Annotated in this window: 49 protein-coding genes (2 of these 49 cut by a window edge); 22 read left to right on the top strand and 27 right to left on the bottom strand. The window is 69.1% G+C overall.

The features are described 5' to 3' along the window. The 3 genes in view from ACN27E_RS25340 to ACN27E_RS25330 are tightly spaced (at most 32 nt apart) and all read right to left on the bottom strand, a layout consistent with a single transcriptional unit that may run on beyond the window. A protein-coding gene (locus ACN27E_RS25340) for an FAD-binding and (Fe-S)-binding domain-containing protein (protein ID WP_422750114.1) crosses the window boundary here: on the bottom strand, positions 1-1,960 show its 5' portion. 941 nt of this gene lie to the left of the window's left edge; the window shows 1,960 of its 2,901 coding nt (coding positions 1-1,960); the start codon lies at positions 1,958-1,960; the stop codon falls past the left edge of the window. An 11-nt stretch (positions 1,961-1,971) separates the two neighbouring features. Further along, positions 1,972-3,291 (bottom strand): aspartate aminotransferase family protein, encoded by a 1,320-nt coding sequence (locus tag ACN27E_RS25335; protein ID WP_422750112.1) that lies wholly within the window; start codon positions 3,289-3,291, stop codon positions 1,972-1,974. A 32-nt stretch (positions 3,292-3,323) separates the two neighbouring features. Further along, positions 3,324-4,418 carry a phosphotransferase gene (locus ACN27E_RS25330; RefSeq protein WP_422745746.1) on the bottom strand — a complete coding sequence of 365 codons (1,095 nt, stop codon included), beginning with the start codon at positions 4,416-4,418 and terminating at the stop codon, positions 3,324-3,326. A gap of 229 nt (positions 4,419-4,647) precedes the next feature. Here ACN27E_RS25330 and ACN27E_RS25325 point away from each other — a divergent pair, with 229 nt between their 5' ends. From ACN27E_RS25325 to ACN27E_RS25305, 5 genes are all read left to right on the top strand, one after another. After that, complete coding sequence (locus tag ACN27E_RS25325; RefSeq protein WP_422745744.1) at positions 4,648-5,325, top strand: GntR family transcriptional regulator; 678 nt, start codon at positions 4,648-4,650, stop codon at positions 5,323-5,325. Between the two features lie 175 nt (positions 5,326-5,500). After that, positions 5,501-6,934 (top strand): gamma-aminobutyraldehyde dehydrogenase, encoded by a 1,434-nt coding sequence (locus tag ACN27E_RS25320; RefSeq protein ID WP_422745742.1) that lies wholly within the window; start codon positions 5,501-5,503, stop codon positions 6,932-6,934. Positions 6,935-6,969: 35 nt separating this feature from the next. Next, on the top strand, positions 6,970-7,314 hold the full coding sequence (locus ACN27E_RS25315; protein WP_422745740.1) for a hypothetical protein: 345 nt from the start codon (positions 6,970-6,972) through the stop codon (positions 7,312-7,314). Next, positions 7,311-9,044: a phytoene desaturase family protein gene (locus ACN27E_RS25310; protein WP_422745739.1), complete on the top strand. Its 1,734-nt coding sequence runs from the start codon at positions 7,311-7,313 to the stop codon at positions 9,042-9,044. Before ACN27E_RS25315 ends, ACN27E_RS25310 begins: the two co-directional genes overlap by 4 nt. Positions 9,045-9,066: 22 nt before the next feature. Further along, the gene (locus ACN27E_RS25305; protein WP_422745737.1) at positions 9,067-10,551 is read left to right on the top strand and encodes an APC family permease; all 1,485 of its coding nucleotides are present in this window, start codon (positions 9,067-9,069) and stop codon (positions 10,549-10,551) included. A 10-nt stretch (positions 10,552-10,561) separates the two neighbouring features. On the opposite strand, the gene ACN27E_RS25300 is transcribed toward ACN27E_RS25305, so the two are convergent. The 9 genes from ACN27E_RS25300 to ACN27E_RS25260 form a co-directional block, all read right to left on the bottom strand. After that, positions 10,562-11,161 (bottom strand): cysteine hydrolase family protein, encoded by a 600-nt coding sequence (locus ACN27E_RS25300; RefSeq protein WP_422745734.1) that lies wholly within the window; start codon positions 11,159-11,161, stop codon positions 10,562-10,564. Positions 11,162-11,171: 10 nt separating this feature from the next. Then, entirely contained in the window at positions 11,172-11,912 is a 741-nt protein-coding gene (locus tag ACN27E_RS25295; protein ID WP_422745732.1) for a 3'(2'),5'-bisphosphate nucleotidase CysQ, read from the bottom strand. Next, complete coding sequence (gene cysN, locus ACN27E_RS25290) at positions 11,909-13,759, bottom strand: sulfate adenylyltransferase subunit CysN (protein ID WP_422745731.1); 1,851 nt, start codon at positions 13,757-13,759, stop codon at positions 11,909-11,911. The genes ACN27E_RS25295 and cysN overlap by 4 nt, the downstream gene beginning before the upstream one ends. Continuing rightward, complete coding sequence (cysD, locus tag ACN27E_RS25285) at positions 13,759-14,688, bottom strand: sulfate adenylyltransferase subunit CysD (protein ID WP_422745730.1); 930 nt, start codon at positions 14,686-14,688, stop codon at positions 13,759-13,761. Before cysD ends, cysN begins: the two co-directional genes overlap by 1 nt. Before the next feature lie 104 nt (positions 14,689-14,792). After that, the gene (locus ACN27E_RS25280; protein ID WP_422745728.1) at positions 14,793-16,661 is read right to left on the bottom strand and encodes an ArnT family glycosyltransferase; all 1,869 of its coding nucleotides are present in this window, start codon (positions 16,659-16,661) and stop codon (positions 14,793-14,795) included. Positions 16,662-16,704: 43 nt separating this feature from the next. Beyond that, entirely contained in the window at positions 16,705-17,946 is a 1,242-nt protein-coding gene (locus ACN27E_RS25275; protein ID WP_422745726.1) for a glycosyltransferase, read from the bottom strand. Positions 17,947-18,002: 56 nt separating this feature from the next. Next, on the bottom strand, positions 18,003-19,820 hold the full coding sequence (locus tag ACN27E_RS25270; RefSeq protein WP_422745725.1) for an ArnT family glycosyltransferase: 1,818 nt from the start codon (positions 19,818-19,820) through the stop codon (positions 18,003-18,005). Further along, a complete protein-coding gene (locus ACN27E_RS25265) occupies positions 19,817-21,379 on the bottom strand; it encodes a sensor histidine kinase (protein ID WP_422745723.1) in 1,563 nt (520 codons plus the stop codon). The genes ACN27E_RS25270 and ACN27E_RS25265 overlap by 4 nt, the downstream gene beginning before the upstream one ends. After that, positions 21,354-22,058: a response regulator transcription factor gene (locus tag ACN27E_RS25260; protein ID WP_422750111.1), complete on the bottom strand. Its 705-nt coding sequence runs from the start codon at positions 22,056-22,058 to the stop codon at positions 21,354-21,356. The genes ACN27E_RS25265 and ACN27E_RS25260 overlap by 26 nt, the downstream gene beginning before the upstream one ends. 166 nt (positions 22,059-22,224) lie before the next feature. Here ACN27E_RS25260 and ACN27E_RS25255 point away from each other — a divergent pair, with 166 nt between their 5' ends. The 5 genes from ACN27E_RS25255 to ACN27E_RS25235 are packed head-to-tail and all read left to right on the top strand — an operon-like array spanning position 22,225 to position 27,873. Next, positions 22,225-22,458 (top strand): hypothetical protein, encoded by a 234-nt coding sequence (locus ACN27E_RS25255; protein WP_422745721.1) that lies wholly within the window; start codon positions 22,225-22,227, stop codon positions 22,456-22,458. Between the two features lie 42 nt (positions 22,459-22,500). Further along, entirely contained in the window at positions 22,501-23,478 is a 978-nt protein-coding gene (locus ACN27E_RS25250) for an ABC transporter permease (RefSeq protein WP_422745719.1), read from the top strand. Further along, entirely contained in the window at positions 23,475-24,362 is an 888-nt protein-coding gene (locus tag ACN27E_RS25245) for an ABC transporter permease (RefSeq protein ID WP_422745717.1), read from the top strand. Before ACN27E_RS25250 ends, ACN27E_RS25245 begins: the two co-directional genes overlap by 4 nt. Beyond that, a complete protein-coding gene (locus ACN27E_RS25240; RefSeq protein WP_422745715.1) occupies positions 24,359-26,194 on the top strand; it encodes a dipeptide ABC transporter ATP-binding protein in 1,836 nt (611 codons plus the stop codon). Before ACN27E_RS25245 ends, ACN27E_RS25240 begins: the two co-directional genes overlap by 4 nt. 11 nt (positions 26,195-26,205) lie before the next feature. Next, complete coding sequence (locus ACN27E_RS25235; protein WP_422745714.1) at positions 26,206-27,873, top strand: ABC transporter family substrate-binding protein; 1,668 nt, start codon at positions 26,206-26,208, stop codon at positions 27,871-27,873. 39 nt (positions 27,874-27,912) lie between these two features. On the opposite strand, the gene ACN27E_RS25230 is transcribed toward ACN27E_RS25235, so the two are convergent. The 3 genes from ACN27E_RS25230 to ACN27E_RS25220 all read right to left on the bottom strand — a co-directional run bounded on the left by ACN27E_RS25230 (position 27,913) and on the right by ACN27E_RS25220 (position 32,518). Further along, on the bottom strand, positions 27,913-28,539 hold the full coding sequence (locus tag ACN27E_RS25230; protein ID WP_422745712.1) for a hypothetical protein: 627 nt from the start codon (positions 28,537-28,539) through the stop codon (positions 27,913-27,915). 182 nt (positions 28,540-28,721) lie between these two features. After that, complete coding sequence (locus ACN27E_RS25225; protein WP_422745710.1) at positions 28,722-31,370, bottom strand: AAA family ATPase; 2,649 nt, start codon at positions 31,368-31,370, stop codon at positions 28,722-28,724. Then, positions 31,367-32,518, bottom strand: coding sequence for a metallophosphoesterase family protein (locus ACN27E_RS25220; RefSeq protein WP_422745708.1), 1,152 nt, complete (start codon positions 32,516-32,518; stop codon positions 31,367-31,369). Before ACN27E_RS25220 ends, ACN27E_RS25225 begins: the two co-directional genes overlap by 4 nt. Before the next feature lie 123 nt (positions 32,519-32,641). On the opposite strand from ACN27E_RS25220, the gene ACN27E_RS25215 reads away from it, so the two are divergent. Further along, the gene (locus ACN27E_RS25215; RefSeq protein WP_422745706.1) at positions 32,642-33,160 is read left to right on the top strand and encodes a SixA phosphatase family protein; all 519 of its coding nucleotides are present in this window, start codon (positions 32,642-32,644) and stop codon (positions 33,158-33,160) included. Between the two features lie 34 nt (positions 33,161-33,194). Next, positions 33,195-34,487: an HNH endonuclease gene (locus ACN27E_RS25210; RefSeq protein WP_422745704.1), complete on the top strand. Its 1,293-nt coding sequence runs from the start codon at positions 33,195-33,197 to the stop codon at positions 34,485-34,487. Between the two features lie 17 nt (positions 34,488-34,504). Here ACN27E_RS25210 and ACN27E_RS25205 read toward each other — a convergent pair whose 3' ends face one another. Both ACN27E_RS25205 and ACN27E_RS25200 read right to left on the bottom strand, forming a co-directional pair. Continuing rightward, positions 34,505-35,056 (bottom strand): DUF3558 domain-containing protein, encoded by a 552-nt coding sequence (locus ACN27E_RS25205; protein ID WP_422745702.1) that lies wholly within the window; start codon positions 35,054-35,056, stop codon positions 34,505-34,507. Further along, positions 35,053-35,637, bottom strand: a complete 585-nt coding sequence (locus ACN27E_RS25200) for a DUF3558 domain-containing protein (RefSeq protein WP_422750110.1) — start codon at positions 35,635-35,637, stop codon at positions 35,053-35,055. The genes ACN27E_RS25205 and ACN27E_RS25200 overlap by 4 nt, the downstream gene beginning before the upstream one ends. Before the next feature lie 117 nt (positions 35,638-35,754). On the opposite strand from ACN27E_RS25200, the gene ACN27E_RS25195 reads away from it, so the two are divergent. The 3 genes from ACN27E_RS25195 to ACN27E_RS25185 are packed head-to-tail and all read left to right on the top strand — an operon-like array spanning position 35,755 to position 41,641. Then, positions 35,755-37,491: an ABC transporter ATP-binding protein gene (locus tag ACN27E_RS25195; protein WP_422745700.1), complete on the top strand. Its 1,737-nt coding sequence runs from the start codon at positions 35,755-35,757 to the stop codon at positions 37,489-37,491. Continuing rightward, the gene (locus tag ACN27E_RS25190; protein ID WP_422745699.1) at positions 37,488-39,383 is read left to right on the top strand and encodes an ABC transporter ATP-binding protein; all 1,896 of its coding nucleotides are present in this window, start codon (positions 37,488-37,490) and stop codon (positions 39,381-39,383) included. The genes ACN27E_RS25195 and ACN27E_RS25190 overlap by 4 nt, the downstream gene beginning before the upstream one ends. Before the next feature lie 59 nt (positions 39,384-39,442). Then, positions 39,443-41,641, top strand: a complete 2,199-nt coding sequence (locus tag ACN27E_RS25185; protein WP_422745698.1) for a molybdopterin-containing oxidoreductase family protein — start codon at positions 39,443-39,445, stop codon at positions 41,639-41,641. Here ACN27E_RS25185 and ACN27E_RS25180 read toward each other — a convergent pair. Then, positions 41,638-42,201, bottom strand: coding sequence for a hypothetical protein (locus ACN27E_RS25180; RefSeq protein WP_422745696.1), 564 nt, complete (start codon positions 42,199-42,201; stop codon positions 41,638-41,640). The two genes, ACN27E_RS25185 and ACN27E_RS25180, sit on opposite strands and share 4 nt — an antisense overlap. Positions 42,202-42,338: 137 nt before the next feature. Here ACN27E_RS25180 and ACN27E_RS25175 point away from each other — a divergent pair, with 137 nt between their 5' ends. The 4 genes from ACN27E_RS25175 to ACN27E_RS25160 are packed head-to-tail and all read left to right on the top strand — an operon-like array spanning position 42,339 to position 47,216. Beyond that, the gene (locus tag ACN27E_RS25175) at positions 42,339-43,208 is read left to right on the top strand and encodes an AIM24 family protein (protein WP_422745695.1); all 870 of its coding nucleotides are present in this window, start codon (positions 42,339-42,341) and stop codon (positions 43,206-43,208) included. Beyond that, positions 43,205-44,806: a class I adenylate-forming enzyme family protein gene (locus ACN27E_RS25170; protein WP_422745693.1), complete on the top strand. Its 1,602-nt coding sequence runs from the start codon at positions 43,205-43,207 to the stop codon at positions 44,804-44,806. Before ACN27E_RS25175 ends, ACN27E_RS25170 begins: the two co-directional genes overlap by 4 nt. A gap of 17 nt (positions 44,807-44,823) precedes the next feature. After that, positions 44,824-45,027 (top strand): heavy-metal-associated domain-containing protein, encoded by a 204-nt coding sequence (locus ACN27E_RS25165; protein ID WP_422745691.1) that lies wholly within the window; start codon positions 44,824-44,826, stop codon positions 45,025-45,027. Further along, positions 45,024-47,216 (top strand): heavy metal translocating P-type ATPase, encoded by a 2,193-nt coding sequence (locus ACN27E_RS25160; protein WP_422745689.1) that lies wholly within the window; start codon positions 45,024-45,026, stop codon positions 47,214-47,216. Before ACN27E_RS25165 ends, ACN27E_RS25160 begins: the two co-directional genes overlap by 4 nt. Here the strand turns inward: ACN27E_RS25160 and ACN27E_RS25155 are convergent. Further along, positions 47,170-48,288: an adenylate/guanylate cyclase domain-containing protein gene (locus ACN27E_RS25155; protein WP_422745688.1), complete on the bottom strand. Its 1,119-nt coding sequence runs from the start codon at positions 48,286-48,288 to the stop codon at positions 47,170-47,172. The two genes, ACN27E_RS25160 and ACN27E_RS25155, sit on opposite strands and share 47 nt — an antisense overlap. 17 nt (positions 48,289-48,305) lie before the next feature. On the opposite strand from ACN27E_RS25155, the gene ACN27E_RS25150 reads away from it, so the two are divergent. Then, positions 48,306-48,827 (top strand): DNA-deoxyinosine glycosylase, encoded by a 522-nt coding sequence (locus tag ACN27E_RS25150; RefSeq protein ID WP_422745687.1) that lies wholly within the window; start codon positions 48,306-48,308, stop codon positions 48,825-48,827. Between the two features lie 4 nt (positions 48,828-48,831). Here the strand turns inward: ACN27E_RS25150 and ACN27E_RS25145 are convergent, their stop codons facing one another. Continuing rightward, positions 48,832-50,223: an amidase gene (locus ACN27E_RS25145; protein WP_422745686.1), complete on the bottom strand. Its 1,392-nt coding sequence runs from the start codon at positions 50,221-50,223 to the stop codon at positions 48,832-48,834. 26 nt (positions 50,224-50,249) lie between these two features. Between ACN27E_RS25145 and ACN27E_RS25140 the strand changes: the two genes are divergently transcribed. Then, a complete protein-coding gene (locus ACN27E_RS25140; RefSeq protein ID WP_422745684.1) occupies positions 50,250-50,681 on the top strand; it encodes an HIT family protein in 432 nt (143 codons plus the stop codon). A 13-nt stretch (positions 50,682-50,694) separates the two neighbouring features. Here ACN27E_RS25140 and ACN27E_RS25135 read toward each other — a convergent pair whose 3' ends face one another. From ACN27E_RS25135 to ACN27E_RS25105, 7 genes are read right to left on the bottom strand one after another with little or no spacing between them, the layout of a single operon-like run. Then, entirely contained in the window at positions 50,695-51,129 is a 435-nt protein-coding gene (locus tag ACN27E_RS25135; protein WP_422745682.1) for a hypothetical protein, read from the bottom strand. 8 nt (positions 51,130-51,137) lie between these two features. After that, a complete protein-coding gene (locus ACN27E_RS25130; RefSeq protein ID WP_422745680.1) occupies positions 51,138-52,349 on the bottom strand; it encodes an FAD-dependent monooxygenase in 1,212 nt (403 codons plus the stop codon). Next, on the bottom strand, positions 52,342-53,328 hold the full coding sequence (locus ACN27E_RS25125; protein WP_422745679.1) for an amidohydrolase family protein: 987 nt from the start codon (positions 53,326-53,328) through the stop codon (positions 52,342-52,344). Before ACN27E_RS25125 ends, ACN27E_RS25130 begins: the two co-directional genes overlap by 8 nt. Continuing rightward, the gene (locus ACN27E_RS25120; RefSeq protein WP_422745677.1) at positions 53,325-54,077 is read right to left on the bottom strand and encodes an ABC transporter ATP-binding protein; all 753 of its coding nucleotides are present in this window, start codon (positions 54,075-54,077) and stop codon (positions 53,325-53,327) included. Before ACN27E_RS25120 ends, ACN27E_RS25125 begins: the two co-directional genes overlap by 4 nt. Positions 54,078-54,121: 44 nt before the next feature. Further along, on the bottom strand, positions 54,122-54,913 hold the full coding sequence (locus ACN27E_RS25115; RefSeq protein WP_422745676.1) for an ABC transporter permease: 792 nt from the start codon (positions 54,911-54,913) through the stop codon (positions 54,122-54,124). After that, the gene (locus ACN27E_RS25110) at positions 54,910-55,749 is read right to left on the bottom strand and encodes an ABC transporter permease (protein ID WP_422745674.1); all 840 of its coding nucleotides are present in this window, start codon (positions 55,747-55,749) and stop codon (positions 54,910-54,912) included. The genes ACN27E_RS25115 and ACN27E_RS25110 overlap by 4 nt, the downstream gene beginning before the upstream one ends. Then, positions 55,746-56,810, bottom strand: a complete 1,065-nt coding sequence (locus tag ACN27E_RS25105) for an ABC transporter substrate-binding protein (RefSeq protein ID WP_422745672.1) — start codon at positions 56,808-56,810, stop codon at positions 55,746-55,748. The genes ACN27E_RS25110 and ACN27E_RS25105 overlap by 4 nt, the downstream gene beginning before the upstream one ends. Positions 56,811-56,924: 114 nt before the next feature. On the opposite strand from ACN27E_RS25105, the gene ACN27E_RS25100 reads away from it, so the two are divergent. Further along, positions 56,925-57,671 carry the beginning of a helix-turn-helix domain-containing protein gene (locus ACN27E_RS25100; RefSeq protein ID WP_422745670.1) on the top strand. Its footprint extends 990 nt past the window's final position, so 747 of the gene's 1,737 nt are visible here — the first part of the coding sequence; its start codon is at positions 56,925-56,927; its stop codon lies off the right edge, out of view.

Below are 57,671 nucleotides of genomic sequence, written 5' to 3'. Positions count from 1 at the left end.
GGTGGTCGAGGAACTCGGACTTGTAGGTGGCCATGTCCACGCCGGTCGGGCAGTCGGTGGAACACGCCTTACAGGACAGGCACAGATCCAGCGCGTCGCGGACGTCGTCGGAAGCCCAGCCCCGTTCGGTCTCACCTGCGCCCCGGATCATGTCCTGCAGCACCCGCGCCCGCCCGCGGGTCGAATCCTTTTCATCGCCGGTGGCCCGGTAGCTCGGGCACATGACCCCGCTTCCGTGCGATCGGCACCGCCCGACGCCGATACAGCGCTGCAGCTCGGCGGGGAACGCCGCGCTCCCGGTCGCGCCGGCGTTGCGCAGAGCGAAGGTGGTGTGCCAGGGCAGCGGCGCGATACCGGCCAGCGCCAGGTCCTCGGTGACGGCGGGCGGGTCGACGATGACGCCCGGATTCAAGATGCCGGACGGGTCGAAGAGCCGTTTGAACTCCGCAAACGAACGCAGGATCGACGGCGAGTACATCTCGGCCAGGAGTCCCGAACGCGCCCTGCCGTCGCCGTGCTCCCCCGACAGCGTTCCGCCGTGTGCGACCACCAGTCGCGCGGCCGCGGTGAGGAAAGCCGACATCGCCGCCCGGCCTTGCGGTGTCCACTGGTCGAAGGTGATCCGGATGTGCATGCAGCCCGCACCGAAATGGCCGTACATCACGCCGATGAGGCCGTACTCCTCGAGCAGGAGCCGGAAGTCGGCCAGATAGTCCGCGAGGCGCTCGGGCGCCACTGCGGAGTCCTCCCAGCCCGGCCAGGAGGTGACGGTGGTTCCGTCGAGCAGCGTCAGCCGGGAGGAGAGTCCGGCGCCGTCTTCACGAACACGCCACAGATTTCTGCGCTGAACCGGATTGCTGACCTCACGACAGTCGAGGGCATATCCGTTGTCCCGCAATTCCGCCATGAGTCTTCGGCCCTGTTCGGCGACGTCGGCTTCGTCCTCGCCGTCGAGATCGACATACAGCCAGGCGCGTCCGGCCGGAAGGTCGGCCACCGCATCCGCTCCGCGGCGAGCCTTCATGGTGGCGACGATCTGTTCGTCGATCCCTTCGACGGCGGCCGGCGCGTACGGCAGGATCGTCGTGACATCGCGTGCGGCATCGACGATGTCGTCGTAGGCGATGATCAGCAGCAGAGCCGAGCGCGGGACGTCGACCAGCCGCATCGTCGCGCGGACCACCACCGCGCAGGCCCCCTCGCTACCCACCAGGGCGCGAGCCACGTCGAACCCGTTCTCCGGCAAGAGTCTGCCGAGGTGGAAGCCCGAGACCTGGCGGGGGATCCGGCCGAGTTCCAGCCGGAATTCCGACATGTGCTCGACCGTGAGCGCCTCGAGGTCCGCGGTCAATCGGGTCGCCCGCGCCACCGCATCCCGATCGGCGGGATCGGTCGCCTCCAGTCCGGTCCGAGTCGCGGTGAGCCGCGTTCCGTCCGCGAGCACCAGATCGAGGGACACCACGTGGTCGCTGGTGCGGCCATGGCGCACCGAGTGATTTCCACAGGCATCGTTGCCGATCGATCCGCCCACCGTGGCGCGGTTGCGGCTCGACGGGTCCGGGGCGAATGTGAGGCGGCCACCGCTGTCGGCCTCGACATGTTCGGCCAGATCGGCGAGCACCACCCCGGGCTCGACGACGGCCGTGCGGTTCTGCGGGTCGACGGCCAGGACGCGGTTCATGTGGCGCGAGAAATCGAGGATCACCCCGCGGCCGATGGCGTTGCCCGCCATGGACGTTCCCCCACCGCGGGCAATGATCGGCACACCCTCGCGCCGGCACAGCGCCAGCAGTCGGCTGACCTCGGCGGGGTCCCGCGGGAAGGCGACGGCCAGCGGCGCCACACGATAGTTCGATGCGTCGTAGCTGTACTCGGCGAGTCGGCGGCTACTGGCATCGATCTCGATACCGCTGCCGGCCAGGAGCCCGACCACGTCGACGTTCTCCGACGATGTCGTCAGAGGTTCACGGATCAATGGAGCTCCTCGGCGAGAGCATTCTGCAGATTCTGCAGCATGCGATCGGCGTCGCCGATGGAGAACGGCAGCGGGGGGCGGATCTTGAGGACACTGCCCCGCGGGCCCGAGGCAGAGATCAGCACCCGGCGCCGGCGCATGTTGTTGACCACCCGAAGCGCCGCCGCACCGTCCGGCGTATTCGACTCACGATCGGTGACGATGTCCACGCCGATGAACAGCCCGGCGCCGCGGACCTCGGCCACCTGGTCGTAGTTCGCCACCATCGTCGAGGTTTCGGCCGCGATGTGGGCGCCGACCGTGTCGGCATTGTCGATCAGACCTTCGTCCTCGATCACGTCCAGGACGGCCTGCGCTGCCGCGATGGACACCGAGTTCCCGCCGAAGGTGTTGAAATAGCGGATGTTACGCCCGAATTCGACGAGCAGTTCCGGACGGAAGACAGCCGCCGCGATGGGTATGCCGTTGCCCATCGGCTTGCCGGTGGTCATGATGTCGGGCACCAGGCCGTGCCGTTGGAATCCCCACCAGTGCCGGCCCGTCCGTCCGAAGCCGGGTTGTACTTCGTCGGCGACGAACAGCCCGCCCGCGGCGTGGACCTCCTCGATCACCGGACGCAGGAAGCCGGGCGGGTCGGCGTAGATGCCGTCGGAGGAGAAGATCATGTCGGCGATGAAGGCAGCCAACCCGAAGCCGTGGCGTTCCAGGTCGGCGATGGCCTCCCTCACCTCCCGCTGCATGGCCGCCGCCACCGCGTCGTCGCCTCCCCGGCGCAGGCGGTCCGGCGCGCTGATCGTGCGGACGTGGGGTGCGAGCGGAACACCGACACCCAGCGAGGGCGAGAACGACGAGACGTCGGCGGTGAGCCCGTGGTAGGCCCCGGAAGTGACGATGACGCCCTGCCGCCCCGTGTGATACCGCGCCACCCGCATGGCCAGGTCGTTGGCTTCCGAACCGGTGCAGGTGAACATGACGTGGCCGAGTTCGGCCGGCATCGTGCTCAGGAGGCGTTCGCTGTAGTCGAGGATCGACTGCTGGAGGTAGCGCGTGTTGGTGTTCAGCGTCGCGAGCTGGCGGTGGACGGCGTCGACGACGTAGGGGTGGCAGTGACCGACACTGGCCACGTTGTTGTAGACATCGAGATAGTCGTTGCCGTCCGCGTCGTAGAGCAGTGTGCCGGCGCCCCGCACGATCTCGACCGGGTCCTGGTAGAAGAGCCGGTAGCCGGGGCCGAGCAGCCGGTCGCGGGCCTCGACCTGGCCGCGGGTGCGAGGTGGCAGCGCTGCGGTGCGCGACCGGTCGAACCCGTTCACCATGGGTTCGGACGCCTTGGGCGAGAAGGATGTGGTCACTGTCGTTCCCCTTCCGTCGGAAACGTCGTCGTTCCGGTTGCCGCCAGCATCGCCTCGACGGTGGGCCTCGCCACCGACAGTGCACTGCGCAGCCTCGACCAGTCCTGCGCCGAATGCGACAGGCCGTAGTCCCGGGAATGCGGGTGCGCGGATCGGCGCCACCCGAAGATCAGTGCGCGCAGCAGGAGTCGCGCCGGACCCGTGATGGCCAGCAACGCCGCGTCGGCGTCGCTCAGTCGTGCCACCGAACGGAATCCGCGCACGATGTCGAGCGCACCGGCCCACGGTCGCCGCGGGTCGCCGCCGATCTGGTTGGCGACGGCAACGCTGAGTTCGAACACCATCGGACTTCTCACGGTATCCCCGAAGTCGATGACACCGGTGACGAATTCGCCCGACGCCGGGTCGACGACCACGTTGTAGGGGCTGAAGTCGCCGTGGATCATCTGGGTGTCCAGATCCCCGATCCGCGGGGCGACCAGGGAATCGAACTGGTCGAAGACCCAGGTGGCCATGGTCACGTCGTCACGATCGTGCACGAATTCCAGCAGCGGACGCATATGGGTGAAGTTCTTCAGATCCCAGATCAGCGAACGGGATTCGTAGGGGTGACGGAAATCGGCCAGCGCGGCGTCCACCCGGGCCAGCATCGCACCGACGCGCTGGAACTGACTCGGCGTCGGGGCGGCGGTGGAGAGGAGATCACCGTCGATGTAGGTCAGGACCCGCAGTATCCGCTCGTGACCGAGCGGATCGATCACGGTGGATTCGACCTGGCCGTGCAGACCGCGGACCAACCGCTGCGCCGGAATCGCCGCGGCCGATCGCTGCAGATGGAGCAGGACCGCCGACTGCAGGTTCACGACATGGGCGCTTTCGGTCGCCGGCGCGATCTTGACCAGGAAGCGGCCGCGGTGGTCGGCCAACCGAAAAGTGTCGTCTTTCTCGGTGGGGATGCGACTCAGCGTGCCCCCCAACCCGTAGAGCCGGCGAAGCTCGTCCTTCACCTGTGGTTCGGGGAACCGCTCGGCACCCGATTCCAGGGCGCTCTCTCGAGCGATCTGCGTGACGACGTCCAATCCGCTCGTCACGTCGTCCACCCTGGCGACGGCTGTCGGCTGTGTGTCATGTGCGGTGAAGAATCCTTTGCGCTCTGGTGACACTCGCCGGACGTGGCTCGCCCGTCCACCGCCATCTCGGCGATCCCGAACCCGCGGTGGTGTCGATCGGCCAACTGTAGAACATTAGGACAGCTGTGTACAGCCGTCGGGTACGCGTGCGTCCCGCCGCACGCGTGTTCAACAGTTGTACCCTGGGGCCATGTCCGTGGCAGACCGCATTCGCATCGTCGGGCGCAGCAGCGCGCAGCAGATCGCCGACGGCCTGATGGACATGATCCTCGAGGGCGAACTCAAGCCCGGTGAGCGCATCAGGGAAAGCGTCGTGGCCGACTCGTTGGGCATCTCCCGCAACACGGTCAGAGAAGCCGTCCGACTCCTACAGGGCACCGGTCTGGTGCGGTACACGTTCAACCGCGGCCTGGTGGTGTGGGACCCCTCCGACGACGAGGTCCTCGACATCTATCGCGCCAGGCTCCACCTGGAGACGGCCGCCGCCACGGCATTGGGACCGGATACCGACCTCCTGCCCCTCGTCAGCGCGATGGAAAAGTTCAAACAGGCTCTCGCGACCGAGGATCCGCGCACCATTGTCGAGTCCGACCTGGCGATTCACCGTGCGATCGTCGGCATGATGAACAGTCCGCGCCTGGACAAGTTCTACGACGAGCTACTGGCCGACCTCCGTTACTTCCTGCTCGTCCTCAACCTCGACCACCACGAATACGAGAGCGGCTCGGGCCTGCTGGCCGAGCATCAGCGGATCGTCGGCGCATTCGCGTCGCGGGACCCCGAACTGGCGCGGGACACCATCGCCGAGATCATCACCGAGAACCGCGACGAGGTGCGCAAGATCCTCGCCGCGCGGTCGGCCGGCTGAGGGACCCCGGGTCGGGCTACGCCCGCACCCGACGCGGCACAAGCGTCGGTCCCGAATTTTCCCGCTCGGTGTGTTGCACACCACCGGACCCTGTGATTAAGTCTCCATGTCAACTGTTCAACAATAGGGCAACCGACGCGTGAAGCGCCGATGCCCGGTTCGGAGACACATCCTCATGGCAGACGGCCGACTGATGTACGTCGCGGGCGAGCACGTGGGTGCCGCCAGCGGCGCAACCGAAGCGGTGATCAACCCCGCCAACGGCGAACAGATCGCCACGGTGCCGCAGGGCGACGCCACCGATGTGGACCGCGCCGTCACCGCCGCCGACGCGGCGTTCGACGACTGGTCGGCCACCACGGCGGGACGACGGGCCGAGCTGCTGCTCAAACTGGCCGATCGGTTGGAGTCGCACGCCGAGGAATTCGCCCAGCTGGAATCGCAGAACGTGGGCAAGCCGATCGCGGTGGCGCGGGAGGAGATCCCGTTCGGAGTCGACAACATGCGGTTCTTCGCCGGCGCGGCACGGGTCCTGGAGGGCCGCGCCGCCGGCGAATACTCCCCGACCCACACCAGCATCATCCGGCGCGATCCGCTGGGCGTCGTCGGCAGCGTCGCCCCCTGGAACTTCCCTCTGGTCATGGCGATCTGGAAGATATGCCCCGCGCTGATGACCGGTAACACGTTGGTGCTCAAGCCGAGTGAGCAGACACCGCTGAGCACCCTGCGGCTCGCCGAGCTGGCTGCCGATCTGTTCCCGCCCGGCGTCTTCAACGTCGTCACCGGACACGGCGACACCGTCGGCGCCGCGCTGACCGCACATCCGCGGGTGCGGATGAGCTCGCTGACCGGGGACACCGCGACGGGCAAGGTGGTGGCCCGCGCCGGCGCCGAGAACCTCAAGCGTCTCCATCTCGAATTGGGCGGCAAAGCACCGGTCCTGGTGTTCGAGGACTGCGACGTCGACCTGGCCGTAGCCAAGATCTGTGAAGGCGGCTACGGGAATTCGGGCCAGGACTGTATGGCCGCCTCTCGGGTGTACATCGCCGACAGCATCTACGACGACTTCGTCACCGAACTGTCCCGCGCGGTGGGCAAGGTGGCCATGGGCCAGCCGGCCGACGAGTCCACCGAGATGGGACCGGTGATCTCGCAGCGCCAGCGCGACCGGATCGCGGGCTTCGTCGACCGGGCGACCGCCGCCGGGCCGGCGGCACTGGCCGTCGGCGGCCCAGGCACCGGCCCGGGGTTCTGGTACCGGCCGACGCTCGTCGTCGATGCGGCACAGGATTCCGAGATCGTCCAGCGGGAGGTCTTCGGCCCGGTCGTCACCACGACCCGCTTCACCGGCGAGGAACAGGCCTTCGCGTGGGCCAACGACGTCGAATACGGTTTGGCCGCATCGGTGTTCACCAAGGATGTCGGCCGCGCGATGCGGGCCGCCCGCAAACTCCAGTTCGGCACCGTGTGGATCAACGATCACCTGCCGATCGTTTCGGAGATGCCGCACGGCGGCTTCAAACAGTCCGGTCACGGCAACGACATGTCGATCTACTCGATCGAGGAGTACACCGAGATCAAACACATCATGATCAGCCTCACCTCCTGATCGCCCCTCCTGCAACCCCTTTGGAGTCTCACCTGATGATCCCTTCCGGCCGCTCGGTGATAGCGGTGAACATGTTCTCGATGTTGCCCGGCGTCGACCCGGCCGACTTCGAACGCTTCTCGACCGATGTCGACCGGCCGACGTGCCTGGCGCACGGCGACATCGTCCGCCGATTCGAGGCCTTTCGCGTCAGCGCGGCCCCCGACGGCGCACCCGCCGACATCCTGGAGGTCATGGAGGTCACCGACTGGGCCGATTGGGAACGGCTCCGGGACAACCATCCGACGATGAAACCGGTGATCGACGGCTTCAACGCGCTCGTCGATCCCGCCTCGGTCCGCACCTACTTCACCCACGCCATCCCGGGAGCCCACGCATGAACACCTCCGCGACCTACGACGCGATCATCATCGGCGCCGGACACAACGGCCTGGTCACCGCAGGCTATCTCGGCCGGGCCGGCAAGAAGGTACTGGTCGTCGAAGCCCGCGACGTCGTGGGTGGAGCCTGCACCAGTGAGGAGCTGATCCCGGGCTCCACCTGGTCGTCGTGCGCATTCATCGCCAGCCTGCTGCGCCCGGAGATCATCGCCGATCTGGAGCTCGAGCGGTACGGCCTCGAGATGTACCAGACCGAGGCGAACGAGGTCAGCATCTTCCCCGACGGCAGCCACATGTTCATGTGGAAGGACATGGACCGGACGCTCAAGGAGATCGAGAAGTTCTCCAAGCGGGACGCCGCCGCCTTTCTCGAATTCGGCCTGCGCGTCAAGAAGTTTGCCTCGATCCTGACGCCGTTTCTGCTGTCGCCGGCGCCGAGCCGCTCGCAGGTGCTGTCGGCATTCGAAGCAGCGGGGGCAGAGGACCTCTTCAACGAGATGGTGCTGCTGTCCACCAAAGACCTCCTGGACCGCTATTTCGACTCCGAACACATCAAGGGTCTGTTCACCTTCTTCGGCATGATCTCGGTGTGGGGCGGTCCGTCGACCCCCGGGACCGGTTACGTCTACGGTCACCACTCGGTCGGCGAGTTCAAGGGAACCCTCGGTCAGTGGGGATTCGTCAAAGGCGGTATGGGCGGCATCACCCAGGCGCTGGCCCGCAGCGCACAGGCCCACGGCGTCGACATCCGGCTGAGCTCGCCGGTGGAGCAGGTGGTCGTCGCCAAGGGCCGGGCCACCGGCGTCCGGCTGGCCGGCGGTGAGGTGATCTCCGCACGCACCGTCATCTCCAACGCCGACCCGCAGCGCTCGATGCTGCAACTGCTGCCGGCAGGCACCCTCGACACCAAGCTTGCGGCGAAGCTGCAGAGCTACGATGCCCGCGGCTCCATGGCCCGCATCCATCTGCTGATCGATGAGCTGCCCGACTACATCGGTTTCCCCGCAGGCCGATTCGGTCCCCAGCATCAGGCCCAGGCAATTCTGGGCGCCTCGATCGAGAACTTCGAACGGGCCTGGGAGGCCGAGCGGCGCGGCGAGTTCCCCGACGACTTCGTGATCGAGGCGGTCATCCAGTCGACCCACGACAGCTCGCTCGCGCCCGCGGGCACGCACACGATGACACTCGGGGTGCAACAGCTCCCGTTCGAGCTGGCCGGCACCGACTGGGACACCGTCCGCGACGAGTGGGCCGATCGCGTGCTCGAGGTGCTGTATCGCTACGCACCCAATCTGCGTGGCCACATCCTCGAGCGGGTCGTCATCACGCCAAAGGACCTGGAACGCGATTACGGGTTGACCGGCGGCAACATCTTCCACGGCGCGATGTTCTTCGACCAGTTGTTCAACAACCGCCCCACCCCGGAGTTGGCCGACTACCGCACCACCGTCGGTGACTACTACCTGTGCGGCTCGGGCACCCACCCCGGCGGCGGCGTCATGGGCGCCAACGGTCACAACGCGGCACAGGTGGTCATCGCCGATCTCAACGGAACTCCCGCCCCCACCGGCGAACGCGTCGGTCCGGCACCGAAGGCCGGCGTCCTCGATCGAGCGGTGGAGACGGTGATGGACACCAAAACCGGCAAGAAGCTCGGCTACACCGTCGCGACCAGCCCGGCGCTGCGCAAGGTCGTCAAATTCGCTGCTCGCAGCAAAACCACCCGTTGAATTCCACCCCAAAGGACCCGCCATGCTCCATCAGGATGACCCCACCCCGCTGACCGCCACGCCGCTGTCCCCCGACGGTTCGACGTCGTTGGCCCGCAACCAGATCGGCGTACTGGGCATCGTGTTCTTCGTCGTTGCCGCCGCCGCGCCGCTGACCGTGGTCGTCGCCTTGTTCCCGGTCATCATCGGCTCGGGCAACGGCGTCGGCATCGCCGGGGCATTCGTGGTGGTCGCCGTGGTGCTGACGATCTTCGCGGTCGGCTATGTGGCGATGAGCAAGCACATCACCAACGCGGGCGCCTTCTACGCGTTCATCACGCGAGGTCTGGGCCGACCGATGGGCCTCGGTTCGGCCTCGCTGGCGATCTTCGCCTACAACGCGATCCAGCTCGGCGTCATCGGCGGGTTCGGTTACTACGCAGCTGAATTCGTTTCCACCCACAGTGGTGTGTCGATTCCGTGGTGGGTGTTCTCGGCGTTGGCGATGGGCGCCTCGGTGTTTCTCGGTGTCCGGCAGATCCACGCCGGAGCCCGGGTGCTGGCCGTGCTGCTCACCCTCGAGACCTCCATCATCCTCATCCTGAACATCGCCATCCTGGTCAACTCACCCAATCCGCTCAGCGAGTACTCCTTCGAACCCTTCGCTCCCTCAGCGGTGTTCGCCGGCGCACTCGGTGTGGCCCTGATGTTCGCCCACGCATCGTTCATCGGGTTCGAAGGCACCGCGATCTACGGCGAGGAAGCCAAGGACCCCAAACGCACGGTCCCGCGCGCCACCTATGCCTCGGTGATCTTCATGGGCGTCTTCTACGCGGTCACCGCGTTTCTCATCGTCAACTCCGTGGGCGCCGGAAACATCGTGGGCCTGGCCGAGACCGAGGGCGGCAACCTCGTCTTCGCCGTCAGCGACAGCGTGCTCGGCCGACTGGGCACCGAGGCCTTCCAACTGCTGGTGATCACCAGTCTGTTCGCCGCCATCCTGACCTTCCACAACAACGTCGCGCGATACCTCTACTCGCTCGGCCGCCAGGGCGTCCTCTGGTCCCGCCTGGGCACCACCCACCCCCGACGCCAGTCACCGGCGCTGGCCTGCTACGTCCAGATCACCATGGTGGCGATCGTGGTGGCCGTCTTCGCGATCCTCGGCCTGGACCCCTACACCACGCTGTTCACCTGGTGGACCGGGGTGGGAGCGGCCGCGATCATCCTGCTGCAGACCATTGCCAGCATCGCCATCTTCGTCTTCTTCCGCCGTTCCGACGTCGACAAGCGGCCCTGGAACACCTTCATCGCTCCGCTGCTGGGCATCGCGGGCCTGCTGCCGTTTCTCTGGTACGCGGTGACCGGCATGGACGTGCTACTCGGCGGCGGCGGTTGGCTGCAGACCTCGTTCACGTTCATGTTGTTCGCCTCGCTGGCCATCGGCGTGATCGGCGCATACGTGATCAAGTTCCGCGCGCCGCACCGCTATGCGCAGCTGAATTCGACGCTGGGCGATCGCCTGTGAACCGGCCCGGTCAGTCCGGGATGTCTCCCGCACCGGGCACCACCACCGCGAAGAGGTCGGCCATGGCGGCCAGGCTCGCCGCCTGCATCGCCGCCGCGGACACCGTCTCGTCGCTGCCCAGCCCGGGCAGCGCACGGGTGGCGGTGGCCGAGGCCACCACCGTCGGCGCATAGCCCAGATTGAACGCACCGCGGGCGGTCGAGTTGACGCACATGTGCGTCATGAAGCCGGCGAGCACCAGATTCGAGGCGCCCACGGCCCGCAGCCGCTCGTCGAGATCGGTCTGCACGAACGAATTCGGGAATTGTTTGACCACGACGGGTTCACCGTCGCGGGGCGCGACGGCCGGCACGATGGCGCCGGTGTCGCCGTCGATGTCGTACAGCGAATCGGGTCCATCGGAGTGCTGGATGTGGATCACCGGAATGCCGGCGCTGCGGGCCCGGTCGAGCAGGGTGGCCGCCTCCTCCAGCGCCGCCCCGACACCCTCGAGTTCCAGCACGCCCTGGGTGTAGGTGTTCTGGCAGTCGATGAGCACCAGTGTGGACTGGGACAGGTTCACCGGCTGCTGAGGCAGATCGGCCAGCACGCGCAGGGTTGGGTTGGACACGCCGACGAGCCTACCCAGCGCGGGTGATCGCCAGCACCGCCTCGGCCAGTTCCGGACGGCACACCACCAGATCGGGCAGCCTCGGGTCCTCGCGGTTGTAGAGCAGCGGCGATCCGTCGATCCGGGAGGTGTGCAGCCCGGCGGCCCGCGCCACCGCGACCGGCGCCGCCGAATCCCACTCGTACTGTCCCCCGGCGTGCACGTAGACATCGGAGATGCCCTGGACGACGGAAGCGACTTTGGCCCCGGCCGAACCCATTTCGACGAGTTCGCCGTCGAGCGCGGCACGCACGGCCAGCGCGATCGCCGGGGGCCGGGTCCGGGACACCACGATGCGCGGCGCGCCGGGCATCGGCCGGGGTGCGGCGACCTGCGGGGTGGCCAGCGTGGTGTTCTGCGCGGGCAGTGCGACAGCGCCGGCGACCAACTCGCCGGACTGCCACAGCGCCACGTGCACGGCCCAGTCGGTGCGGTCGAGTTCGGAGAATTCGCGGGTGCCGTCGAGCGGGTCGACGATCCAGACCCGCTGCGTGCGCAGCCGCACCGGATCGTCGGCGCCTTCCTCCGAGAGGACCGCATCGCCCGGCCGGGCCTCGGCCAGTTCGGCCATCAGGAACTCGTGGGACCGTTTGTCGCCCGCGGCCTTGCGTTCCGCCACCGACGCCTCGGCGAATTCGGCTCGCACGTCGAGCAACAGGTCACCGGCGCGGGTGGCCAGCCGGGCTGCCAGTTCGTGATCGTCGAGGCTCATCGCGACCCGTCCAACAGGTCGACGACCTGCTGCGCCAGCGCGTCGACCGAGTGGTCGGGGGTCAGGCGCAGATCGGGGTTCTTCGGTCGCTGATACGGACTGTCGATTCCGGTGAAGTGGGTGATCTCACCGGCGCGCGCCTTCTTGTACAGCCCCTTGGGGTCGCGGCGCTCGCAGTCCGCGAGCGGGGTGTCGCAGAACACCTCGAAGAACTCATAACCCTGGTCGCGATGGACGCTGCGCGCCAGATCGCGGTGTTCGGTCAGCGGACTGATCGCCGGCACCAGCACCGTCAGCCCCGAATCAGCCATCAGACAGGCGATGTGGGCCAGGCGGCGCAGATTCTCCGCGCGGTCGGCCATCGAGAAGCCGAGGTCGGCGTTCAGGCCGTGGCGCAGATTGTCCCCGTCGAGAACATAAGCCGGACAACCCCGTTCGAGCAGCTTCTGCTCGACCCGCATCGCCACCGACGACTTACCCGAGCCGGACAGTCCGGTGAACCAGATCGTGCGGCCCTTCGACAACCGATCCTCGGAACCGACCAGCGACTGGTGCCGGACCGTGTTCGGGGTGGCGCTACGGTTGGCCACCGGTGTGGTGTCACGCACCATGCCGGCGGCGAGGGTGCCATTGGTGTCGGGGTCGATCAGGATGAACGATCCCGTCGCCGCGTTGCGCGAATACTCATCGAGCAGCAGCGGCTGCTGGGTACGCAGCGTGACCCGGCCGAGTTCGTTGAGTTTCAGTGCGGTGGCGGACTTGTCGCGGTGCAAGGTGTTGACGTCGAGCCGGTAGTCCAACGCCGCCACGCGGGCCCGCGTGGTCTTGGTGGTGTGTTTGATGACGTACTCACGACCGGGTTCGAGCGCCGATCCGTCGGCCATCCAGCAGACGGTCGCGTCGAATTCGGTCGACACGTGGGGCTGGTTGTTCGCGCGGGCCAGGACGTCGCCGCGGGAGATGTCGATGTCGTCGGCCAGGCTGACCGACACCGCCATCGGCGGGAACGCCTCGGCCACCGGGCCGGTCGGCGAGTCGATCGCGGTGACGGTGCTGGTCTTGCCGCTGGGCAGCGCGACGACCTCGTCGCCGACCCGCATGACGCCACTGGCCACGGTGCCCGCGTAACTGCGGTGGTCGGCGTGGTCGCGGGTCTGCGGACGGATCACGTACTGCACCGGGAACCGCACGTCGACCAGGTTGCGGTCACCGGCGATGTAGACCTCTTCGAGGTGGCTGAGCAGCGCGGGACCGTCGTACCAGGGGGCCTTGTCGGATTTGGTGACGACGTTGTCGCCGAGCAGCGCCGACATCGGGATGGTGGTGACGTCGTGGATGTCGAGCCGGGCGGCGAACGCGTGGAACTCGTCGCGGATATTGTCGAATTTCTCCTGATTCCAATCGATCAGGTCCATCTTGTTCACCGCGAGCACGATGTGCTGCACACCCAGCAGCGAGGCCAGGAACGCATGCCGGCGGGACTGTTCGAGCAACCCGTGCCGGGCATCGACGAGGACGATCGCCAGCTGCGCGGTGGAGGTGCCGGTCACCATGTTGCGGGTGTACTGGATGTGGCCCGGCGTGTCGGCGATGATGAATTTCCGCTTGGCCGTGGCGAAATAGCGGTAGGCCACGTCGATCGTGATGCCCTGTTCGCGCTCGGACCGCAGCCCGTCGGTGACCAGCGCGAGGTCGGTGTAGTCGTTACCGCGCTCCTTGGAGGTGCGTTCGACGGCCTCGAGCTGATCCTCCATGACGGCTTTGGAGTCGTAGAGCAGCCGGCCGATCAGCGTCGATTTGCCGTCGTCCACGGAGCCGGCGGTGGCGATGCGAAGAAGCGTGCTCATCAGAAGTACCCCTCGCGCTTGCGGTCTTCCATCCCGGCCTCGGAGATGCGGTCATCGGCGCGGGTGGCGCCGCGTTCGGTCAGCCGCGACACGGCGGTCTCGGCGATGATGTCCTCCACCGAGGACGCGGTCGATTCCACGCAGCCGGTGCACGTGACGTCGCCGACGGTGCGGAAGCGCACGCTGGTCTCGAAGACCTCTTCCCCGTCGCGGGGCGCCATGAACGGGTGCACCGCGAGCAGCATGCCGTCGCGCTGGAACACCGGACGGGTGTGGGCGTAGTAGATCGCGGGCAGCGTGATGCCCTCGGCACCGATGTAGGCCCAGATGTCGTATTCGGTCCAGTTCGACAGCGGGAACACCCGGATGTGCTCGCCCTTGCGGTGCCGGCCGTTGTAGAGATTCCACAGTTCGGGCCGCTGCGCCTTCGGATCCCACTGGCCGAATTCGTCGCGGAAGCTGAACACCCGTTCCTTGGCGCGGGCCTTCTCCTCGTCTCGGCGGGCTCCGCCGAAGGCGGCGTCGAACCGGTTCTCGCGGATCGCCCGCAGCAACGTGACGGTCTGCAGCGGGTTGCGGGACGGGCCGTTGTCCACGACGCGGCCGGCGTCGATGTCGTCCTGCACGCTCGCGATGACCAGGCGCACTCCGTTCTCGGCGACCAGCCGATCGCGGGTGTCGATCACCTCGTCGAAATTGTGGCCGGTGTCGACGTGCATCACCGGGAACGGCAGGCGCGCGGGCGCGAACGCCTTGAGCGCCAGATGCAGCATGACGATCGAGTCCTTGCCCCCGGAGAACAGCAGTACCGGGCGCTCGAACTCGGCGGCGACCTCTCTGATGATGTGGATGGCCTCGGCTTCGAGCGAGCGCAGATGGCTCAGCTCGTACTGGCCGGGCTCCGGAGCGGCGACCTCAGCGGCTGTCATCGTTTCCTCGTAATGTTGGTTCTTCTTGCCAGAATTACAATCTTGAAGAGGAAATGTAGCCGGGCCCGGCAATGGTGTCAACGCCGACGGCAGCGCCGCACCGGTCAGCCGGCCTGCAGGTCGTAGACCGTCCGGTCGCCGACCTTCGTCGGGGTGAAGTGCTGCTGCACCCAGGCGGTGATATCGCTCGCCGCGCCCTGACCCCGCTCACCAGGCGGCCCGAACCGCCCGTTCTCGATGAAGTACCGCACCTCGTGCTCGGCGACGTAGTGCTGGAACCGGGCCAGTGTCGGCGAATCGTCGGAGCCGGTGAATCCGCCGATCGCCATGATCGGCACGCCGGAGTCCAGCTGCAGGCCCGACGCTCCCATCGCACCGATGGTCGCGGCCGCCCAGCGGTTGTGGGTCGAGCTGACCAGGCGCACCAGTGCCGATTCATCCAGTTCGCCGGCGGGACCGTGTCCGCCCGGCCCACCCGGCGGCATGTCGCCGAATGCTTCGGTGCGGCCCGGGCCGGAGATGGCGCCCGGACCACTCGCCGGGTGGGCCACGTTGTAGATCGTGAAGGCCGCCGGCGCGGCGATTCCGGCCAGCGCCGTGCCGATCAGGACGGCCGCGGTGGCGCGGCCCAGCCGGTGGCCACGCATCGCGAGGAGACCGGCGGCCGCCACCGACACCGTCAGCACCGTCCAGCGCAGCCACGGCTGCCAGTCCGGGGTGCGATCGAGCAGCACGTATGCCCACCCGCCGGTGGCGGCGATCATCGCCGCCAACACAAGCCGCGCGGGGGTGAACCGTCGACCCCGCCACAGCTCGGCGACCGAACTACCCACCAGCGCCGCCACCGACGGTGCCAACGCGACGGTGTAATACGGATGGATCGTCCCGTCCATGAAACTGAACACCGCGCCGGTGACCAGTAGCCACCCGCCCCACAGCAGTAGCCCGGCGCGCACGATGTCGGTCCGGGCGGTGCGCCGGGTGAACCACAACCCCGCCGCCAGACCGATCAGCGCCGCGGGTAGCAGCCAGGACGCCTCCACGCCCATCGACAGGCCGAACAGCCGGCCGATACCGGGTTCGCCGCCGAAGAACAGGTGCCTACCCGCGCCCGGGCCCTCGCCGGGACCGCCGTGTCCCCCGCCGGCGATGCGCGCAATACCGTTGTAGCCCAACGCCAGTTGCAGCAGGCTGTTGTCGGTCGAGCCGCCGATGTAGGGGCGCGCCGATGCCGGCCACCACTGCACCAGCGCCAGATACCACCCGGCCGACAGGATCATCGCCAGTCCGCCGGCAGCCAGTGCGCCGATCCGCCGCCCCAGACCGACCGGTGCTGCCACCAGGAACGCCAGCGCCAGCCCGGGGACGACGAGGAAGGCCTGCAGCATCTTGGTCAGGAATGCAACGCCGATGACCGCACCCGCCAGCACCATCCAGCGGATGCCACCGGTCTCGATGGCCCGCACCACGAGATAGGCCGACACCACCAGCAGCAGCACCAGCAGGGCGTCCGGGTTGTTGAACCGGAACATCAACGCCGCCACCGGGGTCAGCGCCATCGCCGCACCGGCCGCCAGCCCGGCGGCCGGCCCGCTGATCCGGCGCACCGTCGCGAACAGCGTGCCGACGGTGGCGACACCCATCAGCGCCTGGGGCAACAGCATGGTGAAGGCGCTGAATCCGAACAGGCGCCCTGACAGCACCATCACCCACAGCGCGACCGGCGGTTTGTCGACGGTGATGGCGTTACCGGCATCGAAGGAACCGAACAGCCATGCGGTCGCGTTCTGCGTCCCGGCCTGCACAGCGGCCGCGTAGTACTCGTTGGCCCAGCCCGCGGAACCCAGCGCCCACAGATAGAGGACTGCGGTCAGGGCCAACAGGCCGATCAGCGCGGGCCACACCCACCGCGGCCGATGCTCAGCAGGGTTGGTGGGCGCATCCTCGGGCCGCGCGTCGACGGTCGTCGTCATATCGTGTCCTCGGTCGTGTGGTGGTGTGGTCGTGGGATACCGGTCAGCGGTTGCGCCGCGGGTGGAAGACCCAGCCGCGCAACAGCACGAAGCGCAGAACGGTGGCCAGGAGATTCGCCACGACCAGCACACCGAGTTCGATCCCGCCGTGCGGAGCGGGGCTGAGCGTGTGCAGCAGCGCCAGCGATCCGCTGGTGATGGCCAGCGCGATGGCGAAGACGATGAGACCTTCGACGTGGTGGCGCGCGGCGCGGCCGGCGCCGCCGCCGGGGCGGGCGGCTGCGAAGGTGAATCGGCGGTTGGCGGCCGTGTTGGCGATCGCGGTCAGCAGCAGCGCGAGCAGATTCGCGGTCTGGGCGCCGAGCCAGCCGCGGGTCAGCACGAACAGCACGAGATAGGCCAGTGTCGAGAGCGCCCCCACGGCGCCGAACCGCACCACCTGACGCAGCAGGGAGCGTGGTGGCGCCGACACCGGCGCCGGGGCGAGCTGCGCGGCCAGCACCCCGACCGGGATCGTTCCCCCGGCGAAGCCCTTGAGCAGCCGACCGATCCCCTTCAGGTCCGCGGTCGCTGTGGCGACGATGTCGACCCGGCTGTCCGGGTCGTCGACCCAGTCGACGGGCACCTCGTGGATCCGCAGCCCGCTGCGTTCGGCGAGTACCAGCAGTTCGGTGTCGAAGAACCAGCCGGTGTCCGAGACGTGGGGCAGCAGCTGCCGGGCGACGTCGGCCCTGATCGCCTTGAATCCACACTGGGCGTCGGAGAACCCGGCCGCCAGCGTCGACTTGAGAATGAAGTTGTAGCAGCGCGAGATGAATTCACGCTTGGCGCCGCGCACCACCCGGGAGCCGCGGCCCAGCCGCGTACCGATCGCCACATCGGAGTGCCCGGAGATCAGCGACGCCACCAGCGGCGCCAGTGCCGCCAGATCGGTGGACAGGTCGACGTCCATGTAGGCCAGCACGGGCGCGTCGGAATTCGACCACACCGCGCGCAGGGCGCGCCCGCGCCCCTTCTCCTCCAGGCGCACCACCCGGACGTCGGGCAGTTCATCGGCCAGGCCGGCCGCAATGCCGGGGGTGGCGTCGACGCTGGCGTTGTCGGCGATCGTGATGCGGGCCGGGAACGGGAAGGATTCGACGAGGTGGCGGTGCAGCCGGCGCACCGACGCCGCCAGCGCGATCTCCTCGTTGTACACCGGAACGACGACGTCGAGCACCGGCACCCCGGCGGCGCGCGCGGCGGACACGACATTGGGGCGTGGCACGAACACGGTGTCTGTCATGGTCTTCATCCTCAGTCGGCTGGTTGTGACCCCGGTGGGGTGAAGCTATGTGCCGGCTATGAATGGGCGTCGGCGGCCGGCCGGGTCAGGTCGTAGAGCTCGACGCCGTCCACGCGCACCGAAGCGAAGGTGCCGCGCACCCAGGCCGCGATGTCCGCCGAGGCCCGGCTGCCGCCGTGCCCACCGTCGCGACCGGGGCCGAAGACCATGGGGCGGTCGATGAAGTAGTGGATGTCGCCTGCAGCGATCTGGCGCTGGAACTGCTCCAGCGTGGGTGCGGGGTCGGTGCCGTTGAACCCGCCGACGGCCATCACCGGCACCCCGGCGGACAGCTGATAACCGGCGGCGTTGTTGGATCCGACCGTCGCGGCGGCCCATCGGTAGCGGTGCGCGTCCGCAGCCACGGCTGCGGTCAGCTCCGGGCCCGGCTTCGGCGCATCGAGCAGCCCACCCCGGCCGCCGAACATCCCGCCGAACTCCCGCGCGGGGCCGACGGACGGGATCGCGCCGGTGTGTGGGGCCGCGGCGGTCGCCACGGAGTAGGCCGCGGGTGCCGCCAGACAGACCGCGACCGCCAGGGCGGCGACCACCCGCACCACGGCGGCCGGCAACCGGGTGACGACGATCAACAGGACGGCCACCCCCACTCCCCCGACGGCGACCGCCGCCCGCAACCAGGGCATCCACTCGACGTTGCGCGCGAGCAACACCGCCGCCAGCACCGCGGTCAGCACCACCGCACCGGCCAACGCCACCGCACACGGCGGCCGCGATCGATGGCGCCACACCAGATGTGATCCGATGCCGACGACCGCTCCGAGGGCCGGCGCCAGGGCGACCGTGTAGTAGGAGTGCACGATGCCGTTCATGTAGCTGAACACCACGGCGGTCACCACCAGCCAACCGCCCCAACCGATCAGGGCGGCGCGGGTCGGGTCGGTGCGCGGTGCGCGGCGGGTCAGCACCAGGCCGGCGCTCAGGCAGATCAGTGCGGCGGGTAACAGCCAGGCGATGTCGAGTCCCATCCCGAACCCGAAAAGCCGCCCGATCCCGGCGTCCTGGTTCAGATTGCCCAGCCCGCCGGTCTCTTCTCCGGTGAGGCGCCCGAACCCGTTGTAGCCCAGCGCCAGTTCGACGATGCTGTCGTGCTGTGAGCCGCCGATGTAGGGCCGGGATGCGACCGGCCACAATTCGGCGAGCACCAGGTACCACCCCCCGGCGACGAGCATCGCCGTCGCGGCGGCGGCCAGACCGGTCAGCCGTCCCCACAAACGGTGGTGCCCGGCGAGCAGATAGGCGGCGATGAACCCGGGCAGCACCAGGAACGCCTGCAGCATCTTGGCCAGGAATCCGAACCCGACCGCCGTCCCCGCCGCCACCAGCCACCACCGGCTGGCGTCGGGCTCGCAGGCGCGCTGCACGCAGTAGGCGGCGGTCACCAGCAGCAGCACCAGCAGCGCATCGGGGTTGTTGAACCGGAACATCAAGGCCGCCACGGGGGTCAGTGCGAACACCGCACCGGCCAGCAGCGCCGCCCCGGGGCCGCTGACCCGGCGCACCGTCGCGTAGAGCACACCGACCGCGGCGATGCCCATCACCGCCTGCGGAACCAGCACGCTCCACGGGCTCAGACCGAACAGCCGCACCGATACGTCCATCACCCACAGGGCGGCGGGCGTCTTGTCGACGGTGATCGCGTTGGCAGCGTCGCTGGCGCCGAACAACATGGCCGTCCCGTTCTGCGAGCCGGCCTGCGCGGCAGCGGAATAGAACGCGTTGGCCCAACCGCTGGAGGACAGATCCCACAGATAGAGCACGGCGGTGCCGGCCAGCAGCGCGACCAGCGCCGCCCGGTGCAGGTGGGTGCGAGTCACTGCGACGCCTGCTGGGCAGATGCGGGCAGCCGGACGACGAACTCGGTGTGCCCGGGCCTGCTGTCGACCCCGATGGTGCCGCGATGCGCGCGAACCACCGCCGCCACGATGGCCAGCCCCAGCCCGGTGCTGCCCCCGCGCCGTGAGCGTGAGCTGTCGCCGCGGGCGAACCGTTCGAAGATCTCGGGTTGCAGCCAGCGTGGGATGCCCGGCCCGTCGTCGGTGACCGTCAGCACGGCACCGTCGTCGGCGCCGACGGCCAGACCCATGGTCACCGAGGTGCCCGGCGGGGTGTGCGTGCGGGCGTTGGCCAACAGATTCGCCAGCACCTGGTGCAACCGCGCCTCGTCGCCTTCGATCACCACCGGCTCCGGCGGCAGATCGAGTGACCACCGGTGCTCGGGTCCGGCGGCGTGCGCGTCGCTGACGGTGTCGACGACCAGCCGGGACAGGTCGACGGGTTCCCGGACCAGCGGCCGACCGGTGTCGAGGCGGGCCAGCAGCAGCATGTCCTCGACCAGCTGGGTCATCCGTCCGGTCTCGGACTCGACCCGGCTCATCGCGTGCGCGACGTCATCGGGCAGCACGTCGGATCTGCGTTGCGCCAGTTCGGTGTAACCGCGGATGGCGGCCAGCGGTGTGCGTAGCTCGTGGCTGGCGTCGGCGACGAACTGGCGCACCCGGGTCTCGCTGGCGTGCCGGGCCGACAGCGCCCCGGCGATACGGTCGAGCATGCGGTTGAGCGCGGTGCCCAGCTGACCCACCTCGGTGTGCGCACCAGCCGGGTCGACGTCGACGATCGGTGTCGGTAGCCGGACCTCGCCGCGCTCCAGTTCGAGATCGGCGACCTGCCGTGCGGCCTCCGATACCCGCGACAGCGGTTCGAGCTGCCGGCGGATGATGACCACACCCGCGGTGGCGCCGGCGGCCAGCGCGATGGCCCCGACCACGCCGAAGATCCACAGCACCGAGAGCAGCGTGTCGTCGACGTCGGCGGTCGGCAGCCCGGTGACGATCACCTGACCTCGGCGGGCGGGCAGCGCAATCACCCGGTAGCGCCCGAGACCGTCCACCTCGAGGGTCTGCGGTTCGTCGTTCGGGGGTATGGCGGCGAGCTGCCGCGCAGCCGCCGCGCTGATCTCGGCGCGGGTGCCGTCGGCGGTGATCACGCCCGCGTCGACCGGTGTGCCCTGCGCGACGACCACGCCGACCGTGCGGGCCGCCTGCCCGGGGGCGTTCAGGAAGTCGGGGCCGGGGCCCATGGCGTCGCGGGGGATCATGCGATGCGGGGGGCCGAAGCCCGGAGGCAGCGGAGGAGGCGGGGGCGGCGGCGGCCCGAAGTCGAACAGCCCGGCCGAGCGGCGCGCCGTCTCGTGGAGCTGGTTGTCCAGCTGGTGGGTCAGAAACCGTTCCAGCGCCAATTCCGTACCGACCCCCACCGCGGCGCAGACCAGCGCCAGCAGCGCGATCAGGGTGGCCAGCAGCCGTGCCCGCAGCGTCCACGTTCGCGGTGAGCGCAGGCGGGTCCGGCCCTCAGCGGCCGGCGGGTTTGAGGACATAGCCCGCGCCGCGCAGCGTGTGGATCATCGGCTCACGCCCGCTGTCGATCTTCTTGCGCAAGTAGGACACGTAGAGCTCGACGATGTTGGACCGGCCGCCGAAGTCGTAGCTCCACACGCGGTCGAGGATCTGCGCCTTGCTCAACACCCGCTTGGCGTTGCGCATCATGAACCGCAGCAGTTCGAACTCGGTGGCGGTCAGGGTGATGAGGTCACCCCCGCGGGTCACCTCGTGGCTGTCCTCGTCGAGGACCAGGTCACCGACCACGATCTTGGCGCCGCCGGTCTCGGCGACACCGGTGCGCCGCAGCAGTGCGCGCAGCCGCAGCACGACCTCCTCGAGCGAGAACGGTTTGGTGACGTAGTCGTCGCCGCCCGCGGTCAGCCCGGCAATGCGGTCCTCGACCGAATCCTTGGCCGTCAGCAGCAACAGCGGCAGCCCGGGGGTCTGCTGGCGCAGGATGCGCAACACCTCCAGTCCGCTCATATCCGGCAGCATGACGTCGAGCACGACGACGTCGGGCGGGTTCTCGCGGGCCAGCGCGACCGCGGTCGCCCCGTCGCCGGCGGTGGCGATGTCCCAGCCCTCGTAGCGCAGCGCCATCGAGACCAGCTCGGCCAGGACCGGTTCGTCGTCGACCACGAGGACGCGGACCGGATTCCCGTCGGCGCGGCGCATGACGGACCGTTCGGTGGTCTGGTTCGCGCTCATGACGGCCATTATTCGCCGCGGCGATAGGCGGACCCTGTGTGATTTCTATGCCGCAGCTGTGAAGCGGCAGCTGCTGCACGAACGCACATCGCCCACACAGCCGACACCCACACTCGGGGCGCACAGTGTCGCCATGAGCAGCGAACAGATCTGGGGCGCACCCGCGCCGTCGACGTGGAGCGCACGCGAGACAGCGGCCGCCGTGGCGGTGGCGGTGCTGATCGGAGTGCTCGGCGGCGGCGTGATCTATGCCGCCACCGACCACGGCGCGACCGGTCCGGGGCCGGGGCGCTGGGGGCCGCCGCCGGGGATGGCCGACGCGCCCGGGCCGGGCGGCGCTCCGACGGTGGGCCCAGGGGTCTTCTAACCTCTACGGCATGCAGCCCCACCACCCGGCGGACCGGCGCCGGTGACGCGTTTCCTCGCGCGCCGGCTGCTGAACTACGTCGTGCTGCTGGCGCTGGCCTCGTTTCTGACGTTCACCCTGACCTCGCTGACGTTCGAACCGCTGGAGAGTCTGCTGCAGCGCAATCCGCGGCCTGCTCAGGCAGTGATCGACGCCAAGGCCGCCGAACTGGATCTCGACAAGCCGATCCCACTGCGGTACGCGCACTGGTTGGGCGGCGCGGTGACCGGCGACTTCGGCACCACGGTGGCCGGGCAGCCGGTGGCCGCCGAGCTGTGGCGGCGCATCGGGGTCAGCCTGCGTCTGGTGGTGATCGGCTCGATTCTGGGCACCGTGATCGGGGTGGTGGTCGGTGCGTGGGGCGCGATCCGCCAGTACCGGCTGTCCGACCGCGTGATCACCGTGCTGTCCCTGCTGATCATCAGCACCCCGACGTTCGTCATCGCCAACCTGCTGATCCTGGCGGCGCTCAACGCCAATTCCGCGCTGGGAGTGCAGCTGTTCGAATACACCGGGGAGACCTCTCCGGATGTCGCGGGCGGGGCCTGGCAGCAGTTCGTGGACCGGTTGCAGCATCTCGTGCTCCCGACCTTCACGCTGGCACTCACCGCGATCGCCGGCTTCAGCCGCTATCAACGCAACGCGATGCTCGACGTGCTCGGGCAGGACTTCATCCGCACCGCACGAGCCAAGGGGCTGACCCGGCGTCAGGCGCTGTTCAAACACGGGCTGCGCACGGCCCTGATCCCGATGGCGACACTGTTCGCCTACAGCGTCGGCAGCCTGGTCATCGGCTCGGTGTTCGTCGAGAAGATCTTCGGCTGGCACGGCATGGGCGAATGGGTGGTGCAGGGCATCGCGACCCAGGACACCAACATCGTGGCCGCCATCACCGTCTTCACCGGCGCCACGGTCCTGCTGGCCGGTCTGCTGAGCGACGTGATCTACGCCGCGCTGGATCCGCGGGTGCGGGTGCGATGACCACCACCGAGCGCTTCGCGACCCGGCGCACCCTGGTGCTGCGCCGGTTCCTGCGTAACCGGCCCGCGGTGGTGTCGCTCGCCGTGCTGGTCCTGCTGTTCGCCGGCTGCTATCTGCTGCCGCCCCTGCTCCCGTACAGCTACTCCGAGCTGGACTATTACGCGCTGCAGCAGCCGCCGACCACCGAGCACTGGTTCGGCACCAACGGCCTGGGTCAGGACATCCTCGCCCAGACGCTGCGTGGGATGCAGAAGTCGCTGCTGATCGGGGTCGCGGTGGCCTTCATCTCGACCATCATCGCCGCCACCGTCGGGGCGATCGCGGGCTATTTCGGCGGCTGGCGCGATCGTGCGCTGATGTGGCTGGTGGATCTGCTGCTGGTGGTGCCGAGCTTCATCCTCATCGCGATCGTCACGCCGCGTACCCGCCAATCGGGGACCATCTTCTGGCTGATCGTGCTGCTTGCCGCGTTCTCCTGGATGATCAGCTCGCGCATCGTGCGCGGCCTGACGATGAGCCTGCGCGACCGCGAATTCGTCGTCGCCGCCCGCTACATGGGTGTGCCGCACTGGCGGATCATCGTGCGCCACATCCTGCCCAACGTGGCCTCGATCCTGATCATCGACACCGCGCTCAACGTCGGAGTCGCCGTCCTCGCCGAGACCGGGCTGAGCTTCCTCGGGTTCGGCGTCCAGCGCCCGGACGTGTCGCTGGGCACGCTGATTGCCGATGGCACCGGCTCGGTGACCACGTTCCCGTGGGTGTTCCTGTTTCCGGCGGGGGTACTGGTGCTGATCGTGCTGTGCGCCAACCTGATCGGTGACGGTCTGCGGGATGCGCTCGATCCGGGTTCGCGGCCCGCCCGGAAACGGCGGCGCACATGAGCCTGCTCGAGGTCTCCGGTTTGACGGTGACGTTCGCGACCGACACCGAGCGGGTGCCGGCGGTGCGCGGTCTGGACTACCACGTCGACGCCGGCGAGGTGGTGGCGCTGGTCGGCGAATCCGGTGCGGGCAAGACCGCCGGCGCGATGGCGGTGGCCGGGCTGCTGCCCGAACACGCCGAGGTATCCGGATCGGTGCGGCTGCACGGCGAGGAACTGCTCGGGCTCTCGGACGCGCAGCTCTCCCAGATCCGGGGCCGCCGGATCGGCACCGTGTTCCAGGATCCGATGTCGGCGCTGACGCCGGTCTACACCGTCGGCGATCAGCTCGCCGAAGCCCTGCTGGTGCACGACCGCAGCCTCGGCCGACGGGCCGCGCGCCACCGCGCCGTCGAACTGCTCGAGCTGGTCGGTATCGCACAAGCCGACCGTCGGGCGCGGGCATTCCCGCACGAACTGTCCGGCGGCGAACGCCAACGCGTGGTCATCGCCATCGCGATCGCCAACAATCCGGACCTGCTGATCTGCGACGAACCCACCACCGCCCTCGACGTCACGGTGCAGAAGCAGATCCTCGACGTGCTGCGCACCGCCCGCGACGTCACCGGCGCAGCGGTGTTGATCATCACCCACGATCTGGGGGTGGTCGCCGAGTTCGCCGACCGGGCACTGGTCATGTACGCCGGCCGCGCCGTCGAAATGGCCTCGGTGGCAACGCTCTACGAGCACCGCGTGATGCCCTACACCGTCGGCCTGCTGGGTTCGGCACCTCGGCTCGACGCCGCGCAGGGCGCCCGTCTGGTGCCGATCCCGGGCGCTCCGCCGTCGATGACCGACCTCCCGCCGGGGTGCCCGTTCGCCCCCCGATGTCCGCTGGCCATCGATGACTGCCGCACGGCCGAACCGGAACTCGTCCACGTCGCCGAAGGGCACCGGGCGGCGTGTATCCGCACCGAACACGTGGCCGGTCGCAGCGCGCCGGACGTCTACGGCGTCTCCACGGCGGCCCCGTCGGCGGAGCAGACCGGAGACACGCCGACCGTGCTGCGGGTGCGGGACCTGGTCAAGACCTACACGCTGACCAAGGGCGTGGTGTTCCGGCGCACCATCGGCGAGGTGCGCGCCGTCGACGGCATCAGCCTCGAGCTGCAGCAGGGTCGCACGCTGGGCATCGTCGGGGAGTCCGGTTCGGGCAAGACGACGACGCTGCACCAGATCCTGGAGCTGGCGCCGCCACAGTCCGGATCGATCGAGGTCCTCGGATCCGACGTGGCCACCCTGAACGCCAGATCCCGGCGGGCGTTGCGCGCCGATCTGCAGGTGGTGTTCCAGGATCCCGTCGCCGCCCTGGATCCCCGCCTGCCGGTGTTCGAGGTGCTCGCCGAACCGTTGACCGCCAACGGCTTCGACCGGGCCGGCATCGATGCCCGGGTGGCCGAACTGCTCGACATCGTCGGGCTGCGCCGAGAGGACGCCGGCCGCTACCCCGCCGAGTTCTCCGGTGGACAGAAGCAGCGCATCGGAATCGCCCGCGCACTGGCCACCCAACCGAAGATTCTCGCGCTCGACGAGCCGGTGTCGGCGCTGGACGTGTCGATCCAGGCCGGCATCATCAACCTGCTGCTGGACCTGCAGCAGCAGTTCGGGCTGTCGTACCTGTTCGTCTCCCACGACCTGTCGGTGGTGCGGCACCTGGCTCACCGGGTGGTGGTCCTCTATCAGGGCGCGGTCGTCGAGCAGGGCGACAGCGACGAGGTGTTCACCGCACCGCGACACGACTACACGCGACGGCTGCTGGCGGCGGTTCCCCAACCGAATCGACACCGGCGTTAGAGTTTGTGCGCATGACGTTGCGACGCCTGCTCTCCGCCGCCCTGATTGTCGCTCTGGCCCTGTCGGGCTGCTCCAGCGGCGAGCAGGAGACGCCCGCGGCGGGCGGAGCAGCCGAGGTCGGCGCCACCAACGACATCAACCCGCAAGACGTTGCCAATCTGCGCGAGGGCGGCAATCTGCGGCTGGCGCTGCCTGCGTTTCCGCCGAACTGGAACACGCTGCACATCGATGGCAACGACGGCACCCTCGGGGCGCTGATGCGCTGGACGCTGCCGCGTGCCTACCGCATCGGACCCGACGGCTCGATGACGGTCAACAACGACTACTTCACCAACGTCGAACTGACCAGCGAGGACCCGCAGGTGGTCACCTACACCATCAATCCGAAAGCGGTGTGGAGCGACGGTGTCCCGATCACCTGGGAGGACATCGCCAGCCAGGTCAATGCCGCCAGCGGCAAGGACAAGGCCTATGCGATCGCCAGCTCGGCGGGCTATGAGCGGGTCGGTTCGGTGACCCGTGGCGTCGACGACCGGCAGGCGGTGGTGACGTTCGCCGAACCGTTCACCGACTGGCAGGGCATGTTCGCCGGCAACACGATGCTGCTGCCCAAGAGCATGACCGAGAATCCCGAGGTATTCAACAAGGGTCAGCTCAACGGGCCCGGCCCGTCCGCGGGGCCGTTCATCGTGTCCGACCTGGACCGCACCGCCCAGCGGATCACCCTGACCCGCAACCCCAAATGGTGGGGTGCGAAGCCGCTGCTGGACAGCGTCACGTATTCCGTGCTCGATGATGCGGCCCGAATTCCGGCGCTGCAGAACAACGCCATCGACGCGACACCGGTGGCCACCCTCGACGAGGTCACCATAGCCCAGCGGACCCCCGGGATCTCGATCCGCCGGGCGCCCAATGCGCAGTGGTACCACATGACCTTCAACGGGGCGCCCGGCTCGATCCTGGCGGACCGGGATCTGCGCGTCGCGGTGCAGAAGGGCATCGACCGCCAGGCGATCGCGAGCATCACGCTGCGCGGACTCGCCGACGATCCGGTACCACTGAACAACCACGTCTTCGTGGCCGGACAGCAGGGCTACCAGGACAACAGCGGTGTGGTCGCCTACGATCCGGCCAAGGCCGCCGAGGAGCTCGACGCGCTCGGCTGGCGGATGAACGGGCAGTTCCGCGAGAAGGACGGCCGTCAGCTGGTCATCCGTGACATCTTCTACGATTCGCTGTCCACCCGGCAGATCGCCCAGATCGCGCAGAACAATCTCGCCCAGATCGGGGTGAAATTGGAGCTCGAAGCCAAGCCCGGTGCCGGCTTCTTCACCGACTGGGTGACCGTCGGCAACTTCGACATTGCCCAGTTCTCCTGGGTAGGTGACGCATTCGCCCTGTGCTGCCTGACCCAGATCTACACCACCGGCGCGGACAGCAACTTCGGCAAGATCAGCTCGCCGGACATCGATGCGAAGGTGCAGGCGATGCTCGACGAACTCGATCCGGAGAAGGCGCGGGAGATGGCCAACGAGATCGACACGCTCATCTGGGCCGAGGGCTTCAGCCTGCCGCTGTTCCAGTCCCCCGGCAACGTCGCGGTACGCAGCAGTCTGGCGAACTTCGGCCCCGCCGGCCTCGGAGATCTGGACTACACCAAGATCGGCTTCATGAAGTAGGTCGCCGCCCGGATCGAGGGCTCGCCCCGCCGGACCGGGTCAGGTCGACTTCTTCGCCGGCGCTCTGGTGGTGGCCGCCTTTTTCGCCGGCGCTTGGGTGGTGGCCGCCTTTTTCGCCGGAGACTTCGCGGGCGCCTTCTTCGCCGGTGCCTTCGCGGGTGCCTTTTTCGCCGGCGTCACAGTCTCGGCGGCCTTGGCCGGCGGAGCCTTCTTGGCTGGCGGGGCTTTCTTGGCTACCAGGGCATTCTCTGGCGGAGCCTTCTTCGCCGGAGCCGCGGTCTTTTTGGCCGGAGCCGCGGCCTTCTTGGCCGGAGCCGCGGCCTTCTTGGCCGGAGCCGCGGCCTTCTTGGCCGGAGCCGTGGCCTTCTTGGCCGGAGACTTCTTGGCCGGCGCCGGCTTGGATGGGGGGCTTCCGGCCGTCGGCGTCGAGGCCGGCAGCGCCTTCTTCGTCACGGCCTCGTTCCCTCCGGCGGCGGGCAACGCGGCCGCGGTCTGGTAACCGGGGGACTCCGAATCGCCCTCGCCGGAACCGATTCCGACCTTGTCGGCGGCTCCCTCGACGAGGTCGCGGGCGCGCTGCGCCAATTCACTCAGCGACGCAGCAGCAGCGGCGAGGAATTCGGCCACCCGCTGCTGCAGGGGCGCGCCGTTATCGTCTGATGACACCATGGCCTCCATTTCACCTGTGACTCACCTGGCCCATACCCGTTTTCACGCGAACCTCACGTGAAACGCGGAACGACTGTGCTCGTCACGGTCGTTGCAGGGGCCGACCTGCAGGCGGCCCAGCGCCCCCAATCGAGCTCGCGCGAACCGCTTTCAGGTCGCGGACCTACCTCGACCCGCTGCTAGCCGGCGGCTGCGTCGGTGAGCAATTCGATGCGGTGGGCGGAGTCCACAGATTTGTAGCGCTCGGGGTTGCAGGTCAGCACGATGACCTGTCCGCCCCCGCCGACGACGTCGAAGACCAATCCCATCTTCAGCAGGCGCTCGGGATCGGTGAACCCGAGCGCATCGTCGATCACCACGGGCACCGCGTCCTCCTTGGCCACCAGAGCCGCACCCGCAAGTCGCGCGACGATCCCCAACTGCTCCTTGGCGCCGCCGGACAGCGACTCGTAGGCAACCGTGCGGCCGGCAACAGTGCGGCTGCAGATCGACAATGAACTGTCGATCTCCACCTCGAAGGTCTCCCCGAACACCACGCGACCGAGCCGTTCCACCTCACGCCGGAACGGCTCGACATACCGTTCACGCGTCGCGCAGCGGTGCCGGCTCATCACATCGCGCAACATCTGCGCGGCCCTGGCCCGCCGGTGCACCCGGGCGTGGTCGGTGTGGGCGTGTTCGTATTCGGTACGTGCGGCGTCCAGGCGGCCCTGCCGACCCTCGGTGCCGTACACCTTGAGTGTCGCGCTGATCTCCCGCAGTGCTTCTGACGTCTCACGGCACCGGGCTTCCAGCGCGCTCGCCGCACGCGTCGCGTCGGAGTACGCCGCTGCCACCGCGTCCGGCGCGCCGGCGGTCCACTGCTCCCGCAACAACTCGACCCGGGCCGCCGCCTGCGCGGCAGCCTCGCCCTCGATCTGCGCACGCACGGCGAGGGCGGCATCGTCGACGCCGGCGCGCGCCGCACTGAGACGCTCGCTGGCAGCGGCGAGTTCGGCACGCGCCACCGCGACCTTCTCGCGGGCAACGGTCGTGCGCAGAGTCGCCTCCGCCATCCGCTTGGCGGCCGCCACGGCGACCTTGCGATGCGTCTCGCAGGCGGTGATCGCCTGCTTGTGTGCGCCCAGCGCCGATTCCAGTGCACTGCGCGCCGCGGTGACATCAGTCGGGCCGTCGAGCTCGAACAGCGTCGCGTCGGAAGGTTGCCCGTACAGCAACGCAGCGAGGCGCCCACGCAACGCGTCGACGGTGTCGTCACCGCTGAGCGCATCGACGGTTGCGCGCAACGCATCCCGCCTGCTGCTGAGTTCCCGACGGCGCGCGTGCAGGTCCCGGGCACCTGCCAGGTCCTGCGCGCCGGCCGCATGCAGCGCCGCGGTGAGCACGGCATGGGCCTCGTCCAGCCGGGCCTGGGTCTGGACGGCCGGAGTTCCCGGCACTATACGCGCGGTCAGCGTGCCGGGCACCGCGAGGTCGGTGGGTGACGTGGTGCTCACCGACCAGGTATCTCCCGGGCCCAGGACGACGCATTCACCCCCCACGGTCACCGCTACGTCAGTGGACGCGGCCAGTTCGATTCGCGCGGAGGCGAGGTCGGCCTGCCCGGCGGCGCGCTCGACGTCGAGTGACGCGGATTCCACGCTACGCAGCAACGCATCGGTCACCGTCATGTTGGCCAGCTGGTCGGCGATGTCGGCCGATTCCTGTACCGCAGCATCCAATTTGGCCAGTCGGGCGGCAAGCCGGTCGGACTCCTCGCGGTCGGAAAGCCGCTGCAGCGTCGCTCGTGCGGCGTCGGCGGCGTCCTGACACCGTTCGACCTCGGCACGAGCCGTCTCGGCCTCCTCCTCGGCGACGTCGTGCACCTCACGCGCGGTCGCCTCGGCCTCCACCGCCGCGTCGACGGCCGCGTCGAGCGTCCCGATCGCCACCGAACGCTCGTCGATCTCGGCACGCAGTCGGCGCCGCTCGGTGAGGGCTGCGACCGTGGCGTCCCGAGTGGCCTGTTCACGGGTCAAGACCACTTCGGCTTCATCGAGTTCGCGACGTAGCGCCGCCGACGACTCGGCCGCCGCGCGGGCTTCATCGAGCCGGTCCTGTGCCGCGGCCTGCTGTGTGGTCAGTGCGGCGAGATCGTCGGTCAGCGCGGCGTCGCGGCGCACCGCAACCTCTACCTCGGCGACGGCGGCCGCACAGCGGGCAACCTCGGCGTCGGCGGCCTGCAGACGCTTCACGGCGGTCGCCCACTCACCGGTCGCGCGGCCCGTTCCGGTGAAGTACCGCGAGTATTCACCGTCGATGCGGTCGACGAGCAGCGGCTCGGCGCCAGACAGGGTGTCCGCCTCGCCAGCAGCCGCGTCCAGCGCACGCGAGAGCGCGTCCGATCCGGACAGTTCGACCGCTGCCGTGGACGCCGACTGCCAGATGCGCTGCGCCCGCCACAGATCCATGTCCACCGAGTCCGCCAGGATCTTCAGCACGCGCTCGTGTGCTTCGTCGCCGGTCAGCTGTTCACGCTGCGGCGACAGCACGTGCAGCCAGGTCTCGGGCTTCTTGTGGAAGCGCTTGTGGTACACGAACCGGTGGGCACCCGCGCTGATCTCGGCGGTGATCTCGGCCCCGACGTCAGCGTGGGTCGGCTTGACCTGCTTCACCTCCTTCTTCGACGACCGATCCTTGGCGTCGAAGAGCAGATCCAGGGCCTCCACCATGGACGTCTTACCGATCTCGTTGGCCCCGCTGACGATCACCACACCGTGATCGGGAAAGTCGATCTCGCGGTGGCTGATGCCCCGGTAGTTGGTCAGGACCAGCCGGTGCAGCTTCATGCGACGTCACTCCTGTCGACCAGACGCAGCAACAATGCCAACGCCGCGCGCGCATCTTCGGCGCCGTCGCCGTCAGCGCGGGCCAGCCCGACCAGTTCGTCGACCGCCGCGGCGGCGAAACCGCCGATGCCGAGGTCGTCGAATTCACCGTCGGCGGGCAGCACGGCGATGTCGGTACCGCGCTCCCACACCGTCAACGCCGCGAAGAGCCGGGCATATCGGTCCAGGCAGGTATCGAGTGCCGCCTTGTCGGTGACCGTCAACGAACCCGTCAGGCCCATACGCACCACGGTGCGTTCCTTGTCGGGCATCAGGTCGAGGTTCAAGTCCAGATCGGCGATATCGCGGCGGTCGTCGACCGACCGGGTGAGGGTGACGAACTTCCACCGGCCCAGGCGTTCGGCATCCACCCGAACCGGCCGGTGCGGTTCCTGATCGTCGATGTCAACCACAAGCGCGTGGCCGGAGTCGCTTTCGATGTCGTCGTAGTTGGTGACTTCCGGTGAGCCGGAGTACCAGACCCGCCCGGTGGCACCCACCGAGGTGCGGGAATGTTTGTCGCCCAAAGCGACATAGTGCACTGCACCGCGCGCCAAAGCGGCTTCCACCGCATCGAGACGAATCAGCGAGGGCTTGTCCTTGCCCGGATCGATGAGATCGACCGCACCGTGGGCCACCACGACGCGGGTGACGCCGTCGGCGGGTAGTCCGGCGAGCACGTCACCGACCAGATCGGATGTCGGCGCCTTTGACCGCCACGGTGCCGCGACGATCTCCAGACCGGGCCGTACCTGATAGACCCCGGCCCGATCGAGAACCGTGACGTGACTGGGACATTCGTCGGCGAACAACGGGCTGGTGTACACCGACCCCGCATCCAGCGGGTCGTGGTTGCCCGGCAGCAGATAGACCGGGACACCGACGGTGCGCATCGCTTCGAGCGCCTGGCTGACCTCGCGGGGGGCCAGTTGGTTGTGCTCGAACACATCGCCGGCGACCACGACGAATTCGGCGCCGGCGGTGGCCGCGAGGTCACCGACGGCGACGACGGCGTCGCGTCTGGCCGCCGAATACCGCGGCTGCGCCTCGCCGTTGAGGAAGTGGCGGGTCATGCCCAGCTGCCAGTCGGCGGTGTGGATGAACTTCATCGCAACCCCGTCCTCCCCCTCGTCATCAGCGTTGTCGTCGTGCGCATCGGAGTCTAGGTGTGGCCGCCGACAACTCTGCGGACCTCGATCGGCATGTGGCCGCGCTGGCATAGCGTGGTGACCGTGAGCACCGAGTTCCGGACCCTCCTGCTGCTGCGCCACGCCAAGTCCGGGTATCCGTCCGGCGTCGTCGACCACGAGCGTCCGCTGGCCGAGCGCGGGGTGCGCGAGGCCGGACTGGCGGGTGAGTATCTGCGTGCGCATGCGCCGGTCATCGAGGCGGTGCTGTGCTCGACCGCGACCCGCACCCGGCAGACGTTGCAGCGCGCTCGCATCGATGCACCCGTGTGCTACCTCGACGGCCTCTACGATGCGACGCCGGGAGAAGTGATCGATCAAATCAATCGGGTGCCCGAGCTGTTCGACCATCCGGTGCGGACCCTCCTGGTGATCGGCCACGAACCGGCGATGTCACGGGTCTCGCTCGGCCTCGCCGACCTGGACGGCAGCAATCATGCCGCCGCTGAGGCCCTCTCGAGCAAGTACCCGACATCGGCTATCGCCGAACTACGGACCGCGCACACCTGGGAGCGACTGACGCTCGGCGGCGCTGCACTGATCACGTTCCACGTGCCGCGCTGATCTGCTGTCGGTGCGCGGCCGTACAGTCGCACGCATGTTCGAAGAATTGGCCTCGGTGGACGACGCAGCCGACGAGGCTGCGCTGGTGGCGCGGCTCACGGCGCTCGAAGCCGCCAAAGCCGCCGCCGCGGCCGGCCAAGCCCGGGCCACCGCGCTGCTGGACGCTCGTCGCCGCGCCGCTGACGCCGCCGCGGGGATTCCGCCCGCCAAGCGGGGCCGCGGATTGGCCGCCGAGATCGCCCTGGCCCGACGCGACTCCCCCACCCGGGGCGGACGCCATCTGGGATTCGCCCGCGCCCTGGTCCACGAGATGCCCCACACCCTGGCCGCCCTACAGACCGGGATGCTGTCGGAATGGCGGGCCACCCTGCTGGTCCGCGAATCAGCCTGCCTCAGCGTCAACGACCGGCGCCGCTTCGACGCCGAGCTGTGCGCCGACCCCACCAGGCTCGCGGGCTGGGGCGACACCCGGCTAACAGCAGAAGCCAAGAGGATCGCCTACCGTCTCGACGCCCAGGCCGTGGTCGATCGCGCCGCCCACGCCGCCACCGATCGCCGTGTCAGCGTGCGCCCCGCCCCGGACTGCATGACCTACGTGACGCTGCTGCTGCCCGTCGCCCAGGGGGTGGCGATCTACGCTGCCTTGAAACGGGCGGCCGACACCACCGTCGACGACCGGTCACACTCGCAGGTCATGGCGGACACCGCCTATGAACGACTCACCGGCCGGCCGGCGGACGCCCCGGTACCGATCACGGTGAACTTGGCCATCTCCGATGACGCCCTGCTGGGCGGCGGCACAGAACCGGCGCACCTGCACGGCTATGGGCCTGTTCCGGCGGGTACCGCACGGCATTGGATCACCGACGCCGCCACCGACTCCCGCACCCGAGCCACTCTGCGCCGGCTCTACACCCGGCCACACACGGGGGCGCTGGTCGCGATGGACTCGCGAGCCCGGATCTTCCCCAAGGGCCTGGCCACCTTCATCGACCTTCGCGACCAGACCTGCCGCACCCCCTACTGCGATGCCCCGATCCGCCACCACGACCATGCCCGCCCCTACGCCTTCGGTGGACCGACCAGCGCCGACAACGCACTCGGTGAATGCGCCGGCTGCAACTACACCAAAGAAACCCCCGGCTGGACCGTCGCCACCACGGCCGGCCAGGGGCGGCACAGCGCCACCTTCATCACCCCCACCGGACACCGCTACACCAGCACTGCCCCCGCCGCACCCGGCCACCATCCCGTCCACATCACCCGGCCTCGGATCCGGATCCGCTGCAGGCTGATATCCGCTCACCACAGGCCGTTACGCAGATGATTCGCGCAGGGGTGCCGCTACGAACTGGTGGCCAGCGTGAGCTCCATCAACTTGATCGCCATACCGCAGGCGTCGATGCCGGGCGCCTGCGGGTTGACCCACCAGCCGACGACTCCGCCGGCGTCACTGGCCACGCCGCACGCGCCGTTGGGGTCGTTGGGCCGCATCACGAACGACGGGACACCCGCGACATTGCGGTCCTCGATCCGGTACTGCAGCTTCTGCGCGGTCTGCCGCTCGTTGTCGAGACTGCCGTCCTCGAACCAGAAACGCGTGATGTCGACGAGCCCGTTCGGGTTGGCCGCCTGCCAACGGCACACCGCGCCGACGAAGGTGCTCTGGATGTCGAGCGGATCCGCCCCGACGGTCTCGGCCAGGATGTCGGTGGTCAGAACGTCGCATTCCTTGAGCAGGTTGGGATACTGCCGCTCCGACTGGTCGTTACTCGGTCCCCCGCTCGAACCAGCCTTGGCCGCGGTCCCGTCCACCGTGCGTGTGCAGCCCAGCAGCATCGACAGGGTGGCCAGCAGCGTCGCCACTACGGCGAGGATCCGGCGACGCGGACTCATTGCGAGTTCACGATCGACTGGCGGGTGAGCTCTTTGGCCACCTCGCACGGATCGGGGAACGGTTTGCGGTCATACGTCACCGACCACTCGATGAAGTCGTCGCCGAAGCCGATGCCGATCTCGCACAGGTTCGTCCCGAGCGTCAGGTCGTCCCCGATCGCGAGGAATCCCTCGTGACCCTCGATGTTGACGTCCTCCACACTCGTTCGAGAAAGCTCTTCGGTCTTGCGCTCCCGCCCGATCGGACTGCCGCGAAACCACGTGAACGAGAAGTGGGGACCGACGATGCTGCCGTTGGTCAGCCATTGGCATCCGACCGACGTGGTCGCGGTGTTCTTCAAACCGGGGATCTGGGTGACCTGGCTGATGGTCTCGTCGCTGATGCCGCCGCACTGCGGGAAGAAAGGGCCGTGCGACGCGCCGTCGGCGGACTGGGTGCTCTGCGGCTCGTCCGGCGTGGCGGGCCCGCCCGAATCGGAGCAGGCGCCGACCACCGGGATGAGCGCCGTCGCCAGTGCGGCCAGCGCCTTCGCGTTGCGGGCTCGGCCCGTTCTGCGCGTGCTGGGAGTCACGCCATGCACTGTAGCGGCCGCGCTGATCGTGAACCACCGACATGCCGGTTGACCAGCATATTCTCGGCGAGTCCGGCGGCCGCGTGCCGAGACGTGGCGCACAGCGGGGTGTGCGACAGTAGCGGGATGCTCTGGGCGCTGCTGCGGCGGTACGTGCCGCCGTACCGCGGTCTGCTCGCCGTGGTCGCGGCCCTGCAGGTGGTCAGCACGCTCGCCTCCCTGTATCTGCCGACGGTGAACGCGAAGATCATCGACGACGGGGTCGCCAAGGGCGACACCCGCACGATCGTCGACCTCGGCATGGTGATGCTGGGCGTGAGTGCCCTACAGGTCGTGTGCGCCGTCGCCGCCGTGTACTTCGGCTCCCGCGCCGGCATGGGGTTCGGCCGTGATCTTCGCGCGGCGATCTTCAACCAGGTGACGACCTTCTCGGCCGAGGAGACGGCCCGCTTCGGGGCACCGTCGCTACTCACCCGCACCACCAACGACGTCGGACAGATCCAACTGCTGGTCCAGATGACGTGCACGATGCTCATCACCGCGCCGATCATGTCGGTCGGCGGCATCTTCATGGCCGTGCACCAGGACGCGGGCCTGTCGTGGCTGCTGCTAGTCAGCGTCCCGGTCCTCGCGGTGGCGAACTACTGGATCGTGTCGCATCTGCTGCCGATCTTCCGCCGTATGCAGCAGCTCATCGACAACATCAACCGGGTGATGCGCGAACAACTCTCGGGCATCCGGGTGATCCGCGCATTCGCCCGAGAACCCCAGGAGCGCAGCCGGTTCGGCCGAGCGAACCAGGAACTATCGGATACCGCCCTGGCCGCAGGCCGCTGGCAGGCCCTGATGCTACCGGTGACCACGTTGGTCATCAATGTCTCCAGCGTCGCGTTGATCTGGTTCGGGGGCCTGCGCATCGACGCCGGACAGATGCAGGTCGGGTCGCTGATCGCGTTCCTGTCCTACTTCATGCAGATCCTGATGGCCGTGTTGATGGCCACCTTCATGCTGATCATCATCCCGCGCGCCGCCGTCTGCGCCGAGCGCATCACCGAGGTGCTCGACACCCGTCCGGCGATCGTCTCGCCGGCAGACCCGGTCCGGCCCGCCGCTGTCGCCGGCGAAGTCCGCCTCGACGACGTGTCCTTCAGCTATCCCGGCGCCGATCGCCCCGTGCTGCAGGACGTGTCGTTCCTGGCGCGCCCCGGCTCGACGACCGCGATCGTCGGTTCGACCGGATCCGGCAAATCCACCCTGGTCTCGCTGATCTGCCGGCTCTATGACGCCACCGCCGGGTCGGTCCGCGTCGATGGGGTGGATGTGCGCGACTACGACGTCGAACAGCTGTGGGCGGCGGTCGGTCTGGTGCCGCAGCGCGGATATCTGTTCTCCGGGACGGTGGCCGAGAACCTGGCGCTCGGCGCGTCGCCGGGACAGGTGCTGAGCGCGGCGCAGATGTGGGCGGCGCTCGAAGTGGCCGACGCCGACGGGTTCATACGCGCCCACGCCGACGGGCTCGACATGCGCGTCGCCCAGGGCGGTATGAACTTTTCCGGCGGCCAACGCCAGCGGCTTGCCATCGCGCGCGCGGTGATCCGCCGGCCTGCGATCTATCTCTTCGACGACGCCTTCTCGGCGCTCGATGTGCACACCGACGCGCGCGTGCGCGCCGCACTGCGCGACATCTCCGGCGACGCCACCGTCATCATCGTCGCCCAGCGGCTCTCGACGGTCGCCGATGCCGACCAGGTCATCGTCGTCGACGACGGTCGCGTGGTGGGTGTCGGCACCCACGAGGAGCTGCTCGCCGATTGCCCCACCTATGCGGAGTTCGCCGAATCGCAGTCGGTGGGCGCACCGTGACCGGGCCGATCGGCGGAGCATTCCGGGGCCTGCAGCAACGTCCGCCCGAACGCACCCGGGACTTCAAGGGCTCGGCGATCCGCCTGGTCAAGCGACTCACCCCGCAGCGCACGCTGACCGCGGTGGTGATCCTGCTCGGGGTGGCCGGAATCGCGATCGGCGTGATCGGCCCCCGCATCCTCGGCCACGCGACCGACCTGTTGTTCAACGGCGTGATCGGCCGCCAGCTGCCCGCCGGGCTGACCAAGGAACAGGCCATCGCGGCGGCACGCGCTCGCGGCGACTCGACCTTCGCCGATCTGCTGTCGGGGATGAACGTCACGCCCGGACAGGGCGTGGACTTCGGCGCCGTCGCTCGCACGCTCGCCCTGGCACTGGTCCTGTACCTCGTTGCCGCACTGCTGGTCTGGCTGCAGGCCCGGCTACTCAACGTGACGGTGCAGCGCACGATGGTGCGACTGCGCGCCGACGTCGAGGACAAGGTCCACCGGCTCCCGCTGTCCTATTTCGACACCCGCCAGCGCGGCGAGGTGCTCAGCCGGGTCACCAACGACGTCGACAACATCCAGACCTCGCTGTCGCTGACGATCAGCCAGCTGCTCACCTCGCTGCTGACCATCGTGGCGGTGCTGGTGATGATGCTGACCATCTCGCCGCTGTTGGCGCTGATCACTGTGCTGACCGTGCCGTTGTCGCTGCTCGCGACACGCTGGATCACCCGACGTTCACAACAGATGTTCGTCGCGCAGTGGCGCAACACCGGGCGGCTCAACGCCCACATCGAGGAGACCTACAGCGGCTTCACGATCGTCAAGACCTTCGGGCACCGCGCCGACGCCCAGGCGAAGTTCCGCGACCTCAACGACGACGTCTACCAATCGGGATTCGGCGCACAGTTCTTCTCCGGGCTGGTACAGCCGGCGACGATGTTCATCGGCAACCTGAGCTACGTCGCGGTCGCGGTGATCGGCGGTCTGCAGGTGGCCACCGGCCAGATCACGCTCGGCAGTATCCAGGCGTTCATCCAGTACGTGCGTCAGTTCAATCAGCCGCTGACCCAGGTCGCCGCCATGTACAACACCCTGCAATCCGGGATCGCCAGTGCCGAGCGGGTTTTCGAGCTGCTGGACACCGAAGAAGAACGACCCGACAGCTCCGCCGAACTGCCCGTCCGGCGCGGCCGGGTCGAATTCGACCACGTGAACTTCGGCTACCGCCCCGATACACCGGTGATCCAGGATCTGTCGCTGGTGGCCGAACCGGGCAGCACGGTGGCCATCGTGGGACCGACCGGGGCGGGTAAGACGACGCTGGTGAACCTGCTGATGCGGTTCTACGAGGTCGACTCCGGCCGCATCCTGCTCGACGGTGAGGACATCTCGCGGGTGAGCCGGCAATCGCTGCGCTCCCGCATCGGCATGGTGCTGCAGGACACCTGGCTGTTCGCGGGCACCATCTACGACAACATCGCCTACGGCAGACCGGACGCCGATGAGGACGACGTGATCGCCGCGGCGAAGGCGGCCTACGTAGACCGGTTCGTGCACAGCCTGCCCGAGGGGTATCAGACGCGGGTCAGCGACGACGGCGGGTCGATCAGTGCCGGCGAGAAACAACTCATCACCATCGCCCGGGCCGTGCTGGCGCGCCCGCAACTGCTGGTGCTCGACGAAGCCACCAGCTCGGTGGACACCCGCACCGAGCTGCTCATCCAGCACGCCATGCGTGAATTGCGCCGCGACCGCACCAGCTTCATCATCGCCCACCGGCTCTCGACCATCCGCGACGCGGATCTGATCCTCGTCATGGAGGACGGCCGCATCGTCGAACGCGGCAGCCACGACGACCTGGTGGCCCGACGCGGCGAATACTGGTCCATGACACGGGTTTAAGCGGATCGCTGGGCGGCATTCGCGCCCGGCGGACGGGATCCCTGAGCGAGGATGCCTGCATGACCAGCACTTCGGACCAGACGCCCGGGCACACCGTGCACACCTTCTGCCGGTACTGCCTGGCCTCCTGCGGCATCGAGGTGACCGTCGCCGACAACCGCGTCCTCAAGATCTCCGCCGACAAACAGAATCCGCACAGCTGGCGCGATTTCTGCGCCAAGGGGCGCACCGCGGGGCAGCTCGTCGACCATCCCCGGCGCATCCTGGCCCCGATGCGGCGGGTCGACGATCCGGCCGGCGCCCGTTACGTCGAGGCCACCTGGGACGAGGCGATGGCCGACATCGCCGCCCGGATGAACGCGGCGATCGACGCCGACGGACCCGACGCTGTGGGCGCCTACTACGGCAACCCGGCCGGGTTCTCCGGCTCGAACGTCATCTTCATGAACGCCTGGATGGATGCCGTCGGCACCCGGAACCGCTACGCCGTCGGATCAGTCGACCAGAACGCCATGCACGTGGTGGCCGAGGCCATGTACGGCTCGATGCTGATGGCGCCGGTGTCCGACATCGACAACTGCGACTACTTCCTGCTGGTCGGCACCAATCCCGCAGTGAGCGCGTGGAACTGGTTGGAGACAGTGCCCGGCGGGTGGCGCCGCGCGCTGGACCGGCAGAAGCAGGGCGCCACGCTGGTGGTGGTGGACCCGGTCCGCACCGAGAGCGCCGAGAAAGCCGATCTACATCTGGCCGTGCGGCCGGGCCAGGACTGGGCGCTGTTGCTCGCACTGGTCAAGGTGGTGCTCGACGAGGGCCTCGAACACGACGGCGACTGTGCCGATCTCGCCATCGGGATGCCCGAGTTGTGCCGACTCGCCGCCGCAGCGGATCTCGACGACCTCGCGGCGCGGTGCGGTGTCGACCGCCCGACCATCGAGCGCGTCGCCCGCGGCTTCGCGACCGCCGAAGGGGCCATGGTCGTCACCCGCACCGGGGTGTCGCTGCACGCCGCGGGCACCGTCGCCGAATGGCTCGGCCAGGTGCTGAACGTGATCACCGGCCGGATGGACCGGCCCGGCGGTCGCCGCTTCGAGCGCGGATACGTCGACGCGTTGCGGCTGGCCGACTTGGCCAAGACCCCACCGCACCTCAGCCGGGTCGCGGGGCGGCCCATGGTGTCCGGTGCGCACGCGCTGGCCGAGCTGCCCGACGAGATCACCACGCCGGGTCCCGGTCGGATCCGGGCACTGCTGATCAACTGCGGTAACCCGGTCATCTCCGGGCCCGACGGCACCAAACTCGACCGTGCGCTGGCCGCACTGGACCTGCTGGTGGCCATCGACTTCGTCCAGCGCGAAAGCCACCGGCACGCGCACTGGCTGCTGCCCGCGGTGCACTGGCTGGAGCGCGAGGACCTGCTGTCGTTCACCAGCAGCATGCACGACGAACCGTTCGTGCAGTTCGGCCGCAAGGCGATCGACCCACCGGCGGGCGCCCGGGAGGAGTGGCGCATCTTCACCGATCTGGCGCTGGCCATGAACCGGCCGCTGTTCGGCGCCAAGGGGATGAACGCCTTCGTCCGCGCCACCCGCCGCGCGGCCGGGTGGACCGGGCGTCCCCGCCTGGAGTTCGGCCCGCACTGGATCAACCGCGTGGTGGTCGCGACCGCCCGAAAGGTCAACGGCCGCAGGGTGACCTGGCGTGACGTGATGTCCAGTCCGCACGGGCTGGTGCTGGGCCCACGGGAATTCGGTCACTTCCGCGCCGCGCTGCGCACCCCCGACAAGCGGGTGCACGTCGCGCCGCCGGAATTCGTGGCCCGGGCGCGGGAACTACTGGCCGGGCCGCTCCCGGAACCACCCGACGGTTACCCGTTCCAACTCGGCAACCGGCGGCACCGGCATTCGATGAATTCCTGGCTCAACGAGCTCCCCGGCCTGCATCCGGCGGGTAAACGCAACGCGGTGGTGATCCACCCGGATGACGCGGCCGCCCTCGGCGTTGCCGAGGGTGACCGGGTGCGGGTGTTCTCGCCGGTGGGTGCCATTGAGCTCGAGGCCGCCGTCGACGACCGGCCGCGCCGCGGACTGGTCATCGTCGACCACGGCTGGGGTTCGCGGGTGTTCGACCCCCGTGGCGGCGCCGCACCGCAGGGTTTCGGGGTCAACCGGAACCTGCTGGTCGACGGCGGGTCGCTGGACCCGCTGTCGCAGACCTCGACGCTGTCGGAAACCTACGTCGGGATCGAGCGAGTCTAGAGCTGCGGCCCCTCGGCACGCAGCTCATCGACGGTGGTCATGGCCTCGCGCAACTTGGCCAGCCATTCGTCGGCGTGCTCGCCGACCAACCGCACCGACCAGGCCAGGGCATCCGACCGAGACCGCGCCACCCCGGCGTCGACGAGCGTGTCGAGCACCTGACGCTCCGACTGTCGCAACCGGGTCATGACCGGAACCGCGATGTGGGTGAACAGGATTCGCTCGTTTTCCCCGTCACCCGCCGCTGCGATCTCCACGCCCCAGGAGACCTTGCGACCGTAACGGGCCTCGGCCTCGTCGGCGATCTGCATTCGTTCGGGGCGGGTCTGTTCACGGAAGCGAGCCGCACGCCCGGACGCGCGTGCTTCGCTCTCCTGCTCCGCAGGCTCGGGGAGCCGCCCGATCACCGTGATCTCCTCGCGGTCCACCACGACGGTCGGGTCGCCGGCGAACCAGCCGTCGGGTAGTCGCCCGGCGAACCAGTCCGCGGCGTCACCGGCATCGGGTTGTGCAGCCTGCTGCCAGCCGCCGGAGCGGCGGCGCTGATGATGGGTTCTCATGCTTACATGATTACACCGTTGCACCCTTGCGGGGTGGGCGTTCACCGACGGTGAACGATGCAGCGAGGGCGGCCCGAGGGTGACCTAGTGTCGATGGCAACGTCGACAGAGTCGTCCGGCGACGAAAGGGTGCGAACGTGACCGGTCAATGGCTGCCCGATCCCGAGGGGCGCTACGAGTACCGCTGGTGGGATGGCCACGGCTGGACCGATCAGGTCTCCAGTCGGGGGCAGGTCTCGCAGGATCCACTGGCTGCACAACCACACCCACAACCACAACCGCAACCGCAACCGCACGCCCACACCCCGGCCCAGCCCCAGGGCGGTGGGGGCGGATTCGCCGGTATCACCGGCGATCTCGTCGACGGGCGGTTCGGCGAAAAGAATGCCGCGGCGATCGCCAACCAGAACACCAAGATGCTGCGGGTCCGCCTCGGCGAGCCGTTCATGGCCCGCCAGGGCGCGATGGTGGCCTACCAGGGCAACGTCGACTTCGCCTTCGAGGGGGGCGGGGCCGGGAAGTTCCTGAAGAAGGCGCTCACCGGCGAGGGACTGCCGCTGATGCGGTGTCAGGGACAGGGCGACGTGTTCCTCGCCGAGCGCGGTTTCGACGTGCACCTGCTGCACCTCGACCAGAGCGGGCTGTCGATCAGCGGGAAGAATGTGCTCGCATTCTCCGCCGGCCTCGATTGGAACATCGAGCGCGTGCGCGGCGGCAGCATGGCCACCGGCGGACTGTTCAACACGACACTGCGCGGGACCGGGTGGGTGGCGCTGACCACCGACGGTCCGCCCGTCGTGCTCGACGCCGCCGAAGCGCCCACCTTCGCCGATACCAATGCCGTGGTGGCCTGGTCGGCGGATCTACAGACCCAGCTGAAGGCGAGCTTCAAGGCCGGCGCGCTGATCGGCCGCGGATCGGGCGAGGCGCTGCAGGTCGCGTTCCACGGACGGGGCTTCGTGATCGTGCAGCCCTCCGAAGGCGTGCACGTTCCCACCGCCGGATGACCGCCGACCATCCCTGGGCCACCGAGACCGTCGAGGCCGAGTACGCCGGCCACCCGGGGCGGCTCTATCGACGCAGCCCCGAGACGTTCGCCGAGCTGCTCGCCGGGACGCGCTGCTGGACCGACCGGACGGTGTTGGTGCAGGGTGACCGGCGGATCTCGTTCTCCCAGTTCCGCTCCGCCCTGGGCAACGCCGCCCAGCTGCTGGCCGATCGTGGTGTACGCCCCCGCGACCGGGTCATGGTGTTCGGCTACAACAGCTGCGAATGGGTGCTGGCGGTGTGGTCGCTGCTGCTGGCCGGCGCGGTACCGGTACTCGGGAACCGCTGGTGGAGCGGCCGGGAGATCGAGCATGCGGCCGGACTGCTCGACCTGCGCCTGATCTTGACCGACACCGTGCTCGACACTTCCACCCCGACCTGGCCGCTGACCGGACTCGCGGCGGCATTCGGTCCGGCCACTCAGAACCAGATGGCGCCCGTCGAGGCGGGCCTGGACGACGTGGCCGTCGTCCTGTTCACCTCCGGCAGCTCGGGTATGCCGAAAGCCGTCGAGCTGTCCCGCCGTTCGGTGATCGTCAACCAGCAGAACGTGCTGGCGCGCAACGGCAGGCTGCCGCACCTGCTCGACGCCAGTTCACCGCAGGCCGTCAGCCTGGCCAGTACGCCGATGTTCCACATCGGCGGCCTGTCCAGCCTGCTGACCCATGTGCTGACCGGTGGACGCATCGTGCTCGCCGAGGGTCGCTTCGACGCCGAACGGGTGATGGCGCTGATCGAACGGGAGCGGGTGCAGGTGTGGGGTGCGGTGCCGACCATGGCGATCCGCGTCCTGACCCATCCCGCGTTCGGGTCCTACGACCTGGATAGTCTGCGGTCCTGGCCGCTGGGTGGTGCGCCGGTCAGCCCCGAACTGCTGGAGCGCATCCGGGTCGCGCTGCCGAATCTGCGCGACCGCGGCCTCAGCAACACCTGGGGTATGACCGAGGGCGGCGGGTTCCTCACCGTGGCCGACAGCCGGGACCTACGGGCCAGGCCCGGCACCGTCGGCCGGCCCTACCCCGTCGTCGAACTGCGGATCGACCGTCCCGGCGCCGACGGATCGGGTGAGGTGCTGGTCCGGTCCCCCACCGTCATGCTCGGCTACGCCGGACGGGCACCCGGCGGTGACGACACCGTCGACACCGACGGCTGGCTGCACACCGGCGACCTCGGCCATCTCGACGTCGACGGCTACCTGTTCATCGACGGCCGCAGCAAAGACATCGTGATCCGTGGCGGGGAGAACATCGCGTGCCCGCACGTCGAGGCGGCGTTGACCAGCCATCCGGACGTCACCGAGGCCGCCGTGTTCGGCCTGCCCCATCCCGATCTGGGCGAGGAACTGGTCGCGGTGGTGGTTCACCGGGGCGGCGGTGCGCCCCCGGCGGTCGAGGAGCTGCGCCGACATCTGGGGGCCGCGGTGTCCTCCTTCGCGGTGCCCACCCGCTGGCGGCTCACCACCGAACCACTGCCGACGCTGGCGGGTGAGAAGGTCGACAAGCGGGCGTTGGCGGCCTCCTTCGACGCCGCCCGGGAGCCCGTTACCCATACCCCCTAGAGGTATATGATGGCGGTATGACCCTGCGCCTGGAAGTCGACGGAATGAGCTGCCAGCACTGCATCGCGAGCATCACCGCCGCGGTCGAAGCGATCCCCGGCGTCACCGCCGTGCAGGTGGACCTGCCCACCAAAGCGGTGACGGTCAGCGGCGAACCCGATCAGCACCGCGTCGTCGACGCCATCGAGGACTGCGGATACGACGTACGCCCAGCGGCATGAGCTCCGTCACGCTCACCGTCGGGGGGATGACCTGTGCGTCGTGCGCGGCGCGTGTGGAGAAGAAACTCAACCGGATCGACGGGGTGACCGCAGCGGTCAACTACGCGACCGAGCAGGCCACGGTCTCCTACCCGGACACCGTGCACCCCGAGGACCTGATCGCCGCGGTCGAGGCCACCGGCTACACCGCCAGCCTGCCCTCGACGGCCCCGGACGACCGGTTCGACGTCGACGATGCGGCACCGTGGCGACGGCGCGTCGTCGTCTGCGCAGCACTGAGCCTTCCGGTGGTCGCGCTGTCGATGGTTCCCGCCCTGCAGTTCGGCGGTTGGCAATGGCTGGCGCTGGCATTGACCACCCCCGTCGTCGGATGGGGCGGCCTGCCGTTCCACCGTGCGGCACTGACCAACCTGCGCCACGGCGCGGCGACCATGGACACCCTGGTCTCCGTCGGCGTCACCGCCGCTTATCTGTGGTCGCTGTGGGCGCTGCTGTCCGCCCCTGGCGGTGAGCCGCACCTCTATCTGGAGGTGGCGGCCGCGGTGACGACGTTCATCGCCGCCGGGCGCTACTTCGAGGCGCGGGCCCGTCGGCAGTCCGGTGCGGCATTGCGCGCCCTGCTCGATATGGGCGCCAAAGATGTTGCGGTACTTCGCGACTCGCGGGAGGTGCGAATCCCGGTGGCACAGCTCGCGGTGGGTGACGAGTTCGTGGTGCGCCCCGGGGAGAAGATCGCCACCGACGGGGTCGTGGTCGCCGGCGCCTCAGCGGTCGACGCCGCGATGCTGACCGGCGAGTCGGTGCCGGTGGAGAAGGCACCGGGCGACCAGGTTGTCGGCGCCACCGTCAACGTCGGCGGACGGCTGACCGTGCGGGCCACTCGGGTCGGGGCCGACACCCAGCTGGCGCAGATGGCGCGGCTGGTCACCGAGGCGCAGAGCGGGAAGGCCGACGTGGCCCGACTCGCCGACCGGGTGTCGGCGGTGTTCGTGCCGGCGGTGATCGCCTTGGCGCTGCTGACTTTGGCGGCGTGGCTGCTGGCCGGCGGCGCGGCGAATGCGGCGTTCACCGCGGCGGTGGCGGTGCTGATCATCGCCTGCCCGTGTGCGCTCGGACTCGCGACGCCCACGGCGCTGCTCGTCGGTACCGGCCGCGGTGCGCAGCTCGGCATCCTGATCAAGGGGCCGCAGATCCTGGAATCCACCCGACGTGTCGACACCGTGGTGTTGGACAAGACCGGCACGGTCACCACCGGACGGATGTCGGTCGTCGCCTTCCAACCCAATGACGAGGACACCCTGCGACTCGTCGGCGCGCTGGAGAACGCCTCGGAGCACCCGATCGCCGGGGCGATCGCCGAGTACGCCAGGCAGGCGACGGCGGGCCGCGATCTTCCTGCCGTCGAGCAGTTCGAGAACCACGGGGGCCGTGGGGTCCGCGGCACGGTGGACGGACGGCGGGTCGCCGCGGGGCGGTTGGCCTGGCTCGGGGCATCGGCAACCGAGGACCTACAGCGGTTCGCCGACACCGCCGAGGCGCGCGGCCAGACCGCGGTGTGGTTCGCGGTCGACGACGCAATCGCCGGTCTGGTGGTGGTCGCCGACACGGTCAAGGACGACGCCGCGGACGCGATCGCCGAGCTGCGTGCGCTGGGTCTGGCCCCGGTGCTGCTCACCGGCGACAACCGGCGGGCGGCGCATGCGGTCGCCGAGCGGGTCGGTATCGACACCGTGATCGCCGAGGTGCTGCCGGAGGGCAAGGTCGACGCGATCCGCCGGCTGCAGGCCGACGGGCGGGTCGTGGCGATGACCGGGGACGGAGTCAACGACGCCGCGGCACTCGCCCAGGCCGACCTGGGGCTGGCGATGGGAACCGGCACCGACGCCGCGATCGAGGCGGCCGACCTCACGCTGGTGACCGGGGACCTGCGGGCGGTCCCGGACGCGATCCGCCTGTCGCGTGCCACCCTGCGCACCATCAAGGGCAATCTGTTCTGGGCGTTCGCCTACAACGTCGCCGCACTGCCGTTGGCGGCGCTGGGACTGCTCAACCCGATGATCGCGGGCGCCGCGATGGCGGCCAGCTCGGTCTTCGTCGTCACCAACAGCCTGCGGCTGCGACGCTTCCGCCCGTCTCGTCGGGTCACTGGTCGGGGCGGCGCGCGCGGAACAGCTTCGCATCGCCCTTGATGCCTTTGAGGTGCCGGGCCCCGGCGAACGACCACGTGAACCGGTCGTCGTCGCCGATGGCCTCCCGCGTCGCCTCGGCGACCAGCACCGAACCCGGGCGGGCGGCCGCGGTGACCCGGCTGGCGAGATTGACCGGACTGCCGAACCAGTCACCGACCCGGCTGACCGCCTCGCCGGTGGCCACCCCCACGCGCAGCCGCGGGAAGTCCGGCACCGTCGCGGTGGCGTCGAGCAGGTCGAGCGCCGCGCTGAGCAGCGCGGCCGGTTCGGTGCTCACCAGCATCACGGCGTCTCCGATGGTCTTGACGAAGTGCACGGGCGGCACGGCGAGCTCCCGGGCGAAATCACCGAGCCGGCGGGCGAGCTGCTCGAGCTCCTCGGGCGGCACCGCCTCGCCGAGCCGGGTGAATCCGACCAGATCGGCGAACAGGATCGATACGATCCGCGCCCCCGGCAGCGGGACGCCCCGGGCCCGCTCGGCGGCGGTGACGGCCTCGGTCTCCATCGAGTGCCGCAGCTGTAGCAGCAGCATGTCGCCGATCATGGGGACCAGCAGCGGGGACAGCTCACGCACCAGCGCCTCGGACGCCTTGGCGAGTTCGAGCTCCGACGCGCCGGGGGTCAGGATCGCGGCGAAGGCGGCGTACCGCATCGCTTCGGCGGTCTTGGCCATCCCCTCCGACAGCACCCGCACGACCTGCACGACCTGATCGGGATCCAGCCCGTACTCCAGGAACCGCTGTGCGTGCGCAGCAGCCTCGGCGTCGGCGCGCAGATGCACCGCGGCGTCGGGATCGTCGACGCGCGACAACCCCATCGCCCGTTGCATGCGCTGCAGCAGTTCCAGGTCGACGCCGTACTTCTCACTGGTCTCCCGCGCCGACACGTACACGCCGTCATCACCGATCACCCGACGTGAGGCCAGCAGCATGGGTGAGACAGCCTCCCGGATCTCCTCGACGGAGACGCCGCGCTGCCTGAGCCACCCGATCAACTCGGCGCGTTCGTCACGCGCCGCGCCGGTCAGCCCGTCGAGCAGCCCGGATGACTCGACGTCCTCGACTTCACCCACGCGGCCACGGTATACCGGTGCCCGTGCGCACCCCCGACACTGACGACCGCGCACCGCTGTTGCACGGCTTCGCACCGATCCTCGGCGACCGGCCGAGGGTGCTGATACTCGGTAATGCGCCGAGCGTGCTGGCGCTGGCCCGGCATCAGTACTACGGCAATCCCCAGAACGCGTTCTGGCGGATCACCGGGGAGCTCTACGGTTTCGCCGCCGACGAGCCCTATGAGCAGCGCACCGCCGCGCTGACCCTCCACGGTGTCGCGGTCTGGGATGTGCTGGCCTCCTGCCGGCGCCGGGGCAGCCTGGATTCGGCAGTCGAACCGAAGAGCATGGTGGCCAACGGCTTCCGGCCGCTGTTCGAGGCACATCCGACCATCCGGCGGGTGTTGTTCAACGGCGCCGCGGCCGAGAAGAACTTCCGGCGGCTGGTGGCCGGGGAGTTCGCGGCCGAATTCCAGCGGCTGCCCTCGACCAGCCCCGCCCAGACGATGCGCTACGAGGCCAAGCTGGCGGCGTGGCGCGCGGCGCTGTCGCGGTGACCGCTCAGCTCACCGCCGGGCTGCGCTGCGACCACGGCCGGGTGCGTTCGATCTGTGCGCTCACCGAGAGCAGCGTCGCCTCGGCGAACGGCCGCCCCACCAGCTGAATCGACGTGGGCAGCCCCTGCCCGTCGAAACCCCACGGCACCACCGCCGCGGGCTGGCCGGTCGCGTTGAACAGCACCTGGAACGGCACCCGCGCCGACACCAGCGCCAGGGTGCTCACCCCGCCCCGGCGGCGGTAGGCCCCGACCCGCGACGGGCCGGTCGCCGCACCGGGGGTGATCACCACGTCGACGTCGTCGAAGATGCGGGTGATCCGGTCGGCCACCGTCTTCTCCGCGGCGCGGATGCGCGCCATCCGGCGGTCGGAGAACAGCGCGCCGATGCGGGCCATGGTCCGGGTGCGGGCGTCGAGACGCTCCGGTCGGGGCAGCGCCGCGGCGGTGTCGGAGATGCCGCGCAGCATCCTGGGTAGCGCGTGACCGTAGACGGCGAACCGCGGATAGTCCGGATCGCGGTGCACCACGTCGTGGCCGAGCTCGCGCAACACCTCGCCGGCTTCCTCGACGGCGGCGCGCTGGGCGCGGCCCACCCGCGCCGTCATCGTCGGCGGCACCTTCGCGCTCAGGGCGATCCGCAGTCGTCCCGGTGACCGGGTGGCCGCGGTGACGAACCCGCCCGCAGGTACCGGTTCGTCGGCGGTGACGTCCAAGAACAGCGCCGCATCCTCCACCGTCCGGGTGATCGGGCCGTTGACCGACAGCCCGCACCATGCGCCGTCCTGCGGGGCCATCGGGACCCGGCCGCGCTGCGGTTTGATGCCGAACACGCCGCACCAGGTCGACGGGATGCGGATCGATCCGGCACCGTCGGAGCCGAGCGCCATCGCGGCGAGCCCGGCGGCCACCGCGGCCGCGCTGCCGCCGCTGCTGCCACCCGGGGTGTAGTCGGTGTTCCACGGATTGCGCGTCGCCCCGAAGGTCACCGACTCGGTGAACGGCCACACCATCAGTTCCGGCACCGAGGTCTTACCGAGGACGACCGCCCCCGCGGCCCGCAACCGGCGCACCACCTCGGCGTCCTGCTCCGGCGCGGGCCCGTGCGCGCTGCTGCCCAGTGTGGTCAGCTCGCCGGCGACGTCGACATCGTCTTTGATCGCGATCGGCACGCCGAGCAGCGGAAGCCGCTCCCCGGCGTCCAGTCGCGCCTGAGCGGCGGCGGCGTCGGCGCGCGCCCGCTCGGTGAGCACGGTCCGGTAGGCGTGCAGCTCCGGGTCGAGCCGGGCGATGCGCTCGAGGTAGAGGTCGAGCAGGGCCGGCGCGCTCACCGTGCCCGCCGCGAGCCGTCGAGCTTGTTCGGCGGCACCGGCAAAGGCCAATTCGGAGGCGGTCACCTCCGGCAGCGTAATACGGTGACGTGGTGTCCTGTGTGTTCTGCGACATCGTCGCCGGGGATGCCCCCGCCATCCGCGTCTACGAGGACGACGGATACCTGGGCATCCTCGACATCCGACCCTTCAGTCGCGGTCACACCCTGGTGATCCCCAAACGGCACAGCGTGGATCTGACCGACACCGCACCCGAGACACTGGCCGACATGGTCCGCATCGGCCAGCGCATCGCCCAGGCGGCCAGACGCTCCGGCCTGCATGCCGACGGCAACAACCTCGTCGTCAACGACGGCAAGGCGGCGTTCCAGACGGTGTTCCACATCCACCTGCACGTGCTGCCCCGCCGCAGCGGGGACAAGCTGTCGTTCGCCAAGAACATGGTGCTGCGGCGCGACCCCGACCGCGAGGAGTCCGGCCGGTTGCTGCGTGCGGCACTCGCCGAACTCGACCGCACGCCCTAACGCGACGGAAGCCTCACAGCGGCAGCGGCGCGTTGGCCGAGTCGAGGTGTTCGACGGTGGTGAACACCAGATCCTCGGAGCCGGCGTTCTCGATGTCGTGCAACAGGAATTCGCCTGCGGCGAAGGTGAAGTGGCGCGTCTCGCCGGCGGCGTAGGACACCTCGCGGGTGGTGCCGTCGGCGGTGTGCTGGCGGCTGCGGCCCGCGTTCACCGCCGTCCAGAAGTAGTCCAGCACGTGCCGGTGGGCGTGGAAGCGTTCGCCGGGTGCCAGCCGGATCTCCCAGACCCGGACCCGCTCGTTCTCGCTCAGCAGCCGGGACCCGACATGCCCGTCGTGGGCGTGGTCGGTGAACTCGGCGCGCAGCGCGTCGGTCCAGCCCTCGAAATCGGTGCCCACCAGGGTGCCGGCCAGCGGCGCATCGGTGAGGAACTCTGCATGGGTGGTCATCGTGTCTCCTAGTGTCCGGGGCCGTAGAGGCCGAAACGGTTCTCGGGATTGCCCGGGATCCAGGTGCAGTCGAACTGGGACCGGGCGCCCATGTCCTGGACGCGCTGCACCAGCCGCTGTCCGAGCTCGAGCTGGCCGGGTTCCCACTTCGCGAGCGCCTCGGCGATGTCGCCGCTGTCGGACAGTGCGTCGTAGAGGGCCCACGCGTTGGCGGCGGCTTTGGCGGTGCCGGCCGCTGCATGCGGTCGCGCGGCGCTCGCGGCATCGCCGATCAGGGCCACCCGACCCATGGCCATGCGCTGGGCGACCGCGTCGTACACCGCCTGCAGATAGGGCTGTTCGGTGCGCACCACCACCTCGGCCGCGGCGGGGGCGAGCACCGACGGCGCCGCCCGGCGCATCTCGTCGACGAATCGGTCCTGCACCGCACCCGGGTGCAGGGACACCCCCGCCAGGAAGCCGCGCTTGTCGGTCATCAACTCGTCGAGTTCGTGTCCCTCGGGCACGTTGCGGTACCAGACATAGTTCAGCAGGCGCTCCCCCACCGCCAGACCCCCCTCGGGTGAGGGGATCGGGTAGACGTTGATGTGGGTATGCGGTGCGACGCTGTAGGTGATCGAATCGTGCAGCAACTCGAACGTCCCGGCCGACACCTCGCGCTCCGGCACGGTGCCGCGCCAGCCGACATAACCCGAGTACTCGAGCCTGGTCTCCGGTGAGATCCGCCGCCTGCTGGGTGAACTGATCCCGTCGGCGAACACCACCAGATCGGCGCGTTCGCGGCGGCCCGAGGTGAACCGCACCTCGACACCGTCGACGTCCTCGTCGAAGCCGGACGCGTACTGTCCGAGGTGGTAGTCGTCGGTGCCGAAATCGGCGAGCAGTGCCCGGTAGAACGTCCCCCAGGACGTGTAGCGCCACGGCGCGTCCTCGCGGTGCACGAGCTCGTTGACGGCCCCCAGATACTGCACGTAATGCGTTGAGGTGCTGACCTGTTCGGGATGCTGGTCACTGCACTCGACGAACCAGCGCAGGGTGTCGGGCTGCAGCACGATCCCCCCGCCGCGACCGTCGAGATTGGTCGGTGTGCGCTCGTACACCGACACGTCGAAGCCCAGGCGGCGCAACAGCAGCGCGGTGGTGAGCCCGCCGATCGAGCCGCCGACCACCAGCGCGCGATGCCCGCTCCAGTCGTGCCGCGGGTTGATGTTCTCAGTCATCAGGTTCTCCTTCGAGGCCCAGGAAGCGGTGGGCGTTGTGTTCCAGGGCGGCGTCGGTGATGCCCACGGCGTGCGGCAGGTCCAGCGGCCGGGTGACCCCCATGTCGAACGGGTAGTCGCTACCGCACATCAGATGCGCCGGGTCGGCGTGCGCCCGAAGCAGCTCCAGAGCCGGACCGTCGTGGGTCAGCGTGTCGAACCACAACCCGGCGAAACCTTCCCGGGGAGAACGGGTCTCGGCGCTACGGACATCGGCGCGCTGGGACCAGCCGTGCTGCCAGCGGCCGACCAGCGCGGGTGCGCAGCCACCGCCGTGCAGCAGGCAGATCCGCAGCTGCGGAAGTTCCTCGAGCACACCGCCGAGTACGAGAGCCGCTGCTGCGGTGGCGGTTTCGACGGGATTGCCGATCAGGTTGGCCAGGTAGTACGACGACCACTCGGGCCGCGCCAGCTGCATCGGATGTACCAGCACCGCCAGGTCGTATTCGGCCGCGCTGCGCAGCACATCCCGCATCGGATCCACATCGAAGGACGTGGCGCCCAGCAGTGGCGGGACCGCGATCCCACGCACCACCCCCGAGCCGGCGATCGCGTCCATCTGCTTACGGGCCGCGTCGGCGTCGTGCAGGGACACCAGGCCCAGTCCGAGCAGCCGGCCCGCGCTGTCGCGGCACGTCCTGGTCAGTGCGTCGTTGAAGCTGCCCACGTAATCGTCGACCCCGGGCGCATCGGCGACGGGAAAGGCGAACGGCGGCGCGGAGATCACCCGGCAACCCAGACCGGCGGCATCGGTGTCGGCCAGCACGCGGTCGGCATCGCTCATCGCCGCGGTCTCGATCGACAGCGGCAGATCGCCCAGATGCAGCTGACCGTCGCGACCGTTCAGCGGGGGCACCGGGGAACCGGGCGGCAGACCGAACAGATCCTCGGGCAGCCAGTGGGCGTGGACGTCGACGGGGCCGGGTCGCAGCTCGATCATGCCGGGCTCCCCACGGTCGCCGCTTCGAGGGCCTCGAACCGCTGCAGGACCTCGGCCTGGAGTACGGCGACGGCGGGGTCGGACGCACGGCGGGGACGCGGCAGGTCGACGTCGATGATCTCGTGGATGTGGCCGCCGGGGGCCAGCACCACGATCCGATCCGACAGCTGCACCGCCTCGGTCACGTCGTGGGTGACGAACATGACGGTGCGGCGCGACTCCAGCCAGATGCGTTCCAGATGTTCGCGCAGCGTGCGCGAGGTCATCGCGTCGAGGTGGCTGAACGGCTCGTCCATCAGCAGCACGTCGGGCTCGACGGCGAAGGCCCTGGCGATGCCGATGCGTTGCTGCTGACCGCCGGACAGTTGGGCCGGGAAACGGTCGGCGCAGTGGCTCAGGCCCACCAGGTCGAGATAGTGCCGGGCGCGCTTCTCCCATCCGGCCCGCTCGTGCTGGACGAAGCCGAGGTTGGCCATCACCGTCCGCCACGGCAGCAGCCGCGGATCCTGGAAGACGTAGCCGACGCGGGCCTCGCGGGTGCCGGCCCGCAGGTCGACGGTGCCGGAGGTGTGTGTCTCGATGCCCGAGACGATGTTGAGCAGGGTGGTCTTGCCGCTGCCCGACGGTCCGACGATCGAGACGAATGTCTCGCCGGAGATGGTGAGGTCGATGCCGTCGATCACCCGGGTGGTGGCGCCGTTGCGGCCGTGGAACTCCTTGACGAGTTCGCGGATTTCGATGGAGGCCATGATTTCTCGTTTCTAGCGGTGAAGGGGCGGGGGCGGAGGCTGGGTCAGGCCGAGCGCCAGCGGGTGATGCGGCGTTCGAGCGGGCCGAGGATCAGCAGATCGGCGATGACGAGTAGCAGGATGAACACCAGCACCCAGGCGAAGAAGCCGTCGAGCTGGTTCGCGTCGTACCAGTACCGCGAGCGCCAGCCCACCCCGGAGGTCGAGCCGAACCACTCGGCCAGCAGGAGTCCGTTCCAGGCGCTCATGATGGCGAACCGCACGGCCGCCACGGTGGAGCCCGCGACCGCGGGGGCCACGATGTGGCGCAGCACCTTCGTGCGGGGCACACCGAAGGACCGCGCCATCAACACCAGGTCCGCGGGCACCGCCCTGGTCGCCTTGGCGATGTTCACCACGACGAACGGCAGACCGGACAGGAACACGGTGACCACCGGGGTCAGCCAGCCGAACCCGAACCACATGGTGGTCAGCAGGGCCCAGATGACCGCGGGGATGGCCAGGGCTGCGGCGTTGACGTCGGCGAAGGCCAGGTCGGCGATCTTGGACAGGCCCATCCAGACGCCGAGCGCCGCACCCACGATCAGCGCCGCGGCCAAGCCCAGCAGGAAGCGGTTCATGCTGATCGCCAGGTTGTGCCACAGCTCGCCGATCGCCGCCTCGGAGATCAGGCTGTCGACGGCGTCGGCCGGCGACGGGATGCGATTGCCGACGACAACGGCCAGCTGCCAGGCACCGAGGATGGTCAGCAGCGCGGCCAGCACGGCGACGGCCGACATGGATTGTCCGCGCAGATGACGCCGCCACGCGGGGGTCGACAGTGTTGCGGTGGTCATGCGATTTCCTTCCGCCAGGCGAAGAAGCGGTTCTCCAAATAGGCCAGGCCGCGCTCGATCAGCACCATGGCGACGATGAACAGGGTGGTCCAGGCGAGCATGTCGGCGACCTGGAATTCCTGATAGGCCTTGCGGATCATGAACCCGACGCCGTCGCTGGCGCCGAACACCTCGGTGAGCGCTTCGACCTTCCAGGCCATCGCGAAGCCGTAACGCACTCCGGCGAAGACGAACGTGGTGAGGGCGGGCAGGTAGAGGTGGCGCAGGATGTCGCGGCGGTTGCGCCCGAACGCATGGCACATCGACAGCAGGCTGCCGTCGACCGATCGGACCCCCTCGGCGACGTTCATCGCGATGAACGGACACGCCACCAGGGCCGACACCACGATCGGTCCCCCGGCGCCGACCCCGAAGATCAGCAGCCCGAACACCGCGTAGGTCAGGCCGGGCATGTTGCCGAGGACGAACAGCGGCAGGGAGAAGTAGGACGTCATGAATGTGCTGCGGCCCATCGCGAATCCGATCACCAGACCGGCGACCATCGCGATGGCGAATCCGGCGGCGATCTTGCCGATGCTCGAGGCGAAGTTCGTGAACGCCTCCCCCGACATCGTGATCGCGACGACCTCGTCGAGGACCGCGGCGGGCCGGGGCAGGATCGGATCGTCCACGATCGCCGCGATCACGGCCCAGCCGCCGATCGCCGCGATCAGCCCGATCAGCGACACCAGCCACCGGCGCGGTCCGGCCGGCCGGCGCACCCGGTGTCTGCGGGTCCTCGGGCCCGGATCGCGCGGCGTCGGCTGCGCGTCCGGCGGGGTGATGGTCTGGGTCACCGTTGCACTCCTTCGGTGGGCAGGAAGCGCGGGTCGGCGACGTCGTCACCGATGACGCCCGCACGCCGCATCAGATCGAATATCGAGCTCTCGTCCTCGGCCCACTGTTGGTCGAATCGGACGTCGTCGACGACCCAGTCATGTTGGGCCACATAGTCCTTCATGAACGCGATGTCCTCGGGAGTGTCGACCGCGAAGTGCTGGGGGTAGCGCTCGATCATCTCGTCGCGGTGGGCCGCCCACTCCTGTAGACCGCGGGTCCACAGATCCAGGAACGCCGACACCTCACCGGGGTGACCGTCGACCCAGTCCTCGCGGGCGACGAACACGTTGCCCATCGGGCCGTCGTGTCCCGGCGCGTCCAGATCGGCGAACACCTCGGCCGAGGACTTTCCGTCGTAGAGTGCGCGCACGGTGCCCTCTCGCAGATCCCGGGCCGACAGATCGGGGTAACAGATGCACGCGTCGATCTCGCCGCGGGCCAGCAGGTTCGACAGATTCTGGATATCGGCCACCACGATCTCGAAGTCGCCGCCGACGAGGTCTATGTCGTGCATCTGCTTGACCAGGCCGCTCCACACCAGGGTGCCCGAGACAGTGGTGAACACGCCGAGGCGTTTACCCCGCAGATCCGCGAGCGACTGGGCCGGATCGTCGGTGCGGACCAAGATCCGGCTGCGTTCGGCGTTGTAGCGGCCGATGATGACGGTCTCGCGCTGGGTCTGCTCCTCGAGGGCGGGCACCTCGAAGGACGCCGTGGAGATGATGTCGGCGTGGCCGCCGGCGAACAGGCCGAACTCGTCCCAGGTGGCACTCGTCTCGATGCGGTAGCCGGTGTCGCGCTGCCACTCGTCGACGATGCCGGTCTCGTTCATGTAGTCCCAGATGGGGTCGGGCGCGAACGTGAACCGGATGACCCCGTCCCGAGCGGCGCGTGAGGACGCCGGGCCACCGAGGCCGGCCGAACACGCCGTCGACAGCGCGACCGCCGCCACGGCCCCGAGCGCGACGGCCGCACGCGCGCCCCGGATTAATGCCCGGGTTCGAATCGGAATGCGCAACGGAGATCCTCCTTGTTGACCGTCGGCGTGTGACCGCTGTCACCGTTGGGGCCAACGATGCCGCCGTCCCCAATCCGCGGCAATGTCTGCCCACACATACTTATGCTGCTCCGTATGTCTGGGACGACACCGGTGCCGCTCGAGGGATGGCTGGACGCGTTGGCCGAGATCGGCGCGGCGGTGGGGGGCGACGAGCCGGTGACCGACCTGCTGGACCGGGTCGCCGAGACGGCGTGCGCCCTGCTCGACTTCGACTTCTGCGCGGTGCTGCTCCCTGATGACAGCGGGCGGGCGCTGACCATCGTCGGATCCCACGGCCTGTCGGCGGAATACGTCGCGCAGGTCAACGCCACCCGCCCGATCCTGCTCGACGTCCGCGGCACCGAGGAGGCGCCCACCAGCGTGGCGTATCGCACCGGCGAGGTGGTGTGGCTCAAGGACGTCGACCTGCAACCCGGTTTCGGCTGGGGCGGGGTTGCCCACGAGCAGGGCTACCGTGCGCTGGTCTCGGCCCCGCTGCTGCGCGCCGGGCAGGTGGTGGGGGCGCTCAACGGCTATCGAACGGCACCACACCGCTTCGACGCGGCGGAGATCTCCCTGGTGACGACGCTGGCCACGCAGGTGGCGATCGCGCTGGGCACCGCTCAGCTGCGGGCCAGCGAACAACACACGATCCGGGAATTGCGCCGCGCCGAGGAGGTGCACGCCATGCTCACGGCCACCGCGCTGCGCGGCGAGGGCGTCGCCGGGGTGGCCGCCGCCCTGTCGGAGCTCCTCCACCGGCCGGTACTGATCGAAGGGATGTACGGCGAAACCCTGGCGGACACCGCGGCGGACCGACCGCAGGTCCCGGCGGGGGAG

The sequence above is a fragment of the Mycobacterium sp. WMMD1722 genome (genome assembly GCF_049315205.1).
GTDB lineage: Bacteria > Actinomycetota > Actinomycetes > Mycobacteriales > Mycobacteriaceae > Mycobacterium.
The sequence above is the reverse complement of the archived record's forward strand: the minus strand, read 5'-3'. Positions and strand labels throughout refer to the sequence as shown.

Excerpts from the sequence above, each read along its gene's own strand:
- ACN27E_RS25335 (WP_422750112.1), bottom strand. The coding sequence starts at position 3,291 with ATGGTGAACGGGTTCGACCGGTCGCGCACCGCAGCGCTGCCACCTCGC.
- ACN27E_RS25325 (WP_422745744.1), top strand. The coding sequence starts at position 4,648 with ATGTCCGTGGCAGACCGCATTCGCATCGTCGGGCGCAGCAGCGCGCAG.
- ACN27E_RS25320 (WP_422745742.1), top strand. The coding sequence starts at position 5,501 with ATGGCAGACGGCCGACTGATGTACGTCGCGGGCGAGCACGTGGGTGCC.
- ACN27E_RS25315 (WP_422745740.1), top strand. The coding sequence starts at position 6,970 with ATGATCCCTTCCGGCCGCTCGGTGATAGCGGTGAACATGTTCTCGATG.
- ACN27E_RS25310 (WP_422745739.1), top strand. The coding sequence starts at position 7,311 with ATGAACACCTCCGCGACCTACGACGCGATCATCATCGGCGCCGGACAC.
- ACN27E_RS25305 (WP_422745737.1), top strand. The coding sequence starts at position 9,067 with ATGCTCCATCAGGATGACCCCACCCCGCTGACCGCCACGCCGCTGTCC.
- ACN27E_RS25295 (WP_422745732.1), bottom strand. The coding sequence starts at position 11,912 with ATGAGCCTCGACGATCACGAACTGGCAGCCCGGCTGGCCACCCGCGCC.
- cysN (WP_422745731.1), bottom strand. The coding sequence starts at position 13,759 with ATGAGCACGCTTCTTCGCATCGCCACCGCCGGCTCCGTGGACGACGGC.
- cysD (WP_422745730.1), bottom strand. The coding sequence starts at position 14,688 with ATGACAGCCGCTGAGGTCGCCGCTCCGGAGCCCGGCCAGTACGAGCTG.
- ACN27E_RS25280 (WP_422745728.1), bottom strand. The coding sequence starts at position 16,661 with ATGACGACGACCGTCGACGCGCGGCCCGAGGATGCGCCCACCAACCCT.
- ACN27E_RS25275 (WP_422745726.1), bottom strand. The coding sequence starts at position 17,946 with ATGACAGACACCGTGTTCGTGCCACGCCCCAATGTCGTGTCCGCCGCG.
- ACN27E_RS25265 (WP_422745723.1), bottom strand. The coding sequence starts at position 21,379 with ATGTCCTCAAACCCGCCGGCCGCTGAGGGCCGGACCCGCCTGCGCTCA.
- ACN27E_RS25260 (WP_422750111.1), bottom strand. The coding sequence starts at position 22,058 with ATGCGCCGCGCCGACGGGAATCCGGTCCGCGTCCTCGTGGTCGACGAC.
- ACN27E_RS25255 (WP_422745721.1), top strand. The coding sequence starts at position 22,225 with ATGAGCAGCGAACAGATCTGGGGCGCACCCGCGCCGTCGACGTGGAGC.
- ACN27E_RS25245 (WP_422745717.1), top strand. The coding sequence starts at position 23,475 with ATGACCACCACCGAGCGCTTCGCGACCCGGCGCACCCTGGTGCTGCGC.
- ACN27E_RS25240 (WP_422745715.1), top strand. The coding sequence starts at position 24,359 with ATGAGCCTGCTCGAGGTCTCCGGTTTGACGGTGACGTTCGCGACCGAC.
- ACN27E_RS25235 (WP_422745714.1), top strand. The coding sequence starts at position 26,206 with ATGACGTTGCGACGCCTGCTCTCCGCCGCCCTGATTGTCGCTCTGGCC.
- ACN27E_RS25225 (WP_422745710.1), bottom strand. The coding sequence starts at position 31,370 with ATGAAGCTGCACCGGCTGGTCCTGACCAACTACCGGGGCATCAGCCAC.
- ACN27E_RS25220 (WP_422745708.1), bottom strand. The coding sequence starts at position 32,518 with ATGAAGTTCATCCACACCGCCGACTGGCAGCTGGGCATGACCCGCCAC.
- ACN27E_RS25210 (WP_422745704.1), top strand. The coding sequence starts at position 33,195 with ATGTTCGAAGAATTGGCCTCGGTGGACGACGCAGCCGACGAGGCTGCG.
- ACN27E_RS25205 (WP_422745702.1), bottom strand. The coding sequence starts at position 35,056 with ATGAGTCCGCGTCGCCGGATCCTCGCCGTAGTGGCGACGCTGCTGGCC.
- ACN27E_RS25195 (WP_422745700.1), top strand. The coding sequence starts at position 35,755 with ATGCTCTGGGCGCTGCTGCGGCGGTACGTGCCGCCGTACCGCGGTCTG.
- ACN27E_RS25185 (WP_422745698.1), top strand. The coding sequence starts at position 39,443 with ATGACCAGCACTTCGGACCAGACGCCCGGGCACACCGTGCACACCTTC.
- ACN27E_RS25180 (WP_422745696.1), bottom strand. The coding sequence starts at position 42,201 with ATGAGAACCCATCATCAGCGCCGCCGCTCCGGCGGCTGGCAGCAGGCT.
- ACN27E_RS25170 (WP_422745693.1), top strand. The coding sequence starts at position 43,205 with ATGACCGCCGACCATCCCTGGGCCACCGAGACCGTCGAGGCCGAGTAC.
- ACN27E_RS25165 (WP_422745691.1), top strand. The coding sequence starts at position 44,824 with ATGACCCTGCGCCTGGAAGTCGACGGAATGAGCTGCCAGCACTGCATC.
- ACN27E_RS25160 (WP_422745689.1), top strand. The coding sequence starts at position 45,024 with ATGAGCTCCGTCACGCTCACCGTCGGGGGGATGACCTGTGCGTCGTGC.
- ACN27E_RS25135 (WP_422745682.1), bottom strand. The coding sequence starts at position 51,129 with ATGACCACCCATGCAGAGTTCCTCACCGATGCGCCGCTGGCCGGCACC.
- ACN27E_RS25130 (WP_422745680.1), bottom strand. The coding sequence starts at position 52,349 with ATGACTGAGAACATCAACCCGCGGCACGACTGGAGCGGGCATCGCGCG.
- ACN27E_RS25125 (WP_422745679.1), bottom strand. The coding sequence starts at position 53,328 with ATGATCGAGCTGCGACCCGGCCCCGTCGACGTCCACGCCCACTGGCTG.
- ACN27E_RS25120 (WP_422745677.1), bottom strand. The coding sequence starts at position 54,077 with ATGGCCTCCATCGAAATCCGCGAACTCGTCAAGGAGTTCCACGGCCGC.
- ACN27E_RS25115 (WP_422745676.1), bottom strand. The coding sequence starts at position 54,913 with ATGACCACCGCAACACTGTCGACCCCCGCGTGGCGGCGTCATCTGCGC.